We start from the raw sequence: 55,209 nt of genomic DNA, 5'->3' as shown, positions 1-55,209 counted from the left end.
GGCGGGTCCTTGGAGCGACACCGGGACATATCTCGCCTCGCACCATCTTTCCCAACCCCCCTCGGTCCCGGACTCGGCGGGGGTATTATTGATGACCAAAAGGCGCCGGTGCGACAAACTGTCAAGATGACGAGGAACATTCGGCAGCTCGCGGCATTTTCCAGGATCGAACAAACTGGAGGCTACGAGATGAAATACGTGTTGGCTGTTGCCGCTGTTGTCGCCCTTGCCACCCCCGCTTTCGCTGATGAAGTTGGTGTCCATGTCGGACCCGTGGGTGCCGGCGTAACCACTGGCGAATCCCACGTCGATCGGGACCGCGACCGCGACCGCACCACCGTGATCAAGGAGCGCGAGCCCGCCGATCGCACGACCGTCATCAAGAGGGAGCATAACGAACCGCGCGAAAAGACTATCATCAAAGAGCGCGATTGATTTGCAGGGCCCCCGCATCGGCGGGGGCCTTTTCCATTCTATTAGCAGCGATGCCGCTCCGTACCGACTTGAGCAACGGGTCGGGCTGACGCCTGCGGGCGGGGCGACCCGGATAGCGCGCACCCGCTGAAGGGATAAGGTCACCGCGCATCTTACGGACGAACATCTCAACGATGGCGACTGCGACGTCTATCTGTGCGGTCCGCCGCCGATGGTCGAGGCGGTGCGGAGCTTCTTCGCGGCGAAGGGCATGAACCCGTCGCACTTCTTCTATGAGAAGTTCTCAGCAACGGAAGCAGTGGCGGCATGATCTTCTCCAACCGATTTGCCGGTAAGACGCTGGTCGTAACCGGCGCCGCGCAAGGCATTGGCCGGGCCGTGGCGCTGCGGGCTGCGGCCGAGGGCGGCAACGTCCTGTTTGTCGATCGCGCGGACTTCGTAGATGACGTCGCGGCGGAGGCGGGCGCCCGCGGGCGTAGCTTCGTTTGCGATCTCGAAACGTACGATGGGGCGGCTAGCGCCATGGCTGAGGCGCTAGGCCGTTTCGGCGGCATCGATATCCTCATCAACAATGTCGGCGGCGCGATCCGGATGCGGCCATATAACCGGTTCGAGCCTCAGCAAATTGATACAGAGATCCGACGTTCGCTGATGCCGACGCTTTGGTGCTGCCACGCGGTTCTTCCTCACTTCTTCCTCAAGAGCGGTGGGGGCACCATCGTCAACATCTCATCGAACGCCACCCGAGGTATTCACCGAGTGCCATATTCAGCGGCGAAGGGCGGCATCAATGCCGCCACCCAGAGCCTGGCGATGGAGTACGCCTCTCAGTCTCTCTCGACAGGCTCGTGTAATTTCCCGACGCGCGTCTACGAGAACGCACCGGACCTTGTCGAGTGGCTCGCATCCGAGATGCTCGCTTATGATGTAAAACCGGAGATCGAAGCGTTCGACCTCTCGATGATCTTCCAAGCTGTTGCGATGCAGAAACAGAGCAAAATCAAGGGGCCATTGCACGTCCAATTCGTGATGGGCGTAAAGAACGCGATGCCTGTCGATCGGGAAACGTTTGAGTTTTACATAAAGACGCTGAAACGGCTCGCGCCTGACGCAACATGGACTGGCGCCGGTATCGGGAAGGACCAGATTACGGTCAACGCATGGTCACTCGAGCTAGGCGGCCATTGTAGAACCGGGCTTGAGGATAATGTCCGATTAGATCGAGGGCGGCTTGCGCCTTCGAACGCCGCGCTTGTCGAACGTGTTGTCGAGCTTTGCGACCGATATGGGCGACATCCGGCGACCGTGCGAGAGGCGCGCACGCTGTTGAAACTCACAGTATAAGCTCGTCCGGCCGACGCGAACAGCGGCGGCCGGCTTGCTTGCATCAATGGGCGTGCGTGCCTCAGGGGTGAACGCGGATGATTGTCTTCCCCTTGCGTCGCTCGGTTGGATTCAGGGCGTCGACGGCCTCGTCGAGGGTCGACACCTTGCCGATGTTCGTCCGCAGTCGTCCGTCGCGGAAGCGCTGGGCGATCTCACTCAGTTGGGCACGATCGAACTCGACGACGAAGTCGACCGCGCGGCCATCGGCGGGCCGTATCTCGGCCGGCCCGACGACGGAGACCAGCGTTCCTCCGGCTCGAACCAAACCTGCGGACCGTTTCCCGATGTCGCCGCCGATGCCATCGAACACCAGATCTATTCCGCCAACATCTTTCAGGGCGTCGTTGTCGAGGTCGACGAACTCCTTCGCGCCGAAGTCGAGGGCCGTCTGACGGTCGGCGGCGCGTCCGGTGCCGATGACGTAGCCACCGGCATCTCGTGCGAGTTGCGTCACCATCGAACCGACTGCGCCGGCTGCGCCATGCACCAGGACGCTCTGCCCCGCCTGAAGGCGGCCGTGCAGGAACAGTCCCTGCCATGCGGTGAGGCCCGAGATCGGCAGACTCGCGCCCAGTGTGAAGTCGACATCACCCGGGAGCGGCGCGAGGTCGCGCGCCTCCATGGCGACATACTCCGCCAAGGTCCCGTCGCGATACCAGTCGGTGAGGCCGAACACGCGCTGTCCCACTGACAGCCCCGTCGTGCCGTAGCCGAGAGCGGTGACCACTCCGGCCAGCTCGTGGCCGGGGATCGACGGTGTTCGATCACGGTCGAGGCGATCGGTCCAGGTTGAGGGCCACTCTAGCTCGGTCGGGACGAATCCCGACGCGTGAACTTGAACGATGACGTCGTTTATCGCCGGCTGCGGCTCGGGCCGCTTTACCAGCTTCAACCCGGCCGTTCCCGCGGTCTGATCCGTTACAACGATCGCCTTCATGTGAATATCTCCTCGGTCATCTGTCTCTCTGTCGGATTTTGCCGGGCGCGCGGAAGCTCCGGAGATCCACAAAATGCCAGGCAGTGCTTAAGTAGAACTTCCGATAGATCGGGAGCGCTTCAGTCACTGGTGCTAGCTAACAGATGCGTTGCGTATGACCGCACAACAGTACCAAGATTGATGATTCTAGCTGTACCACGACGTTGGCCGCCTTCCCGTGGAACTCAATCTTGCAAAAAAGGGGGCCATTGAACCTCCTCAGATTGTTCTACGCATGGTGAAATTTCATGATGCGTCGAGGATATCTCGATGGTTGCCGCCATGTTCGGCGCGCAATCCGCGCGCATGTTTCGGATCTGGTTGGCCATTCCACAGCCTGAGGCGGGAATGACCCGGCATTGGATTGAAGAAACCCTCCAATTAAGGATCCAAGGAGATCTTTGACGGTGCGAGTGGTCGCCACAGCCACGTCTCGCCGGCAACAAGGGATGATGTGCGAGCGGCGGAATAGGCAACGTGAATGCGCGCTTTTTGGAAAGCGTTATGGGCTTGCCGCTGTCGCCACTTGAACTTACGTTGTTTCAAACCTAGCGAGATGACCGCCCCCTTGACGGCCTTGCCGACCCGGCGATCAGCCAGCTGAAAGCCGGCTAGGTAGATCACACCGAGCGTGAATACAGATTTTGATTCCGCCATTCTGGAGTTCGCTCAAGGCAGACGTTGGTGTGGAACTCCTGGACTTAGCGCTCTAGGTGGGCTGCCCATTTGGAAACTAGCATTTGGAAAGGCGCCGCGTTGCCGGCCGCCAGCACCTAGTCTCAGGCCGCATCCAACGATCTCAGATCTCCCGCAAGTCCCGTTCTCGCCTAGGACGCCGCAACGAATTCGCAACGAATTGAGTGAAACGACCGTGAAAAGAACGCGACCAATGCGGTCCCCACATCAAGAAAGATCAATAACCTAGAAGATGCTCACTGCGTTCGGGACGCAGGGAACCGAATGTTGGAATAGGCGGTTGCGCTACAGCCTTTTAGATTCCGAGGTGCGCTGCACCGACCGCGGCGCCGAGCACCTAAGCTATCCGGCCTATGCGTGCATTCAGGCGCATATTCTGTCTTGATCCTCACCCAGATCGCCTCGCTTCATCCGTTGCCCGCCGGTTACACATCGGCTTGCGCAGCGTCCGAGCCAATCTCGCAAGGCGGCGTCCTTTGTAAGCATTTTACCGATAGCGGAGAACACAGCGGTGCTGATCGCTTGTTGCTGGCTGCGCAGGTGGTCCTCAAGCAGTTTGTGGCGGGTAACGTAGCCGGCATTCACGCCTGGGATTGAATGGTTCATCAGCAGCTTTGCGTCGAATTCCGAAACTCCAGCAGCTGTTGCAATGGTCCGGAATGTTTGACGAAGATCGTTACCCCACTTCGAAAGGGTATCGCGATCCTCTTTTGTTTCAGCAAGATGGCCTGACTCACTGTCGCCGGGAAAGATCCATTTCCGCTACTGCAACGGATACATCTGCCTACCGAAGCGTATTGCCCGAATGAGACACAGTATCATTTCTCGGGAGAGTGGGATGTCGAAAGCCCGCTTCCTGCCGCCCTTTGGCTTTTCGATAAACAGAGTTCGGCGGCGAAAGTCGACGTGACTCGGCTTTACCTGCTGTAATGCGGTAGTCCGAGATCCACAGAGCAGCGTGAGCAGATGAAATTCGCGGCGGACCGGATTTTCGAGGGCAGCCAACTCCAGGAACCATTCGGTCAAGTCGCTCGCGCCCATGCCGGTATCTCGGCGCTTCTCCTCATTCCAGTCGACGGCGTCTGCTGGGTTGTCGCGTGGCAGCAATCTGTTGGTCTTGCGAGCATGATTGTAGATTGCGCGCAGCGTTCGCAAGCAGCCATTTGCGATATAGGGACCGTTCTCTTTCGTAATGTCGTCGTGCTTCATGGCAACGCGAGCAGGATCCAACGCGAGTTCGCCTAGTGAAGTATCAAGCCATTCCGCAAAGAGGCGTTCTACGTGATCGCGATAACCGCTTATGGTCTTTTCACTGCGACCCTTTCGGATCAAGTGGGCTTCCCGATATCGCTGCCATGCTTGCCTAAGGGTGATTGTCGAAACCTCGATTTTCGCCTCGTTCCCAGCGTGGCCGGAGCCTGTGTCTCCATCTTGCTTCGCCGTCTTCGGATGCTGTCCTCTGCTGATCTGAGCCAGATATTCCTTCGCGATCGCGCGCGCTGCTCGGGTCGTCAACTCGCGCGTGTCGCCGATAGATACTCTGATCGAAGACGCCCGCTTTCCTCCCTGCCGGAGATCGCCTTGGACGGTGAAGGTTCTTTTCCTCTTCCCAACGACGACGAAGAATCCCTTCAATTCAGTGTCGCGGGCAAGATACCAGCCGTCCTTCGGGGTGGGTAACTGAGCGATGCTCTTATCGCTCAGGGGCATGCGAATGTCGTTCATTGGGGGAAGCCAGTCGACTAAAACGGTTTTGAAACGGTGTTGGCGAACCGGGGTGTTTGGAGGTGTGGGTTCGATGTACTGCGAAGCTATGCGACAAAGCCCTGTAAAACAAAGGACTTCTGAAGGTTCGTCGTAGCGTAGAGCAGATTTAGAAATCGCAGCGAAGCGCGGATTTTGAACTCTTAATCAGCGGGTCCCAGGTTCGAGCCCTGGTGCGCCCACCAAGCTTTCATAGCTTAGGTTCGCCCTCGTAACGGTCATTCCGACCAGCGGTCGTGTCTATTCCGGCAACGCCCGCGCGCGTTTGCTCCGCTTCCCAGTCCGATCTCAATTTGCGTGCGTCTGCGTTTCGCATGAGCCTGCCATTGTCGCGCCGACCGATTGCGGCCGGCGGCACCTCATTCCGCGATAGCTCCTGCATCATGCGTCGGAGCATGCCCGCTATTGCGGGGACTTTCGCAGACGTTCTGCTCGATCACTGTTCGGCGTCGGCGCAGCTTGAAGAAAGTTCGTCACGCCGGGCTCGTGGTCACCGCTCCGACGAAGCCGGCCGCGAGCGGGTGGAGCGATGTGTAAGGCGCTGGGCGAGGGGCAGGCGCGCGCCGAAGGACGGTTGACAGCGAGGCCCGCCCATCTTAATCAGCCAATCAACTAATTAATCATTTAATTAAGGCAGAAACCCTAGGGAAAGAATCCGCCTGATGCTGGCCGGCCAAAGATATCCGAAGCTGCTTGCCCCGTTCGGTGGCGGCTTCGCTCGGCTGGAACACCACGCGCTCACGGATTCCATGCAGACCGGCCTCGAACGGGCCGAGGCGGCCTTGTCTGGCAGGCGGCATTCCTTGCTGAGCCTGCGGCGGCACGGTGTCGGCACAATCGACGCGGGCGCCATTCCGCCGAATGACACCGGCGACCGCGCCAAACCGTCGATCCCGGAACAAGCTGACCAGCACCCCTGCGATCACCGACGCGGGCGTACCCCGATCCTTGCCGTCAAATCCTGCATGCGTGTCCGCTCGCGCGTGGGCCGCGCCACGTTGCGCGCCCGACGGCGACGTCGCGGATCGGCGCCTTCTGCTCGAATCAGCGTGGGCTTTGTTCACCCGTACGAAAATGAGGATTGAGGCGTAAACGATGGGACGTCGATCTGAAGTACTGATGGCGCAAGAGACGGCCGGCACGGACAATCGACGCGTGATACAGGTGGTATCGCGCGCATTCGACATCGTGCGTTGCTTCGAGGGTCGAAGCATGCGCCTCGGCAATCGCGAGATCGCCGATCGCTGCGGGCTTCCGCGATCGACGGTCTCTCGTCTCACATTGACCCTCACCCAGATCGGTCAATTGATCTATCTGCCGCACGAGCAGAAATATGCTCTGGCTCCCGACGCCAACACGGCCGGCGCCCCGTTGCTCGCGGAGGGTTGCGACAGGCCGGCCTGTGCCGAAGAGCGAGTACTCCCGGACGCGCAAGCATCGATGCCGCGGGGGACGAGCTCGCGCTTCGAGTACTTCGAAGACCAGCGCAACTCGGTTGCCGGGCCGCTTGCGGCGACGCCACCTTACCGCTGACGCTTCGGCCTGTTCCGAGGCGGAATGACCGGGACCATCGCCACGAGCCCACAGTCACGAAACATCTGAAACGAAGGGGAAACGCATGTCTGAAGCATATATCATCGACGCTGTTCGCACGCCGCGGGGCATCGGCAAGCCGGGCAAGGGTGCGCTGTCGCACCTGCACCCGCAGCAACTGGCAGCAACGGTGCTCGGCGCGCTCAAGCAGCGCAACAAGCTCGATACGTCGACCGTCGACGACATCATCTGGTCGACGTCGACCCAGGAAGGCAAGCAGGGCGGCGATCTCGGACGGATGTCGGCGCTCGCGGCCGGATACGACATCAACGCCAGCGGCACGACGCTGGATCGTTTCTGCGGCGGCGGCATCACGTCGGTGAACCTTGCGGCGGCGTCGGTGATGTCGGGAATGGAGGATTGCGTCATCGCCGGTGGCACCGAGATGATGAGCTATCAACAGACCCTCGCAGCCGAGCGCTCCAAGGCCGGACAGCCGGCGCGGATGATGGGTTCGGGCAATCCGGCGCTTGACGAAATTCACCCGCAGTCTCACCAGGGCGTGTGCGGCGACGCGATCGCCACGCGTGAGGGGATCAGCCGGGAGGCCTGCGATGCCCTTGCCCTGGTCAGCCAGCAGCGCGCCAAGCGGGCGATTGATGAAGGCCGCTTCGCCAAGTCGGTCATCCCCGTGCTCAACGACGACGGCAGCGTCGCCCTCAATCGCGAAGAATTCCCGCGCCCCGAGACCACTGCCGAAGGACTGGCATCGCTGAAGCCGAGCTTCGAGCAGCTTGCCGATTTCGATCTCGGCAACGGGGTGACATTCAAGAAGCAGATCCAGCGCCGCTATCCGGACCTCGACTGGAAGGGCGTGCATCATGCCGGCAACAGCTCCGGCGTGGTGGACGGCGCCGCCGCGGTGCTGATCACCTCGAAGGAATATGCCGAGAAGCACGGCCTCAAGCCGCGCGGCCGCATCGTGGCCTATGCCAACCAGGGAGACGACCCGACGCTGATGCTCAACGCGCCGGTTCCGGCGGCCAAGAAGGTTCTCGCCAAGGCCGGCCTGAGCAAGGACGACATCGACGTCTGGGAGATCAACGAGGCCTTCGCGGTCGTCGCCGAGAAATTCATCCGCGACCTCAAGCTGGATCGCGAGAAGGTCAACATCAACGGCGGCTCGATCGCGCTCGGCCACCCGATCGGCGCGACCGGATCGATCCTGATCTGTACGGCGCTCGACGAACTCGAGCGCAGCGGCGGACGTTACGGTCTCGTCACCATGTGTGCCGCCGGCGGCATGGCGCCGGCCATCATCATCGAACGCATCTGAGCTCGAAAGGAACCTGCAATGAAACTCGATTCATCGGTCGCCGCCGTCGTCACCGGCGGCGCTTCCGGCCTCGGCGCAGCTACCTCGCGGGCGCTCGCCGCGAAAGGCGTGAAAGTCGCGATCTTCGACTTCAACGAGGAGAAGGGTGAAGCCATCGCCAGGGAAATCGGCGGCGTGTTCTGCAAGGTCGATGTCACCTCCGACGGGCAGGTCGATGCGGGCTTCGCCAAGGCCCGCGCGGCGCACGGCCAGGAGCGCATCCTGGTGAACTGTGCAGGCACCGGCAACGCGGTGAAGACCGCCGGCCGGGACAAGAAGACCGGCGAACCTACTCACTTCCCGATCGACGCCTTCAACCGCATCATCCAGATCAACCTCGTCGGCACCTTCCGCTGCATCGCCAAGTCGGCGCAGGGCATGCTGTCGCTGACGCCGCTGGAGCACGGCGAGCGCGGCGCGGTCGTCAATACGGCGTCCGTCGCGGCCGAGGACGGCCAGATGGGGCAGGCCGCCTATTCGGCCTCGAAGGCCGGCGTCGTCGGCATGACCCTGCCGATCGCGCGCGACCTGATGGCCGAGGGCATCCGCGTCAACACCATCCTGCCGGGCATCTTCAACACGCCGCTGCTGCAGGGCGCTCCGGAGAACGTGAAGGCCGCGCTCAGCGCGTCGGTGCCGTTCCCGAAGCGTCTCGGCATGCCGGAGGAATATGCGCAGCTGGCGCTGACCATGATCACCAACGGCTACTTCAACGGTGAAGACGTTCGCCTCGATGGTGCCATCCGCATGGCCCCGCGCTAGGTGACTACAGGAGACGAAAGCGATGTCCGAAGAAACGCCGGTCCTCACTGAAGTCCGCGGACCGATACTGATCATCACCCTGAACCGGCCGGAAGCCAAGAACGCGGCCAATCTCGCCCTCTCCAAGGGCGTGGCTGCGGCGATCGACCGGCTCGACGCCGACGATGCCCTTGGCGTCGGCATCATCACCGGCGCCGGCGGCACGTTCTGCTCGGGCATGGACCTCAAGGGGTTCCTGAAGGGCGAGCGGCCGTCGATCCCCGGCCGTGGCTTTGCCGGCCTCACCGAGGCGCCGCCGAAGAAGCCGCTGATTGCGGCCGTCGACGGCTATGCGCTCGCCGGCGGGATGGAGATCGCGCTGTCGTGCGACATGATCGTCGCGAACGGCAACGCCAAGTTCGGGATCCCTGAGGTGAAGCGCGGGCTGGCCGCTGCGGCCGGCGGGCTGATCCGCATGCCGCGCCAGATGCCCATTCGCGTGGCGATGGAGTTCGCACTGACCGGCGAGTTCTTCGGCGCCGAGCGCGCCTACGAACTCGGCATCATCAACCGCGTGACCGATGGCCCCGCGCTCGACGCCGCGCTTGAGCTTGCGGCAGCGATCGGCGCCAACGGCCCGCTCGCGGTCAAGGCATCCAAGCAGGTGATCGTCGAATCCCGGCTCTGGCCGGAAGACCAGATGTGGAAGAGGCAACAGGAGATCGTCGGTCCTGTCTTCGTATCCGAGGATGCCCGCGAGGGCGCGGCGGCCTTTGCAGAAAAGCGCGCGCCGAACTGGAAGGGCAAGTAAGCCATCGACTGTTTCGGTAACGGAGCGCCGGTTTTGATTGAATCAGAACCGGCGCTCCGAATTTTTACGCCGGCCGGTGTCCACGTCGCTTCTTCACGCGAACCGGTGCCCACTTCGCTCGAAAACGCTCTATTGGGGGAATGATGCGCAGCTTTACCGAAGATCAGGTCATTTTCCGCGACTCCTACCGGAAGTTCCTCGCCGGCGAGATCGCGCCCCATATGGAGGAGTGGCGAGAGGCCGGCATCGTCGACCGCAACGCGTTCAAGAAGGCCGGCGACCTCGGCTTCCTGATGATCTGGCCTGAGGAAAAATACGGCGGCATGGGCGACGCTGACTTCCGCTATGAGCAGATCATCATCGAGGAGACCGCGCGCTCCGGCTGCAAGGGCTGGTACAACACGCTGCACAGCCGCCTGGTTGGCTCTTATTTCAAGCGCTTCGGCACCGAGGAGCAGCGTGATCGATTCCTGCCCAAATGCGTCAGCGGCGAGACGATCCTGGCGATCGCGATGACCGAGCCCGGCGCGGGCTCAGACCTCGCGGGCATGCGCACGATGGCGGAGGACAAGGGCGATCATTTTCTGCTCAACGGCTCGAAGACCTATATTTCCAACGGCATCAATTCCGACGTGGTGATCGTGGCCGCCAGGCTCGCCGGTGCCGAGAAGAAGCATGCCATGGTGCTGCTGATCGTCGAGCGCGGCATGGAAGGCTTCGAGCGCGGCCGCAATCTCAAGAAGATGGGCATGCCGGCGCAGGACACCGCCGAACTTTTCTTCCACAATGTGAAGGTGCCCAAGGCCAACGTGCTGGGAGAACCGGGCAGGGGCTTCTACTATCTCATGGAAGGCCTTGCGGAGGAGCGGCTAATCTCCGCGGTCGGATCGATCGCCAATGGCCGCAAGGCGTTCGACATCACGCGTGCCTACGTGATGGAACGCAAGCTGTTCGGAAGGCCTCTCGCCGAACAACAGAATACCCAGTTCCGCATGGCGGAGATGGATGCGGAAATCGATCTGGTGCAGGTCTATGTCGATCACTGCGTGGCCGAGCACAATGCCGGACGCCTGACCAGCAATATGGGCGCCAAGGCCAAGATGATGTCGTCGGAAGTCGAGTGGAAGATGCTCGACCTCGGCGTGCAGCTGCATGGCGGTGCAGGATACATGGATGAATATCCGATCAGCCGCATGTTCACCGACGCGCGCGTCAATCGGATCCTGGCGGGAAGCTCCGAAGTGATGCGGCTCATCATCGGCCGTGATGTCTTCTCGGAGCATTACAAGAGCATTCTGGATTAGCCGATCGCCGCCGCGATCAGCTATCTGCCTCGCTCCGCGTCAGCCGCGCGCCTGGCGCAGCGGCTCGCGCACGTGCTCCTTCGAGCGCAGCAGCGCATCGACGAAGATCGGCTCCCAGGAGCGGATGTGGCTGCGCAGCAGGGTCGGTAGCGCCTCGGTCTCGCCGGCGAGCGCGAGTTCGATCAGCCGGTAATGCTCGGGCACCGACGCCAGCTGCCGCTCGTGGCCCGCGCGGGAGCTGATGCCGTAGAGCCGCATCTTGTCGCGTAGGCCCATCACCATGTCGGTCAAGAGCTCGTTGCCGGCTGCTGCGATGAACTCACGATGATAGTTGCGGTCGGCTTCCAGATAGAGCTGGACGTCGTCGTTCTCGACGGCCCTGGCGATCTGGTCAGCCCAGCCGCGCACCGCCGGAAGATCCCGCGGGGGATTGGCGGCGACCAGCACGGCGGCGTGCAACTCCAGCACCTCGCGCATGTCGAACAGATTGCGCAGCTCGGTCAGCGTCGGCTCCACCACCTTGAAGCCGCGGTTGCGCATCGGCTCGACCAGGCCGCCGCGGCTGAGCTCGAGCAGCGCCTCGCGCACCGGCGTCGAGGAGACGCCGAGGCTCGCGGCGAGGCTAGGCACCGAATACATCGTGCCCGGGAGGCTCTGCCCTGAAATGATCTCGGCGCGCACCCGCTGCAGCACCTGTTCGCGCAAATTCTGGTCCATGGGTGGTCGTGGTCGCCTCTCGCTCCGAGCTCCGATTCGTCTCTGATTATTACTTAGCCTTGACGAGGGCGGTAGCGTATGACGTAAATGTGTAACGCGTTACTAAGATGCGTCACTAGGGGTGACTGATCGTGAGATGGCGGTGAAACAGCGTCTGCCCGGCTATTGCACGCTTTGCCGCTCGCGCTGCGGTGCCGTCACCGTGGTCGAGGACGGGCGTCTTGTCGGCGTAGAGGTATTAAATAACCACCCGACCGGCGGCGCGCTTTGCGCCAAGGGCCGGGCCGCCCCCGAAATCGTCGCCAGCCCGCGCCGCCTGACCGTGCCGCTGAAGCGGACCCGTCCGCGCGGTGCCGCCGATCCGGGCTGGGTCGAGGTGTCCTGGGACGAGGCGTTGACCGAGATCGCCGACCGGCTCGGCACGATCCGCGCCGAGAGCGGTGCCGAAGCCGTCGCATTCGGCGTCACCACGCCGAGCGGCACGCCGATGGTCGATAGCTTCGAGTGGGTCGAGCGCTTCATCCGCGGCTTCGGCAGCCCCAATTTGATCTATGCGGTCGAGATCTGCGGCTGGCACAAGGACTACGCGCATGCGTTGACCTTCGGCCGCGGCATCGGCTTTCCCGATTACGACAACGCCGATGCCATCATCTTGTGGGGCCACAATCCGGCCCGCACCTGGCTCGCCCAGGCGACGCGGATTGCGGACGCGCGGCGGCGCGGCGCCAAGGTCGTGGTGGTCGATCCGAAGCCGAACGGCTCGGGTCAGCAGGCCGATCTCTGGCTGCGCATCCGCCCGGGCGCCGACGGCGCGCTCGCGATGGGCGCGATCCGTCATCTCATCGCGAGCGGCAGCTTCGATGCTGAATTCGTCAACGCATGGACCAATGGATCGCTGCTGGTCGATCGCGCGACCGGCCGTTTCCTGCGCGCCGACGCGCTGTGGCCGGATGGCGCGGCGGACGCCTTCGTTCGTCTCGATGCGTCGGGCGCGCCGGTGCCCTGCGACACAAGCCACGCGCCGGAGAGCGGCGGCCGGCTGCGTGGCGCGCTATCGATCCGTGCGCGCGACGGCCGGATGATATCGGCGGCAACCGCGTTCGAATTGCTGGCCGAGCGCGTTGCGCCTTACACGCCGGCGCACGTGGCGGAATTGACCTGGCTACGTACCGAAGATGTCGACGCGTTCAACGCGTTGCTCGAGGGCCGGCCGCGGCTCGCCTATCACTCCTGGACCGGTGTCGGCCAGCACACCAACGCCACCGCGATCGAGCGCGCGATCGCAACGCTGTACGCGCTGACCGGCGCCTGCGATCGGCCCGGCGGCAATCGCTGGCCGGTACCGCCGCCGACCCGCGCCCTCAACGACTACAACATCCTGCCGCCGGAGCAGCAGGCCAAAGCGCTCGGCATTGGCGAACTGCCGCTCGGCCCGCCGGCGAAGGGCTGGATCACGGCGCGCGACTTCAGCCGGGCTGTGCTCGACGGCGAGCCTTACCGGGTGCGCGCGCTGGTCGCGTTCGGCACCAACTTCGTGGTCTCGCAGGGCCATTCCGAGCGCAACCGTGCGGCGCTGAATGCGCTGGAATTCCAGGTTCATATCGACATGTTCATGAACCCGACCGCGGAGAGCGCCGATTTCGTGCTGCCGGCTAGCACGCCGTGGGAACGCGACGCGCTCAAGATCGGGTTCGAGATCACGCAGGAAGCTGTCGAGACCGTGCAGTTTCGCCCGCGCATGGTCGAACCGGTGGGCGCGGTGAAGGCCGATTACGAGATCGCCGCGGCGCTCGCGCTGAAGCTCGGCATGGGCGAACTGTTCTTCGGTGGCGACATCAAGGCCGGCTGGAATTATCAGCTGGCGCCGCTCGGCGTCGGCGTCGATGAGCTGCGCGCGCATCCTGAGGGACGCCGCTTCCCGCAAACCTTCCGCAATGAAAAATACGCCGTCGCGCGCGACGACGGAACGGTGGCGGGATTTGCGACGCCGACGCGACGCGTCGAGATCTATTCGGAGCTGATGCTGGGGCACGGGTACGATCCCTTGCCCGATCATGTCGAGCCGGTCGGCAGCCCGCTCACCAGTGCCGCGGATGAGCGCTTTCCGCTGGTGCTCTCTACCGCCAAGAGCGGCTGGTTCGTCCACTCCTCCTATCGGCATGTGGCCTCGCTGCGGCGAAAGTCACCGGATCCGGCCGTCGAGATCAGCCCGCAACTCGCCGAGCGGCGCGGGCTGCTGGAAGGCGACTGGGCCGTGGTGGAGACCCAGGGCGGTGCCGTACGCCTGAAGGTGCGTCTCAATGCGGCGCTCGACGATCGCGTCGTCGTCGCCGAATTCGGCTGGTGGGAGGATTGTCCGCCGCTCGGCCGCGATCGCTCCACGACGGCAGGTATCCGCACGCGCAATATCAACGCAGTGCTGCACGACGATGCGCGCGATCCCGTCAGCGGTTCCGTGCCGCTGCGCGCGATCGTCTGCGACATCAGGCGCGACGCCGATGCAAGCCGTGGCGTCTGGAGCGGCCGGCGGCGCTTCGTGGTTGGCGAGCGCCGGGCCGAGGCCGACAACGTGGTCGCGCTCAGCCTGCGGCCGCTTGACGGTGGTCCGCTGCCCGACTTCCTGCCGGGCCAGCACGTGATGATTTCGCTGCCTGGCGCAGCGGAGGCGCGGGCCTATTCGCTGACCGGATCGCGCGAACTGTCGCAAGCGTTGTCAATTGCGGTGAAGGGGCGCTTCTTCGACGAAGCACGGCGCGGCGATGCGCCGTTCTTCATGCCGGATCGTCTGCACAGTCTCGCGGTCGGAGATGAGGTTCTGCTGGAGCCGCCGGGCGGCATCTTCACGCCGCCATTGAAGGGGCCGCGGCCGCTGATCTTCCTCGCCGCCGGCATCGGCATCACGCCATTCGTCAGCCATCTCGAGACGCTGCAACACATTGCGCCGGATGATCGTGTCGGCGAGATCCTGCTGCTGCACGGCTGCCGCAGCAGCCGTGAGCATCCGTTCGCGCAGCGGCTCACGGAGCTGGAAGCCTGTACACCAGGGCTGAAGCGCCGGACGTTCTATTCGGCACCGCTCGCGCAGGACCCGGTCGGTTCGCATTCGCAGCGCAAGGGACGGCTTGATCTCGAACAGGTCAAGCGGCTGTCGACGCGTCGGCCGCTGGTCTACATCTGCGGCTCGCCGGATTTCGTCGCGGCGCAGATCGCGGCTGTGACGGCGTTCGGTATCCCGCGCTTCGACATCTTCGCCGAAAGCTTCGTGTCGCCGCCCGCGGTGCCAGGCAATCTTGCGCCGCGCACCGTCCGGCTGGCCAGCAGCAAGCAGAGCTTTTCCTGGGCACCGGAGCAAGGGACGCTGCTCGACGCTGCCAGTGCGGCGGGCGTCGCGTTGCCGAGTGGCTGTCGCGTCGGGCAATGCGAAAGCTGTGCGGTCGAGGTCGTCGATGGCGAGTTCACCCATCTCGGGCCTGTCGATGCAAGCGAGGGACAATGCCTTGCCTGCCAGGCGGTCCCTCTGACCGACCTCACGCTCGCGGTTTGATGATCAAATCACACTGAAGGCTGTCACCGCATCACCGGTAGGGGGACGAGATTAATGACCAATGCAACGCATGACCAAACCGTGAGCCTGCGAAAACCTGTCGCTGATAACATCATCGCGCGATTTTCGCAGGCCCTGGTGGCGTTCGCGGAGCGCTGGTTTCCGGATGCCTATGTCTTCGTCCTGATCGCGGTGATTGCGGTTGCCGTCGGTGCGATCCTGCATGGCGGCTCGCCGCTAGCGGTCAGTCGCGCGTTCGGCGACGGGTTCTGGAATTTGATTCCCTTCACGATGCAGATGGCGCTGGTCGCGATCGGCGGCTATGTCGTGGCGATGTCGCCGCCGGTGGCGGCCGTGCTTGCGCGGCTGGCGAGCGTGCCGAAGACCGGGCGCGGCGCGGTGGTCTTTGTCGGCGTGCTCAGCATCTTTCTCTCGCTGCTGAACTGGGGTCTCAGCCTGATCTTTTCCGGCTTGCTGGTGCGGGAGATCGCTCGGCGCACCGACATCCGGCTCGACTATCGGGCGGCCGGCGCGGCCGGCTATCTCGGGCTCGGCTGTGGCTTCACCCTCGGCATCACCTCGTCGGCTGCGCAGCTCCAGGCCAATGCCGGCAGCATTCCGGCGTCGCTTCTGCCGATCACCGGGGTGATCGGTTTCTCGGAAACCATTTTGACCTGGCAGAACATGGTCACCGTCGTGATGGTGACCGTCGTCTCGGCCACGATCTGCTATTTCACGACGCCGGCGCCCGAGCAGGCGAAGACGGCGGAAGACCTCGGCGTTGCGCTCGGCGATGACCGGATCGAGGCCAGGAAGCCGGCCCGTCCGGGCGACTGGCTCGAGTTCAGTCCGCTGCTAACAATCCTGATCGCGCTGCTTGCCGCCGGCTGGCTATGGCAGACGTTTCAGTCCGGCAATCCGCTGATCACGCTGTCGGGGCTCAACACCTACAATTTCGTTTTCCTCATTCTCGGCATCGTGCTGCACTGGCGCCCGCGCAGCCTGATCGAATCCTTCTCCAAGGCAATGCCGAGCGTCTCCGGCGTGCTGCTGCAGTTTCCGTTCTATGCCGGAATCGCGCAGATCCTGACCAAGGTGCCGAACAGCAGCGGCACCACGCTGTCGGACACGATCGCGCACTGGTTCGTCGGCGCCTCCAGCAATTCCACCGTGTTCTCGTTCCTGGTCGGAATCTATTCGGCGCTGCTCGGCTTCTTCGTGCCGTCGGCGGGCGGAAAGTGGATCATCGAGGCGCCCTATATCATGAAGGCGGCCAACGATATCGGCGCGCATCTCGGCTGGACGGTGATGGTCTACAACATCGCCGAGACCCTGCCGAACTTCATCAATCCGTTCTGGATGCTGCCGCTGCTCGGCATTCTCGGCCTGAAGTCGAAGGATCTGATCGGCTACACCTCGGTGCAGTTCTTCATCCATTTCCCGATCGTGATGCTGCTGGCGGCAATCCTGATGGCGACCTTCAGCTATCACCCGCCGATCCTGCCTTGAGGAATCACGGCCGGGCACCATAGCGCTCGGCGCCCGGCCGTCGCTCCGCCACTTCGGCGGTCCGCAACCGTCATCACCAAATCTGTGCTGTTTTTCTGCCCGTCGCGAATGGATGCATCGCGCCGGGCGGTCAACTTTGGACAGCCATTTCATTGACCGCCGCGCGCTTCGGCTGGATATTGATGCGCGCTATCCCGCGTTGTTCAAGGCCACCGCAATGAGACATGATGACCGCAGCCTGATGTGCGACATGCGAAGCCGCATGCAGCATCGCTGCGTCTCGGCGGCGACCGGCGTCTGTTGTTGATCGCTTCGACAAACCCAAAGCCAGCGACAATCAGACAGGAGCGCCGCCATTCGGCGATCGAGCACGCATGTCCCAAACCCAAAAATCCCAGGCCCAAAAGTCCCAGGCCTATGTCATCGAAGTATCGGATCGCACCGCGGGTATCGTTGTCGGCGACAAAAGCGGTTTCTGCTTCTTCTCCTCGGATCGCGCCTTTGACGGCCTCGATGGCGGCTATTTCGGCTCCGCGCGGGCCGCGGAGCGCGCGGTGAGGGCGCCGTTGCAGCAGCGACGTCAGGCCCGCAGCCGGCCGTCATCGAGCTCAGGCAATATCTGAAAGGCAACCTTTGAAAGGACGGTCATGAAGACCAGACGTAGCATCCTTGCAGTCGCGTTGGTGTTGTCAGCATTTGCGGCCGTGCCGGCGCGGGCCGACGACAAGCCGGCGGAGATACGCATCGGCACGCAGAAGGGCGGCTTGTTTCCCGCCGTCCGCCAGCGGCATACGGTCGAGGACGCGTTCAAGCCGCTCGGCATTGAGGTCAAGTGGATCGACTTCCAGTTCGGGCCGCCGCTGCTCGAGGCGATCAATGTCGGCAGTGTCGATTTCGGCTTTGTCGGCGATACGCCGCCGATCTTCGCGCAGGCTGGCGCAGCCAACATCCGATACGTCGCGGCGGTGACCTCGGACGGCAACAATCAGGCGATCATTGTGCCGGCGGGCTCTCCCGTCAAAACGCTGGCCGACCTCAAGGGCAAGCGCGTTGCGTTCGGCAAGGGGTCGAGCGCGCATAACCTGCTGGTCGCGGCGCTCGAGAAAGCGGGCCTCAGCTGGAACGAGATCACGCCGACGCCGCTTGCGCCCGCGGACGCGACCGTCGCCTTCTCCAGAGGCATCGTCGACGCGTGGTCGATCTGGGATCCGTATCTGGCATTGGCGGAGATCAAGGACAAGGTGCGCGTCATCGCCTTCGATAAGGACGTGCACAAGCCGAACGCATTCTACATCGCGGGATCGGACTTTGTTGCGAAATATCCGTCCGTCGTTGCGAAGCTCAACTCGCTCTTCGCGGCCGAAGGAAAATGGGCGACTGACCACCGCGAGGAGGTGGCCCGCGCGCAAGCCGAGGCGACCGGCGTCGACATCGAGGCTATCAGGCGCTTCGTTGCGCGCTCGAACTACCAGGTGGTGCCGGTCGATGCCGAGATCGTCCGGAGCCAGCAGGCGATTGCCGATCGGTTCAAAGGGATCGGGCTCATTCCAAAATCGATCAACGTATCGGATATCGTCTGGAAGTGGATACCCGGCTCGTGAACGAGTGCGCTCGGAGATCACGCTCATATATCGAGCCAAAGCGCGATGACGATTCAACCTCATGTCAGCGCGCGTTGGCCAGATGCGTGTCGTCGAACATCAGTGACATCTGACACACATCGTCTCGTGACCTGTCTCACACTTCGCTAGACGTCGGAGGCGGCGTGAGCAGGAGACTTCGTTCATCGTCAAACTTCACCAGCATTTGATGGCGAAGCGATCAGCCACGAACGGTCGTGCGCGTCGCCGGAACTGAGCGACTGGTCGCGATCGCGTTGCCAGCAAGCGCATGCGATCGTTCGGCTATCGATCCATTCTGAAATTCAAACCGTCGAACAATCGGACTCGAACGATCGATCTGCGGTCGCGCGGGGCCGTAAGGTCAGCGTCAGCTTCGACAACTAGCCTTCTGCGCGGCGCGCGTAATTTCATGCGGCACGCGTTGCCATTCTCGCCCACGCATTTTTCCGTGGTGAAAAAGTATCACATCCAGAAATACGAGCCTGTCCGTCCGCGCGTAAATGAAAGGACGAAGAGATGCCAGTTTTTTATGGCGATAGCACCAATCAAGATATTGAACCTGCCTCGGGCTACGACACATTGTTCGGCGGTCAGGGTAACGACGAGCTTTCGTCGAGCGTTGTGGGCTTCGACGTCATCTATGGCGGCCAGGGCAGCGACTATCTCTGGTATGAATGGAGCAGCACTGCCTGGGGCGACATCTACGGCGGAACCGGCAACGACTGGATCCAGGGCGGAAACTCCACGACCAACATTCAGCACGAGTTTGGCGGCACCGGAAATGCCATCATCGAAGATGACGGCACCAGTACAACCCAAAGGCACATGTTGTTCGGCGGCTCCGGGACGGACGGTCTCTACGGCGCGTTCGGCAACGACACGTTCTTCGGCGGTTCCGGCAATGACAACGGAGCCAGCATTACGGTTGCGGTAGCTTCCGGTTTCTCTCACACCGCCAATTCAGGCCTGTATGGCGGCGACGGCAACGACGTGTTCTACGCCAGTACGGGCAACGATCTGATCGAAGCCGGCAACGGGACCGACCTGTTCTATGGCGACTCCACGATGTATGGCGGCAATGGCAACGATATCTATGTCGGCGGCGAGGGAGAGAGCCTTGAGATTGGCCATGGCACCGCGACGTCGCTGGACTACTTCTACCTTTCCAGCGGCGAGGGCTCGGAAGCGTTCGGCGGCACCGCGGGCGAAGACGTCTTCATCGCCGGTCCGAACGGATCGGTCATGATCGGCGAGGGCGCCAACGACGTCATGTACGGTGCTGCCGGCGGCAACAACTACTTCTATGGCGGCACCGGCAACGGCGAGTTCTTCGGTGGCAGCGGAGTCGACGACATGATCGGCGGCTCCGGCAACGACTATTTCGATGGCGGCACCGGCGTGAACTATTACTTCGGAGGCGATGGCGGCGCACCGGGTAGCGGCATCGGCACTGATACCTTCAACGTCAGCCTTGGCGGCATCGACGTCGTGCAGGACTGGACGGAAGGCAAGGACACCGTACAACTCAACGGCTCCGGGTTCCAATCCTTCTCCGATGTCCTGTCGCACTCCTACCAGAACGGCGCATACTTTGTGGTTCAGGTCGATCCTGACACTGCAGTGTGGCTGAACGGTGCGACGGCTGCTTCCGTCAGCGCAAGTGACTTCAAGATCGTGAGCTGAAGTCTCCCGGCAGAGGGCGGCTGCGTTGCCACCCTCTGCCGTTGTTTGGCGGCAGAGCGAGGTTACTGCAACGAGAGCAAGGCCCGGTTGGGCTCGGTGTTCAGGAGGCGGCGGCGAGCGGTGGCGAGACCACCTGCGGCGCCTCGGACGTCTGCGTGGCCGTCGTCGCCAGCTGGAAGCGGATGCCGTGCAGGGAAACGGCCAGCGGGATGCCGCGAAAATCGTCGTGGAAGGCGCGGATCCGACGCGCCAGCTCGCCGGCGCTGATGCCGGCGGGGAGTTCGCACATCTCCCGGTACATCCGCCGGGTGCTCTTGATGCCGCACCAGGCGATGTCCAATTCCTTCAGCGGCGAGGGATCGCAGGCGAGGTCGCGCGACATCCGCCAGAACAGATGGGCAAGCCGCACATAGGCAATCTGCTCGAGCCCGCGCACGCTGATCTTGTCGGGAATGATGAAGGACTCGACGCCGACGATCGGCCCGGCATCGACGCGCGCAGCCATCACATGGGCCGTCGCGCCGAAGGTGCGGGCTCCGTCATAGAGCGCGAAATGCGCCGGCGCCCAGCCCGGATATTGCGGCGGGCCGGGGTGGAAATTGTAGGCGCCATGACCGAGCGCGGCCAATGTGCTTTCAGGCACGATGACGCTGGTGGTGAACGCTAATAGCCGGGCTTCGCGCAGGACCTCCGGCTCGATCGCCGCGAGGTCGTCGGCCGCCACCACGCAGCGGAACGACAGCGCGGGATTGTGCGCCTTCAACAGTTCGGTGAGCGCGAATTGCTGGCTGGCGACGCCGGTGAGAAGGATGATGGTCTTCATGGTGCGGGTGTCCTTCCCCTGTTCAGCCCTTCAGCCGATATCAGCCGCGTTGACCGGCCATGACGACGACACTGCCGGCATCGCGGGATTGACCCACGGTGCGGAACAGATCGGCGGGCAGCGTCTGCCACGGCGCAATCTCGATGATCCGGTTGTTCGCGCTTTTCGCGGCCGACTTCGCCGCGCGGATATCGTCCTGCCAGGGACAGAGCGCGAGCTCGAGCCGGCCGAACCCGCCACAGTCGGCGACGAACGCGCCGGTCACCGCCTCGATGCTGGCGGCCATCTCGCGCGCGTCGCTGGTCGCGATATCGCGCATGATCACGGTGATCGCGGCATTCGAAACTGCCTGCGAGTTGATTACGATCATCGCGTCGCGGCCGCCGCTGCGGCAGGCGCGCCGCGCGGGGCGCATTGCGACGCCGAATTCGACGTCGGGTCCAAGATCGCTGTTATCGGTCGGCAGATTGTGAACGACGGTGGTGTGGCGGGGCGTGCCGACGTCCTCAGCGGGCGCATGGTACGAGCGCGGCAGCCAGGCGGTGTCGAGCGCCATCTGCGACGACGTCAGGCTCCAGGCCTGATCGAGCAGATAGCCCTCCCAGACCGCGGGATAGGCGGTCGCGATGTGATGCCAGTTGCGCAGCAGCGCTTCGGCGGCAGGCGACCGGCCAAGATAGAGGGTGCGCGCCGACATCTCCCACCGGTTCCACTTGTGGAGGGCGACGTCGCAATCGAGATATGACGGCAGCAGCGGCGGCTCGCTGAGCGTTGCATCGGCTTCGACGAAGAGCAGCGGCTCGCGATGCTCCTCCCACATCCGCAGCATGAAGGCTGATTTCTCAGATGCGAGCATCTGCTCGCCGTCCGCGGTGTCGATCGGTACGATGTCGCAGGCGATCTGAAATTCGGCGAGCTTCTGCCGGAGCGTGCCGGCATGATCGTCCCCGAGGGCGCGAGGATAGCAGGAGACCACGCGCAGCGATGCGTCGGATCGGGAGCCCTCCTCGGGCGCGATCGGGCGCCAATTGAGGCCGCCCCACCACATCTCGTGCGGACGGTCGGAGCTCGGCCCGATCGTACCGAAGTCGGTGAGCTTGGATTTGAGGAAGTCGAATGCCGGATTCTCGCCGAAGGGGATAACGACCGCACAGTCGGCGCGAAGCGACCGGTAAAGCATCTCGGCGGCCGGGCCGCTCGGCGGCTCAACGAGGATGACGACGCCGTGATCCCGCGCCGGAACTGAACCGGGCTGATGGACGGCTGCGCGTCCGAGCCGCGCGGACAGCCATGAGACCGCCGGCGCTGCGCCGCGTTGATCCGGATGCCGTTTGCCGACAGCAATTGGTCGAAATTCGTGTGCAAGCCGTCCGCTTGCGCCGTGTCAGCCGATGTCATGCCCGCGCTACCCCTCGTTAACCTTCTACGAGCGGGGCGGTCAGATCAGGCGGACAAATCACTTGCCGTTGGTTGCCGGCGTGCGATTGGCGCTGCGCCAGGTCAGCGTGGCCGAGGGGGCCTCGTTGCCGTCGCGGTCCCCGAGCGCAAGGATGCGGTCATGGTCGAGTGCGGTCAGCGCGACCGTGTAGATCGCAACATCGTCTTCGAAGCCGTCGACCGGGATCAGCAGCATGCCGTCGTCACCGGCGGCACGGAAGTGACGGCCGCTCCTCTCGATGCCGGCATCGGTGAGCCGTCCCTCGGCGATCGTCTTCATTTTCGAATTGTCCGCGGCCTTTGCGGCGCTCTCGCCGTACTGCACCGTGATGCCGTGGAGCATCCCGTTGCTGGTGAGCTTTGCCAGCGGCAGCGCGATGGTCGCGACCGCCATGCGGCGCGACAGCGGAATCCGCAGGCGAAGGTCGCCGAGCCCGGTGTGATAGACGTTGATGGCCTCAAGCGACGCCTGGCCGTCGTGGCGGAACAGGCCGACCTGCAGCGTCCCGCATTGAGCTTCGCCGAACACGTTCGCGGACAGGCGGTTGGCGCCGAACAGCGTGTAGAGATAGGCATGCGCCGGTGACAGGGCGGCAAAACTGCCGGCCAGCCACATCGGAGGTGCCGGGGCGGTGCAGGCGGACACGAGCCCGCGGGCGACGATGCAGTCGTTGACGAAGCTGGCGTCGAGCAGGGGCGCCAGCGCCTGGGTGCCGAGATTGACGTCATGTTTGATGCCGCCGAGCAGCACGAGCTCGTCGTCGTCTGGCAGCAGCAGCAGGCGTCCAAGCACAGCGGCGGCCCAGCGTGCCGCAACAGTGGGGTCCGCGTAAGGCTGCAGCGCGTAGCGCGGTGCCAGCTCGTGGGCGCGCGCGGCATAGGCCAGCACCCCCGACTGCACTTCGGTTGCGAGCGCCAGCTGCGCGGCTGGGCGCTGATCATCCTCGCGCAACACCTCGCCGCCACGATAGTCGCGCGCCGATCCTTCCGCAGAACAGCATAGCTGCTCCAACAGCGCGACGTTGCGGATCAGCATGCGTTTTACGTGCGGCGTGACGACCCGATCGGAAATCAGCCCCTCTGCGGTGTCGTCATCGGCGATGTCGTCGAAGGCATCGTCAAGCGTCAGCAGATAGGCGCCGTGCAGGCGGGTGCGAATGCCCTCGCGATCGAAGATCCGGCGCAGCGACTTCTGCACGCTAGCGGAATAGCCGAGATCGACGAGGATCAGGTCGGTGCAGTCGTCAAAATCCCGGATATGCGCGCGCAGATAGGCGAGCAGCCGTGCGCGGACCCCGGCAGCGATGTCGGTGATCTCGCGCGGATCCATCAGATCGGGCAGGGCGTCGGCGAGTTCGCGGCCGCTCGCGATGCCGTCAGGATATTGCGCGAAGAAACTCATCACCGCGGGCGGCTGCACCTTGACGATATCGACGAAGGTCGCCGCATCGATCTTGACGACCCGGCTCAAGAGTTCACAGAGCGGTTCGAGTGTATCGGCGGATCCGACCAGACTGACGCGGCGATTGATCTCGACATAGGCGCCGCTCTCGCCATGGTCTGCTTGCCAGACACGATGCGGCAGCAGGCCGTCGCGGCCGAGAAATCCGATCGCAACCCGCGCGCCCTCGCGGGCGAGCGCGGAGCGTCGCGCTTCGATGAAAGCGTCGAACGCCGCCATCACCGGGCCGAGCACGGTGACGCCGAGATGGAAGGCGGGAGAATGCTCCGCGCTCTGTGCCGTCACCGCGCGCCGCAGCGTGCGGGAGCCGCAATCGAGCCGCGACGGCTGATCGGGACACAGCAATTCGTAGATCGACGTCTCGCGCTGAAACTTGGAGGACAATGCCGCGCTGGCCTGCGGATAGTAGCGCGGGCGGATGCCATGACGGCGGGCGCCCTTGATATCGGCGATGTGGTTGTCGCCGATATGGAACGAGCTTGCCGCATCGATGCCTTGCTCGGCGAGATAGGCCTCGAACAGCGCCTCGCTCTTGCCAGAGCCGTGATCGCAGGATGCGTAGAGGAATCCCAGGTCAGGCCGGGGCTGCAGCTGCGCAACAGCCGCGCGAGCTGGTCGGTGCTCCAGTAGGTGTCGGAAATGAAGCCAGTGCGAAAACCGCCGCGCTTCATGTCCAGATATTTCTCGAGCATTTCTGGATTGGCGCGACACAGCTCGAGCTCGACCTCGAACTCGATTCGCGCGAGATCGCGCAACGCATCGCGGCTCAAGCCGAACAGCCTGAACGGAAAGTACTTATAGATGTCGGCGATGTGCACTTCAGTAGCCGCTGCGCTCCAGCGCAACCTTGCGCGCGCGCGCTTCGGCCTGGATTCGATGCTGAACGAAACTGACGGACATATTTGGAAATTTTTCAGCAATGCGCGAAAGCTGAAAAACCCTTTCAAATACGCCATCTGGCGTCGTGCACGCACGCAACAGAAATGTATCGAAAACATCGAATGAACATGCAGAAACATTCTGCGCTCGACGCGTCGCGTCGACCGTCATGATCGTCATGCGCAATATTCCCACCAGTCCTCATGCGTTGAACGCGTGCGTGAGACAAATCAGGCGCGCTGATCCAAAAAAGTTGATGTGCGATTCAAAAACGCGCGCTTCGCGACTGACAGATTCAAAAAATCCGATAACGTCGAAAAGGTGATTCGGAAAAAATTGCCTAGTCGCAATCGTCGAATGCAAGATGGCGACCAACGGCGATGGATCACTCGCATGCTCCGCGCATGCATGTGTTCGCGTGGCGTTAGTTGGTGTGACAACAGCGTTTTCCGGCGCGACGATCTCTTCCCGCGGGCATGCAAGGCGATGCTGAACGACTGCTCCAGATCCCGTCGAACTTTTCCTTGCGCGCTGACGCAGCGGCAGCTTTTGCCGGGCAGTCGGCAAAAACATCCAGCTAAGCATTTGAAAAATAACAAAAAATCTTCGCCTGGTTTGCCCAGCCCCTCCGTTCAACGCTCAGAAGCCGCATGGGATGTGTGCCAGCGGCGCTGGTTGGAGAGCGGGGCATGAGTTACGCGCTTGATATGACGGCAGCGGCCGAGATCGAGGCTACAACAGCCGCGGTCGCGCCAGTCGAGACGGCTGCGCCCTGGAGCGACGTTCCCACGGTCGCCGATGCAGGCCCGCTCGACACCGTCGAGATCCAGGACGAGGACAAGGAGCTGCTCGACCGCCTCGCCGCCGGCGACGAGGCGGCGTTTCGTGCTCTGGTCGAACGCCATGTCGATCGTGCCTACGCGATCGCGCTGCGCATCGTCGGCAACGCCGCCGACGCCGAAGACGTGGTGCAGGACACGATGCTGAAAGTGTGGACGCATCGCGGCCGCTGGCAGCACGGCCGCGCCAAGTTCTCGACCTGGCTGTATCGCGTCGTCAGCAACCGCTGCATCGATCTGCGCCGCAAGCCGCGCACCGAGAATGTCGACGTCGTGCCCGAAGTCGCCGATACCCAGCTCGATGCCTCGACCGTCATCGAGCGCAACGAAATCGGCAATCTTCTGGAGGTGGCGATGCAGCGGCTGCCCGAGCAGCAGCGCGTTGCGGTGATCCTCTCCTATCATGAGAGCATGAGTAACGGCGAGATCGCCGAGGTCATGGATACGACCGTGGCCGCGGTGGAGTCGCTGTTGAAGCGCGGGCGGCAACAGCTGCGCGAAATGCTGAAGCGGCACGAACGTGACCTGCGCGGCGCGTTTACCGACTGCTAACCATAAATTCCGGCTTCTGAAGTTTTTGCGCCTGACCACCGGCGGCCGACCCGTTTGATCGGGCGGACGGGGGCTGGATCCGCGTCACCTCTCTTTTTCACGATGCGGCATGCCATGCCCCATCAGCACAGGAGCTACTCATGCCGGCAATTTCCACCAACACCGCCGCCAACTCCGCGGTCCGCTACCTCAACATCAACTCGCAGCAGGAAACCAGCGCGCTGTCGAAGCTGTCGAGCGGCTCGCGTATCACCTCGGCCTCCGACGACGCGGCCGGTCTCGCGATCTCGACCCGCATCTCCTCCGACATCACGACGCTGCAGCAGGCCGCCACCAACGCGGCGCAGGCGACCTCGATCCTGCAGACCGCCGACGGCGGCGCCTCCAACATTTCGGACATCCTGGCCCGCATGAAGTCGCTGGCCTCCGAGTCCGCCTCCGGCACCGTGGCCGACTCCAGCCGCGCCTACATCAACTCGGAATTCACGCAGCTCAAGGGCGAAATCGACTCCATCGCCTCCGGCACCCGCTACAGCAGCCAGAGCTTGCTCGATGGTTCGAGCGTGTTCTCCTCGGGCGTCTCGGTGCTGGTCGGTTCGACCTCGGCCGACACCATCACGATCACGCTGACCAGCCTGACGGCGTCCTCGCTCGGCGTCACCTCGCTCGACGTCTCCAGCCTGTCGAGCGCGACCAGCGCGATGTCGGCCCTCGACAGCGCGATCGACACCGTGTCGTCCGCCCGCGCCGAGATCGGTGCCCAGGAGTCGCGCTTCAACTTCAGCGCCGACTCGATCTCGACCCAGACCCAGAACCTGCAGTCCGCCAATTCGGCGATCAAGGACGTCGATATCGCCTCCGAGCAGGCGACGCTGTCCTCGGCCGAAGTGAAGACCCAGGCCGCGGTTTCGGCGGAAACGGCGGCGAACCAGATGCCGCAGTACCTGCTCAAGCTGCTTGGCTAATTCGAAGGACAGATCGGGCCGGCATGATGCCGGCCCGATTTCCATTGCGGCGGAAGTGTCGACATGACGGTTAGCAGCGCCACCTCGAGTACATCAGGCACGACGTCGTCGAGTTCTGCCAGCTCTGCCAGCACGGTGACCACGACCGGCACGACCAATTCGACCAGCATCGACTGGGACGCCCTGATCGAAGCCGAGGTCGACGCCAAGCTCGCGGCGGCAACCTCGATCACCACGACGATCACCGCGAACCAGGCCAAGGTCACGGCCTACCAGTCGCTGCAGACCGAGCTGTCGACTTTGGCAACCGGGTTGTCGTCGCTCAGCTCGTCGATCATCAATTCGATCGCCACCAACGCTTTTGCCACGCGCTCGGCGACGATTTCGTCCACCGGCGACGTCAGTGCCTCCTCGGCGCTCAACATGAGCGTGAACAGCGGCTCGGCGACCGGCGATCACACGCTCCAGATCACCCAGCTCGCGACCGCACAGAAGGTGATCGGCTCCTCGCAGTCGAGCTCGTCGACGGCGCTGGGCCTCGCCGGCACGTTTTCGCTGGGGCTCGCGGGCGGCAGCGGCACCGCGATCTCGATCACGAGCGGCATGACGATGCAGGATGTCGTCGACACCATCAACGCCCAGACCTCGAGCACCAATGTCCAGGCCTCCATCGTCCAGGTGTCGAGCGGGTCCTATGAGATGGTGCTGACCGGGACCGAGGACGCCGCCGACATCACCTATTCCTCGACCTCCGGCGACGACATCCTGAACAAGCTCGGCGTCACCGACACGTCGGGTGCCTTCACCGACGTGCTGCAGAAGTCGCAGTCCGCGGAATTCACCCTCGACGGCATCGCGCTCACCCGCAACACCAACGACATTTCCGACGTTCTCTCGGGCGTCACCTTCGATCTGCTGCAGCCGACGCCGAGCGGCACCAGCCTGAACATCAGCATCCAGACCGACACCAGCCAGATCACCTCCGCGCTGCAGACTTTCGTCACCAACTACAACGCATTCCGCGACCAGGTGATCGCGCAGTCCGCGCAGAATTCCGACGGTACGGCCTCATCGAGCGCCGTGCTGTTCGGCGATAGCACGATGCGCGATATCATGACCGAGCTGCAGCAGGTGCTCAGTGGCTCCGTGGGCGGCATGACGATGGCCGACCTCGGCCTGTCCTTCAACGAGAACAACGAGCTGCAGCTCGATACCGGTACGCTGTCGACCGTGCTGACGCAAAATCTCGCCGGCGTCACCCAACTGCTGTCGGCGCAGACGACCACCTCGTCCAGCCAGCTCAACGTCGTCAACACCGGCACATCGCCGCAATCGTTCACGCTCGACGTGACGGTGGATTCGACCGGCACGCTGAGCGGCGCTTCGGTCGGCGGCGACAGTTCCGGCTTTTCGGTGGTCGGCAACACCCTCATCGGCAATTCGGGCACGATCTACGCCGGCATGGCATTCACCTACACCGGATCGACCTCGCAATCGATCACCGTGACGTCGACGTCCGGCCTTGCATCGCAGCTCTATCAGCTCGCGCATACCAGCTCCGGGACCAGCGGTCAGTTGCAGACCATGATCACCAATTTGCAGTCGCGCGATACCGATCTGCAGTCCCAGGTCAGCGACATCCAGAGCAATGCCGCGACGTTCAAGGCGCAGCTGCAGGTCCAATACGCCAATTATCAGGCTGCCATCGAAAGCGCGAACAACACGCTGGGCTACCTTAAAGCACTCCTGGATTCAGCATCGAGTAACTGATGACACAGAACGCTACCGCCTACCTTGCCAACAATGCCTACCGATCCGCCGCAGTGGCGGTGCCGCCGCTGAAGGCGGTGGTGATGCTGTGCGACGGCGCGATCACGCTGTTGCAGAAGGCGCTGGACGCGCACGAGGCGAAGCGCTTCGAGGAAGGCCACACCTATCTGACGCGGGCGACCGCGATCCTGCGCGGACTGAGCCACAATCTCGACTTCACCCGTGGCGGCGCGATGGCCGATCGGCTCTACCGCACCTACAACGCCCTGATCATGGCGTGCCTGCGTTCCTATGGCCGGCCGCAGGCCAGGGAGAATTTCCGGCGCATCATCGCCAGCCTGACGGAACTCCGCGACGCCTGGAAGTACGTCGAGGCCACCGCCGGCAAGGCCGCCAAGGCCAAAACGCTCGAATCAGCCGCCGGCCGCTAGGCGCGGCTGAGGCACGAATCGCCCGGCGAGACCGCTTCGCCGGTGGTGCAGGACGCCCCGCGGAAGGCGTCCTGGTGGGGAAAATAGCCGCCTGACGGACACCATGCTGGACGTGACGCACCGGCGGCGGAAATTGATTTCCGCCGTCCCGCGAATGCTTTATGACAGCCTTGGCGACGAGGCTGGATCTGCGCGCGCGATGGACGTTGCGATATTCGAAGACCTGATCGACCGGCTGGGGGAGGATCTGTCCCGCTGGCCCGACGATCAACGTCTTGCCGCCGTCCAACTCCTCGCATCCTCGGCCGAGGCGCGGACGCTCTATCAAGAGGCGAGCGCGGTGCGCCGGGCGCTTACGGCGCCGCCGGTTCGCGCGCCCAAGGGGCTTGTCGATCGCATCGTGACCGCCGCGGCGAAACTGCCCCAAGAGACGGCACAAGAGACGGCCTCGGAGCCGGCCGCGCCGGCGGAACAGCCGAACGATGCGCAAGCTCCGGATGATACCGCACAGCAGGGCAAGGTGTTGCCCGCGCTGTTGCTGGCCCTCTGCCTGTTGCCAGCATTGGCGCCGCCGGCATTGATGCTCGGCGAGCCGGATTTGCCGATCAGCCTCTCGCTCTAGGCTCTCCACATTCCTTTTGCGCCCGCGGCCCGGTGTCCGCGGCAGGTCGCCTGCGCCCGCTCGGCGCGCCGTGAGCCCGCAGCCGACGCGGCAAATTCTGCCGATTAATCAAGTGATTCCGCGCGAATGAATCCGCGCCTGAAATCGGCGCGTCGTCCGTTTTATCTGCGAACGACTTCACGATCCAAATGTTCCAACGCGTTCCGCCGCCTTAGCCCGCGGCGAAGAGAGCCTTGTCATGACCGTCTCCTCGGCAACCTCTGCTGCAGCCTCCGCCGCCTCGAGTTCGTCGAGTTCATCGTCGAGCGCATCGATGGGGATGAGCTCGACCGATTTTCTCAATTTGCTCGTCAGCGAACTGCAGAACCAGGATCCGCTGAACGCCACCAGCACGACCGACTTCATCAACCAGCTCACTTCCTACGCCAACTTCACCGAGCAGCAGTCGACCAACGCCAGCATGACGTCGCTGGCGAGTTCGTTCTCGAGTCTCGTGACGTTGAACTCGGTCAACTATATCGGCCACACCGTCGAGGCGAAGACGAGCACGGCCGAACTGACCAATGGCTCGGCGACCTTCGGCTACTCGCTCACCTCGGCCGCTTCCAACGTCGCGATCACGATCCAGGATTCCTCGGGCAACACGGTCTGGAGCGGCAAGGGGACCGGAAACGCCGGTTCAAACAGCTTCACCTGGAATGGTCAGACCACGAGCGGCACCCAGCTCAGCGATGGCGGCCAGTACACGATCCAGGTGACCGCGACCGACGCCGCCGGAAACTCGCTGCTCAGCTACACCACGATGACGGGAACGGTGACCGGGATCGATGCCTCCGGCTCGACGCCCTCGTTGCTTGTGAATGGCGTCCCCGTCAGCGCCGCCAACATCATCGGCGTCACGTCCTGATTGCTTCCGGAGTATTATCATGAGTCTCACTGGTGCACTTTCCTCGGCGATCTCGGCGCTCAATGCGCAGAGCCAGTCGCTGGCAATGATTTCCGACAACATCTCCAACGCCGATACCACGGGTTACAAGACCACCTCGGCGATGTTCGAAGATCTGGTGACGGCGTCGAACAGCGCCACCTCATATACGTCCGGCGGCGTCACGGTGTCCGGCCGTGCCAACATCACCCAGCAGGGATTGCTGGCCGCGACCACCAACGCCACCGACGTTGCGATCCAGGGCAGCGGCTTCTTCGTCACCACCAACGCGACGTCGGGCGGCACCACCTCCTATACGCGCAACGGTGCGTTCACCACCGACAACGCCGGCTATCTCGTCAACAACGGCAATTACCTCGAGGGTTGGCGCACCGACGCTGACGGCAACATCGTTGGCAACGCCTCGGCCGCGAGCCTCGGGCCGATCAACACCCAGGTGGCATCGACCAGCGGCAGTGCCACCACCAAGACCACAGTCGCGGCGAATCTGCCGGCCGATGCCGCCGTCAACGCGACCTTCAACAGCTCGATAACGGTCTACGATTCGCTCGGCACGGCGAGCACGATCCAGATCGATTGGAAAAAGACCGCCGACAATACCTGGCAGGCGAGCTTCGAGCAGCCGAAGCTTGCGTCGGACTCCAGTACGGCCAGTGCGAACGCGATCACCGACACGGTGGATATTACCTTCAACAGCGATGGCTCGCTTGCCTCGACGGTGCCGAGCCCGCCAACAATCTCGGTGACCGGCTGGAAAGATGGTGCGGCCGACAGTTCCGGCACCAGCGCCATCACGCTCAATCTCGGTACGGTCGGCAAGACCGACGGTCTCACGCAATATTCGTCGGGCGAAACCACGCCAGCGGTCGATCTCACGAGCATCACGTCGGACGGCCTGCCCTACGGCAAGCTGAGCAGCATCTCGATCGGAAAGGGCGGCGTGGTCGACGCGACCTATTCCAATGGGCAGACGATCGCGATCTACAAGATTGCGGTCGCGACCTTCAGCGATCCCAACGGATTGAGCGCGGCCAGCGACGGCATGTACTCCGCGACGGCGGCCTCCGGCAACGCCACGCTGCAGACTTCGGGGAGCAACGGTGCCGGAACGATCTACGGCAGCGAGCTGGAATCCAGCACCACCGACACCAGCGGCCAGTTCTCCAACATGATCTCGGCGCAGCAGGCCTATTCCGCGGCCTCGCAGGTGATCACCACCGTCGACAAGATGTTCGATACGCTGATCTCGGCGGTGTCGCGATGATGACCGCAAAGAATGACCGCCTGCTGGTCCGGCTTCGGCGGCTGAAGGCGAGGGCCGCTTCAGCTCAGCCGAATGACCGGGCGCAGCTCACTGCGCTGCTCGACGATGTGGAGACATTGCGCGGCGAGCTGATGCGCGAATGCGCGCGGCTCGACCAGGAACTCAACCGGGCCACGGTCCGGGTAACGGCGATCACCGCGTATGGGCGCAGCGCACAATCGGTCCGCGCCCTGCGTCGCGGACACTAGCTTGAACGGGAGCGATGACATGACACCGGAACGCAACATCAAGATCAATCCCGCGGGCAATGACGAGCGCGCGAGGTCGTTGATCGCGCTGATCGACAATCTGATCGCGATCGTCAACGAGGAGAACGTCGAGCTCGCCAAGGGCCTGCCGGCCTCGCGGCTGAAGCAGGTCGACGAGAAGAACCGGCTTGCCACCCTGTTCGAGCAGTGCGTGGCAGAGGCCGTTGGCAAGACCGCAAACCTCAACGTCCAGGATCGGGTGCTGCGCGAGCAGCTGATGGACCGGATCCTGAAGCTCCGCGGGGCGATGGACGAGAACGTGATGCGGTTGCGTGCGGCGATCGATGCCAGCAATCGCCGGATCGAGGCGATCATGCAGGCGATCCGCGAGCAGATCGCCAACGTATCGCCCTACGGGGCCGGCGGCCGTCGCGTCACGCCCGCGATGTCCTATGGCACAAACGTGCGGGCCTGATCTGGTCCGCGCCGGAGGGAGTTAGCCGTGTCGTCGCTCGATATTGCACGAAGCATTGCATTCAGCGGGCTGTCGGCCACGCAGGTGCAGATCAGCGTGACCTCGGCAAATATTTCGAATGCCGATACCAAGGGCTATACCGAGAAGACCGCCAACCAGAGCGCCAGCGTCACCGGCGGCGTCGGTACCGGCGTCACGATCACGGGGATCACCAGCGCCGTCGACAAGCTGCTCCTGAAGTCGCTGGTCGGGGCCGATTCCGATCTCGGCGCCGCCGACACCACCAACAGCTTTCTGACCGAGCTCCAGCAGCTCTATGGCAGCACCTCGAGCGGGGACAGCTCCACCACGGGCACCTCGCTTGCCAACACGCTCGCGGCCTTCGAATCGGCATTGTCGTCGCTGGCGAGCACGCCGAGCAGTGCGTCGCTGCAGTCGAACGCGGTCAGCGCGCTTGCCGCGGTCACGACGCAACTTCAACAGACGTCGAGCGGCATCCAGACGCTGCGCTCCAATGCCGACCAGGACATCGCGTCGTCGGTCACCGACATCAATTCCGATCTGCAGCAGATCTCCGACCTCAACAAGCAGATCAAGCAGCAGGCCGCAACCGGGCAGTCGACCGCCGATCTGGAGGACCAGCGCAACAGCGCGCTGCAGGACCTCGCGTCGATGATGAATGTGAGCTATTTCACCACGTCGACCGGCGATCTGCAGGTCTATACCGGATCGGGGCAGGCGCTGGTCGACAGCACGGCGCATCCGCTGAGCTATACGGCGTTGCCCAGCGTCACGGCTTCAACGACCTACAGCGCAGGATCGTCGAGCGGCTTCAGCGGCATCATCGTCAACGGGGTCGACATCACCTCGCAGATCTCCTCCGGCAAGGTCAGCGCGCTGATCACCCTGCGCGACCAGACGTTGCCGGCCGCACAATCGCAGCTCGATCAACTCGCCCAGCAGCTTGCCACGAGCGTCAATGCCGTGTCGAACCAGGGCACGTCGGTGCCGCCGCCGTCCAGCCTGACCGGGACCGCCACCGTGAGCAGCGCGACGCCGTTGTCGGCAACCGGCACGGTGCGCATCGCGGTTGCGGACAAGAGCGGCAATCTCGCGTCCTACAAGGATCTTGATCTGTCGTCCTACGCGACGGTCGGTGATCTCGTTACCGCGATCAACGGCATCTCGGGCCTGTCAGCGTCGGTCGATGCCAACGGACATTTGTCAATTTCGGCGACCGGGTCCGGCAACGGCGTCGCCATCAACGAGATGACGAGCTCGGTCGGCAGTTCCGGTGATGGGTTTTCGGATTATTTCGGGCTCAACGACCTGATCACGGGGACTGGCGCGTCGGATATCGCGGTCCGCAGCGACATCCTTAACGGCACGGCGGCGCTGCCGACGGCAACGCTCGATGCGTCATCCACGCTGACGGTCGGAAATTCGGTGCTGTCGCCGGGCTCCGCGACGGTGGTGAACGCGCTCTCGAGCACGCTGACGGGGTCGACCAATTTCGCCATGGCGGGCGGGCTCGGCGCCACCACCGGCTCGTTCACCGATTATGCCGCCGCGATCGTCGCCAACGTCGCAAGCAAGGCGACCCAGGCGTCGGCGACCTACACCGCCAAGCAGACCGCGCAATCGACCTATGCGAGCTCGCTGTCGTCGCAGTCCGGCGTCAACCTCGACCAGGAAAGCGCGAATCTGAGCTCGTTGCAGAACAAATACGCTGCCGCGTCCCAGATCATTACGACCATCAACGCCATGTTCTCGGCGCTGATGACCGCGATGAGCGCAAGCTGAGTGAGGCCGCTGTCATGATGATGCGTGTTGCCACCTTTGCACAATCGGAACAGATGATCACCAGTGCGCTGCGGGTGCAGGCGGTGATGGCCAACGAGCAGGTGCAGGAGTCCTCCGGGCTGCAATCCGAGGATTTCGGCGGTTACGGCTCCGGCGCCGGTCGGGTCATCAATCTGCAGGTCTCGGTGACGCGCGCCCAGTCCTATATCGATGCCAGTAATCTCGCCGACAACAAGGTGCAGGCGATGTATTCGGCGGTCGGCTCGGTGACGGATATCATCACGCAGCTTCGGACCCAGCTCAGTGCCGCGACCACCGGCAGCAGCACGGCGACGGCGTCGGTGATCAACTATGCCCAGCAGGCGATATCGCAGATGCAGGGACTGCTGAACACGCAATATGACGGCGAATATGTCTTCAGCGGCGCCCGCACCGACACTGCCCCTGCGGATCTGTCGACCTTCGACACCGGCACCGGCTCGCTGACGACATCAGACACCAGCTACTACAAGGGCGACAGCGAGATCGCGTCGGTGCGCGTCTCCGACAGCCAGTCGATTTCCTACGGCGTCACAGCTGACAACCCGGCCTTTGAGCAGGTGATGCGGCTCTTGAAGTACGTCGGCAACAGCACGACACTGTCGTCGAGCGATATTTCGCAAGCGCTCGACCTTGCCAGCAATGCGCTGGATGCGACGTCAACGGTGCAGGCGAAGCTTTCGACAGCGGCTTCGCAGATCGAGACCGCCAGCACCAACCAGAGCGACTACCAGAATTTCGCAAAGACCCTGTCGACCAACCTCACCAGCGTCGACGTCGCTGCAGTGACGGCGCAGCTTTCGACCTATCAGGCGCAGCTGACCGCATCCTATTCGGCGATCGCCAAGATCCAGGGCCTGAACCTGGCGAGCTATCTGCGATAGCAGGCCACAGGTCGCATCAGCGGTTCAAGATCTTCAGCCAGACATCGCCGAGGATGATCGGTTCGCGCGGGGCGAGCCAGGTGAGGCCGGCGGCCTTGCCAAGCTCGGCGATGCTGCCCTTGCTTTGCATATCCTCAAGCGCCTTGTTGACGGCCTCCAGCAGCGCCTTGTCGGTTTCGAGCGCAACGTAGCCGCGGTTGGCGCCGATCGGATAATAGTAGCCCGAGGCCGTGATCCTGGTGTCGGGATGCTCGGCGCGGTAGGCGTCGAACCGGCGCAGGTCGAGCAACGTGGCGTCGAATTCGCCGCGCTCGAGCTCGCCCAGCAGGTCGCTGCGCCCCGGAACGAGGTGGGTGATGTCGTCGATCAGCTTGCCCTTGTCGAAGGTCATCAGGATGGCATCGCCGAGCGTGCCGCTTTCGATCGTGAGGCGAAGCCCGGCAACATCGCCGATATCGGTGATCTTGCGGTCCTTGAGCTTGTCCTTGGCCTTGGGACCGAGCACGACGGTCATCGGCGAGTAGATATAGGGCCGGCTCGGCACCAGCACGCCGATCGGGATCCGCCGGCGCCGATCCTCGCGGGTGGCGCCGTCGAAGTCCGGCAGCTTGGCCGTCGTGACGCCGGGCACCCTCAGCGAGTCCGTGGTGAGGGCGTAGCCGCCGACCAGCGCGCAGCGTCCGTCCGACAGCAGCGCGTTGGCTTCGAGCGCGGGACTCGAATCCTCGTCGAGCTTGCTCTCGAACCACTGGATCTTGAGCGGCCGCCCCAGACGCTCGGCAATGGCCTGCGCGAGCGCCACGTCGAAACCGGCATCCGGCTTGCCGCGATGATGCGCCGACAGCGGCGGCAGATCCTCGTCGAGACATACCTTGAGCGGGTCGCCGGCGGCATACGCGACCGGCATCGCGGTGAGCAGCAGAGCCGTCGCTGCGCCCGCAAGCAGAGCCCTCATGGCGTCCTCCGGCTCGACACGAAGGCCCAGACGTCGGCGATCTCCTGTTCGTTCAGGATGTCGACCCAGGGCGGCATCTTGCCGTTCTTGCCTTGCTTGACGGTCGTCACGAAGCGCGTCTTGTCGTCGGGGAAGGCGCGCAAGTCCGGCGTGATGGTGCCGGAGTTGACCATGTTGGGCCCATGGCAATGCGAGCAGTTCTTCGCGTAGGTGACCTTGCCCTCGTCGGCCTGACCGGAAAGATCGATTGCACTGGTTTGCTGTGCGGCAGCCGGGATCAGCATGATCAAGGCCGCCGCGACGGCGGCGAAGATCGCCGCCGTCAACAGGGTTACTCTTTCAGTCACGTGCGCTCCGCGCTCAGTTCTTGACCGCGAAGACCCACAGCGACCCGCCGGGCGGCACTTTCGCCAGCCGCTCGTCGCCGGAGAACAGTGCGTAGACGCCGCCATAGCCCGAGGTCACCGCGACATACTGCACGCCGTCCTGCTGCCAGGTGACGGGCTGCCCTTCGATGCCGGAGCCGGTCTGGAACTGCCAGAGCTTCTTGCCGGTGTCGGCGTCGAACGCCTCGAACTCGCCGGTCAGCTGACCGGAGAACACCACACCGCCGGCGGTGGAGAGCACGCCGGAGAAACGCGGAATGTCGCTCGGCGCTTCCCACTTGGCCTTGCCGGTCATCGGGTCGATCGCCTTGAGATGGCCGCGCGGTCCGGTGCCCCATTCCCAGGGATCGGTGAGGTCCATGCCGAGGTACCACTCGCCCTGCTTGAACGTCACCGGCTCGGCCTTGTACTTGCCGCCGAACGCCAGCGTGTTGGCGTAGGCGAGGCCGGTCTGCGGATTGTACGACATCGGCTCCCAGTTCTTGCCGCCGAGGATCGACGGATAGACGGTGACCTTCTTGCCGTCACGCGCATCCTTGCTGACGTCGGTCTCGATCGGGCGCCCGGTCTTCATGTCGATGCCGGTGGCCCAATTGACCTTCACATAGGGATTGGCCGCGAGCAGCTTGCCGTTGGTGCGATCGAGCACGTAGAAGAAGCCGTTGCGGTTGGCATCCATCAGCACCTTGGTCGGCTTGCCCTCGACATTCATGTCGGCGAGCACCATTTCGGCCACCGAGTCATAGTCGAACGGATTGTTCGGCGAGAACTGGTAGTGCCACTTGATCTTGCCGGTCTTCGGGTCGAGCGCGAGCACCGAGCAGGTGTAGAGGTTGTCGCCCGGGCGCACCGCCGAATTGAACGGGCCGGGATTGCCGATGCCCCAATACACCGTGTTCAATTCGGCATCATAGGAGCCGGTGATCCAGGTCGATCCGCCGCCGAGCTTCCAGGTATCGCCCTTCCAGGTGTCGCCGCCGGGCTCGTCCGGCGTCGGGATCGAGTGGGTACGCCAGAGGCGCTTGCCGGTCGCGGGATCCCAGCCGTCGATGAAGCCGCGGGTGCCGAATTCGGCGCCCGAGATGCCGGTGATGACAACGCCGTCGGCGACCAGCGGCGCCACCGTCATCGAGTAGCCTTCCTTGATGTCGGCGGCCTTCTCGCGCCACAGCTCCTTGCCGGTCTTGGCATCGAGCGCGATCACGTTGGCGTCGAGGGTGGTGCGGAACACCTTGCCGTCATAGAGCGCCGCGCCGCGATTGATGATGCCGCAGCAGACGATACGCGGCGTCTCGGCGGGATACTCGACCTTGGTCTTCCAGATCTGCTTGCCCGTCTTGGCGTCGATCGCGATCGTGGCGCTGTGGGTGGTGACGTAAAGGACGCCCTGGTAGACGAGCGGCTGCGATTCCTCGCTGCGGTCGTCGTTCAAGCTGTAATTCCAGACCGGCACCAGATTCTTGACGGTGTCCTTGTTGATCTGGTTCAGCGGCGAGAAGCGCTGAAGATTGTAGCCCATTCCATAATTGAGAACGTTCGATGTATCAGTCGCCCCCTTGACCAACTGTTCGTTGGTCTGCGCGCTTGCACCATACGATGCAAGAATCACGAGGCTTGCGGCCAGCGCAATGCGTCTCATCATATCTCCTCCCAATGAACCTTTTTGCTGCACGCCTATTCCCTGACGTTGCGGATGCAACCATCGGCCTGAAAGCAAAACGGGTCAATACGAAAACGTGAACGAACCCCAGCGAACGCCCCAGGGCGGCCGAAGCGTCAGGTTTTTCGCAGATGCGTCCGTAGCTTACCGCGGCGTGGAATACACAACACCACGCGTGGCCCGCGGTTATGTCGCAGCGCGCACGGTTCGATCAGCTTGACGGCGAATGAGGACAGGCACTCGGGCGCGGCTTCATGCCCCGCTTGTCCGGCGGCACATTGCAATTGTCGATGCGCTGCTCGTCGGTCCATTTGCGGCCGAGCCGCTCCTTGCCGGTGAGCGTGCGTTGCTGGACCGCCTCCGCGGATCGGGCAGGGGCTCTGGTCTGTGCCGACATCGGCGCGATCAGGCCGAGCACGACAAGGAAGCCCAACGCATTCCTGCAAATGCCGCTCATGGATGACCTCGTTCATTCGGGTGCGATGCGTCAGGACTCCAGAGATGACCCGGTGGGGAGGTCTCGTTCCACCCGAAACCCGACGAGCGCTTACCGGCTGTGCAAACTGTACGACGCGTCTCCAAAGCTGTTATGCTTTGTCTCGATTTGCAGCGCGCGCGCTTCGTCACGTCGCCGGAGCGGCACGCAAGGGAGACGAATGATGATTTCGCGCCGATCGCTTGCTTTGACTTTGGCCATGGCCGCCCTCGCGGGCCCCGCTTTGGCGGCATCCGGCCGCGGCAGCGTGCTCAAGATGCTCGATCCCGACAATGACGGGACGGTCGACCTTGCCGAAGCCAAGAAGGCGGCCGCCGTCCTGTTCGCGAAGCTGGATCCTGACCATGACGGCACGCTCGACGTGCGCGAATTGCGCGGACGGCTGACCGCAAAAGAGCTGGCGATGGCGGATCCGGATCACGACGGCACCCTGACGCTCGACGAATATCTCGCGGTCGTCGAGCAGCGCTTCAAGGCCGCCGATCCCGACAATGACGGAACGCTGGATGCGAAAGAGCTGAAGTCGCGCGCCGGGCGGGCACTGCTGCGCCTGCTCAAATAAGCTTCCGGCAGCACCCTCCACGGGGCCGATTCCGGTCATTGACGCCGGAATCCGGCGCATAACAAAAAAAGTTGCGATTTCGCTCTTGGGCAAGACTCGGCCGCCGTGTTCGGGTCTCCTTATCCGTGCGTCGCTGCCCGGCAGCCGGAATATGCCTGACAGAACAGTGTCGGAATTTCCCAACCGTTCCAAAGCCGGGCAGGCGTCAGCGAGCCGTCGTCCGTTCCGGCATGTCCAGCAGCGAAGTCGGGTCCCGACCACCCCAGCTTGCGCCCTGGAAAACCCAGCCCTAGCTTGCCGCGCGGCGCGAAGCTTGCGTCAACTTATACTTGGGAGAAGGAAATGGCCTGGAAAACACCGAAGATCGTCGAAGTGCCGGTGGGCATGGAAATCAACATGTACGCCTGCGCAGCGCGCAAGTAACGCAATAATGTGAGACAGCCTGCCCGGCTGGTGCAGCTTGCTGCATCGGGCCGTGGCAGGCGTCTTTCGCGCAAAGTACCTTCGCGGCTCTGACACAGTCGCTCGAACAGCGTCCCTCACATCCTTCCCACAGGACCTTGAGACCGACATCGCCCGCGCGATTGGCGGGCCACACTGCTTTGTCCTACAGTGCGGTTCAAGGTGGTGCTACGGGACGATGAATCTCGCAATCAAGATCGGGCGTTGGGTAGGCGTGGTGTGCGCGGTGGTTGCCGGCGTCGCCGCGGCGTTGCCGCTCGGCGCCTATGCCGAGGGTTTTGATACCGAGCACATCTTCGGCTTCATGATCGGCTCTGATGTGGGCGAGGTCGGCGAGCGCGAGTTTCAGACTCAGACCACCGGGCGCTTCGCCAAGGACGGCGGACGGTATCGCACGCTCAATCAGGAATTGGAGCTCGAACTCGTTCCGGCGCCGAATTTTCGCGTCGAGCTCGGAACGTCGTTCTCGGCCTACGACATCAATCGCGTCCCGGGCTTTGACGATCGCCGCCAATTGTCGTGGCAGGGCGTCTCGGCCGATTTCCGCTATCGCTTTCTCGATCGCGAGGCGGCGCCATTCGGCATGACCGTCGCGTTGGAGACGCGTGCCGACCGCATCGACGAAGTGACGGCCGCGGCCGTCCGCAGCTACGGCACCGAGCTCACGCTGGCGTTCGACCGCGAAGTGATCCCGAACTTTGTGGTGGCGGCTTTGAACGTCAGCTATGAGCCGGAATGGACGCGGATACCGCGCACCGGTACAGCAGAGCAGGACGCCACGGTCGGCGTTGCGCTCGCGCTGATGGCCAAGGTGAAGCCGGATATCCTGATCGGCGGCGAAGCGCGCTATTTCCGGAAGTATGAGGGGATCGGCCTCGATGAACTGTCCGGGCAGGCGCTGTTCATCGGACCTACCGCTTATTTCCAGCTCTCCGAGCGCTCACGCCTGACCGCGACCTGGAGCGTCCAGGCCTGGGGGCAGCACGCCGGGAGCAGCGGCGCCCTCGATCTGGTCAATTTCGAGCGCCATCAGGCGCGGCTGGTGTACGGTCTCAACTTCTAGGTTCCCACGTCCTCTCACGGGGCTGTGAAACTCTGTCTTGGCTGAATACGTATTCCGTCGTGTTATCTATTTCATGAGCACGCTTAGGGATCGCGCATGAACCCGATTGATCTGATCGTCACTGTATGTGCCGTGCTGTCGCCCGCCACCTGCGAGGAGCAGCATCTGGTGTTCAACTGGAGCGGCTCGCTGCAGCAATGCGCCATGGCCGCGCCGCCTTACATCGCGCAATGGGTCGGCGAGCATCCGAAATGGACCGCGGTACGATGGCGCTGTGAGTATCCGCACAGCAATGATCGCGCTGACACGGGCGGCGAGCCGCCGGCCGGCTAGAGTGCGATTGGTCCGGGTTCAATCGTCGTCGCGCTCCAGCTTCTCGTTTTGAGCATGATCTCCGCGCAAACGCGTTCCGCGTTTGTCGCGAGGGAAAACCGCTTCACACTTTTCCGGATCATGCTCTATTTGTTGCAATCCTTCAGGTCCTTGTCGGAAATCGAAAACACGGCGTCGGCCTTGATCTCGATGTCGCGGACAAAGCATTGCTTGGCACCGCTGTAGCCGACCTTGGCGTCGTAGCGGCCGGGCTCGACGCCGGTGATGCGCAGGCGCTCATCGTGGTCGACTTCCTTGTCCTTGTCGTTGAGCGTCTGGTTGGGACCCCACTCGCTCTTGCCCGCCGGCGACAGCTCGAAGCTCGAAATCGTGGCGCTGGTCAGATTCCACAGCCGGATTCCCTTGCCCTTGCTTTGGGCCAGCACCGCGCCCGGCAGCACAAGCAACGCAACTCCAGCAGCAATCAACGCACGCGACATCCAACGTCTCCCTTACGCCTTTGTCCAAGGATGACGACGTCTCACATATTTGCAAGGTCCAACTGTGAGAGCTGCCGCTTGATTTCGTCGATCTGGGCTTCATCGCGCGACGCGCGCGGCGCGGCGATGGTCTCGACGTGAAGGATCCGCGCCGGCCGCGGCGACAGGAAGAACAGGCGGTCGCCGAGGCGGACCGCGTCGTCGAGGTCGTGAGTGACCAGGAGCGTCATCATCTTCCGGCTTGCCACCAGGATCGCGACCTGGTCGCGCAGCCGACCCGCCAGTGCATTGTCGAGCGAGGCCAGCGGCTCGTCGAGGATCAGGAAATCCGGCTCGATGGCGAAGGCGCGGGCGAGCGCGACGCGGCGGGCGAGGCCGAGCGACAGCTCGCCGGGGAAATGGTTGCGGTGCACGGTCAGTTCGAGCACCTCGAACAGCGCCGAGAGCGTGCTGTCGTCGACATGAGGTGCGGCCAGCCGCACATTCTCCTCGACGGTGCGCCAGGGCAGCAGCCGTGGCTCCTGGAACACCATGCCGAGGCGCATGCCGGGTGAGCGCGCGACGTGGCCCTGGTAGTTGCCGTCGAGCCCGGCGAGGATCCTGAGCAGGGTGCTTTTGCCGCAGCCCGACGGGCCGAACAGCACGCCAACCTCGCCGGCATTCAATGTGAAGGTGACGTTGTCGAGCACGTCGTGCCGCTTCCCGGCCGCGCTCGCAAAACTCTTGCCGGTGATATTGACCTCAAGCTGCACGGAGCCGCCACCGCGTTAGCCTGGTTTCAAACGGCTGCACCAGCAGGGTCTCGATGACGAGCACGACACCAGCAAAGCTTAGCGAGTAGGCGAGCAGCAAGGGGATATCGAACAGCTGGAAGGCGACGCCGATCTCAAAGCCGACGCCGTTCGGCCGGCCCAGATATTCAGCAACCAGAACGATCTTCCACACCAGCGAGAGCCCGGAGCGCGCCGCGGCCGCGATGTAGGGCGCAAGCTGCGGCAGGATCACATGCCGGAAGGCGCGGCCGCGCGGTAGGGCAAACGCCGCTGCCATCTCGTCGAGCGCGGGATCGAGCGCGCGGGCGCCCTCACGTAGCGTGACGACGGCGGTCGGCAGTTTGTTGATGGCGATGGCCGCGATCGCGGCGACCTCGGTCAGTCCGGCCCAGATATAGGCCAGCACGATGACGACGAGTGCCGGCAAATTGAGCAGCAGGATCAGCCAGGGGTCGCCAAGGCGGTTGGCCAGCGAGACGCGGCCCATCAGGTAACCGATCGCCGAGCCGAGCGCCATGGCGAGCGTGAAGGCCAGCGCGACGCGCGCCAGCGTTGCACCGAGATTGAGGAACAGCGCCCCCGATCGGGCTTCGGCGACGAGCACAGACAGCACCGCCGGCGGTGCCGGCAACTTCGCATCGCCGATCAGCAGCGAGGCGATCCACCAGGTCGCGATGAACAGCGCGAAGGACAGGAGGCGCAGCACCTTTAGTCTCCTGGGATCGCTTGATAGAACGTGCCCGGATCGAGCTCGGTTGCCGTGCCGACCAGCTCGCGGCCGCCGAGCTGCGCCAGCACCCGGTAGAGTACGCGCGCATCCGCTTCTTCGTCCGCGATCGACCGGCGCGGGATACCTTCGCGGTAGCGGTCGCGATAGGCATGCACGGTTGCGGCATCCTGCGCACCGGTGAGCGGCGCGATCGCATCCCATTCGGCGTCCGAGGTCGCCAGGATCTGCTTTGCGGCGCGCGTCACGGCGATGAAACGAGCCACCAGATCCCTGTTGGCGTTGGCCCAGGCTTCGTCGAACACGTAACCGATCATTGCGATGCGGCCCTTGCTGCCGAGCTTTTGCAGGATCTCCTCCATGCCGGCGAGACGGCGGAAGCCCTTGGCTTCAAGCGCGGCGCAGAAATTCCAGTAGTTGAGCGTCGCGTCCATCTCGCCGTCGAGCGTCTTGGCCGTAAGCAGTGGCGGCGCGCCATAGACGATGGTCGACTGCGACTTCAGGTCGACGCCGTCCTGCTTCATCGCGGCCTGCAGCAGCAGCCAGTTCTTGTCGATCGCGCCGCCGGCAATTGCGAGCTTGCGTCCCTTGAGGTCCGCGAGCGTCTTGAGCGGCGAGGCGGCGGGGACCATCACAGCCCCCAGCGCGCTCGAATAGGGATAGAACTGCAGCTTGGCGCCGAGCGAACGCTCCCGCGACACCCAGGGCCAGTCGGACACCATGACGTCGGCCGAGCCGGCGCGCAACGCGATCTTGCCGGCCTCGGGGCTGGCGAGCTCGGTGACGTCGATCGTCAGATTGGCCTTCTTGTCGAGGCCATGGGAGCGAATGACGGCCAGTTCCCAGGCCAGCGTTCCGGTCTTCTGCGCTGCAATGCGGATGGTCTCCGCGTTGCACGAGGTGCCGAACTGCATGACCGCCAGGACTGCCGCAGCCAACACCGTGCGAACAGAGATGATCATCGTTTCTTGTGCCACTTCCCCGAATGTTTTCTTTTCTGATCAACATCCATAGCATAGCTTGCGCGAAGAGAAGAGGAAGCAGGACCATGGCAGGAGCTGGCATGCTACGACCGATTGTCGCCGTCTGGGTGCTCGCCGGGACGGCCATCAGCGTGCGGGCCCAGGAGATCAACGACTATCCGACCTCCGCACGGGCCGAATATGTGTTCGGCTGCATGAAGGCCAATGGCGAAGGCCGGCAGTCGATCGAGCAATGTTCCTGCTCGATCGACGTCGTCGCATCGATCATCCCTTATGATCGCTACGTCACCGCCGAGACGGTGCTGAGTATGTCGCAGGTGCGCGGCAATCTGGGCGGCCAGTTCCGCTCGTCCGAGCAGGCCGCGAACGCGCTCAATGACCTCAGGCGCGCCCAGGCCGAGGCCGAGGTCAGGTGCTTCTAGTGTCTGTCGTGGACGGATGGCGCGTCAGGTCCCGGGATTCTCGACCTTCCACTCGTGCTCGAAGACGTGCCCGTCGGTGTCCTTGGCTTCGGCACGGAAGAGCTTTGCGCCATTCGAGACGTAGGTGAAGCGGATATTGGGATCCTCGGAAATCGAGATTCCTCCCTCCATCGCCAGCACCGGACTGTCGTCCTGCCAGATGTGCAGCTCGTTGACGAAGAAGGCCGGGATATAGAGCTGCGTGACCTGGTCCATCTGCAGGCCTGAATTGTTCGGATGCCCGATCATGATCTGGGCTTCCCGCGTGCTGGTCGCCGGACCCTGTTCGGACTTCGTAAACTGGCGGTAGCGCATCTGGCCGAGGCGGTTTTTCGCCTCCTCGACGTTCTTGCCGGCCGGCGCCGAACAGCCGCCGGATGCCTTGACATAGACCTTGCTGACATAGAGCTTGCCGTCGCTGAGTTCCGCGACGGCGTGCACATTGGTGTAGTTGTTGACGCGGACGCGGGTCGAGATCTCGCTGACGTTGGCGCTCGGCCCCAGCGTGAATTTCGCGGCCATGGGCGCCGGGTTCTCGTCGATGACAAGCGTGATCGCGACGACGCGGCGGCTGTCGCTGGGCGGCAGCTTGGTACGCAGCGTCACCGGGACGATCGCGGCGTCTTCCGCGCGCGCCGGCATCTCGATGCCGATGACGTCGCCGCCGTCGTTCATCGGGCGGTTGCTGAAGATGTCCTGGACGAGGCCCGGCCAGGGATCATAGGCCTCGGCGGCGGGCGCAGCCGATATGCCCAGCGTCATCGTGAGCAGGCTGGCGATGCAAAGCAGGCGGGCGCGATGTCGAGGCATGTTCGCGAAATCCTATGCGAGTTGCGTCATTATAGGACCAACAGCTACTCCCATTCAATTTCCGAGAATGCTGCAGTTGCGTTGCGGGCATTGTAATCGTCGAACAATTGCCAGCGCGGCCGCTCGGCTTCCCCGGCATGCTCGGCGGCTACCGTGATCGGCTTGCCGCTCGCGAGAAGCGCACGCACGTCTGTGGCCAGCGTCCCAAGATAACGCCGCTGGTCGGCAAGCGCTGCAGGCCATGCGCTCACGGGGCCGTGACCGGGAACCACGCGCTCAGCGGCAATCGCCGCGAGGTCGTCAAGTGCACGCAACCAGCCCTTGAGGCTGCCATCAACCACGGGAATATGGATGAGAAACACCATATCGCCGGCGAACAGGGTCTGGGTTTGTTCGTCGAGCACGGTGAGGTCGTTGTCGCTGTGCGCCGGCGGCCACGCCTTCAGCGTCAGGCTGCGTCCACCGAGGTCGAGCTTCAGCGTGTCCTCGACCAGCACGGTCGGGGGAATGATCCTGACTTCGTCGATCAGCGCGTCGCCCATCGTGCGCCGAAAGCCGTCGAGATAGAATTGCCCTCGCGTCGCTAGTGCGCGGGGCAGGGTCTTGTGGCCGACGAAGCTGGTCCCGTCATCCACGAAGGCCGCGTTGCCGAAGCTGTGATCGGGATGCGCATGGGTGTTGATCACGTAGCGGATCGGCTTGTCGGTGTGGCTGCGGACCGCTGCAAGCAATTGCCGCCCTTCGCGGACACTGCCGCCGGTGTCGATGACGGCGACGGCGCTGTCGCCGACCACGAACCCCACATTGGCGATGGCGCCTTCGTTCTCGCGCGTCATCAACGCAATGACCCCGGTGTGAACGAATATTCCGGGGGCGACTTCGCTCACAGGCAATTCCGCCTCTTGCGCCCACGCTATGGTCGGCGCCCAAAACATCAGGAGCAGCGCAAGCACCGAACCGCCATGAGCCATGTTTCAGCCTCAGTTTCTCCGGGACGCGCGATCAATGTCGTTGCGCGCCAGTTTGCGCTGCAACAAGCAACGCGGCGCTGTCGCGATCATTATCCCTGTTGCACGTCATGGTACGCCCTGCAATTGCTGGATGACGGCGAAGCGTCCGTTCGAGAGGAGACCGCGTGATGAGAATTGCCGGATACCGTCCTGTTCTGCTCGCGCTTGCAGGCTTCATCGCCTGTCTCGCCGGGCGCGAGATCGCGCACGCGCAGGTCAATGATCAGGGCGAACTCTCCATCGAACTGATCGATGCCAAAGTGCTGCGCATCTGCGCCGATCCGCGCAACCTGCCGTTCTCGAACGAAAAGGGCGAGGGCTTTGAGAACAAGCTCGGCGAGCTGTTTGCCGAAAAACTGCAGAAGAAGCTCGACTACATGTACTTTCCGCAGGCGACCGGCTTCGTGCGGATGACGCTGGCGGCGCATCGCTGCGACGTGATCATGGGATTTCCACAAGGCGATGACCTCGCGCAAGGCACCAATCCCTACTATCGCACGGCCTATGCGATCGTCGCCAAGCCTGGCAGCGGGCTCGACGAGGTCACGACGCTCGGGGACGCGCGGCTGAAGGGCAAGCATATCGGTATCGTTGCGGGAACGCCGCCCGCCACCAACATGGCCATCAACGGTCTGATGAGCAACGCCAAGCCCTATCCGCTGATGATCGACACGCGCTACGATTCGTCGGCCGAGGCCATGATGAACGATCTCGCCAAGGGTGAGATCGACGCCGGCATCCTGTGGGGACCGATGGCGGGCTATTACGCCAAGAAGGCGAACCCGCCGATGCATATCACGCCGCTGGTCAAGGAGACCACTGGACCGAAGCTCGTCTATCGCATCGGCATGGGCGTGCGTGGGTCCGATCAGAACTGGAAGCGGCAGCTCAATCGCCTGATCCAGGAGAACCAGCCGGCGATCAACAAGATCCTGCTCGATTACGGCGTTCCGCTGCTCGACGAGAACGACCGTCCGATCGGGCCGGAGACCGCAACCAAGTCGCCGTGATCCGGCTTGCGGCCATGCTGGCGGTGATGTTGGTCGCCGCTTCGCCTGTCCGCGCGCAGGACCATCCCGCAGAACCCGAGGGCTATCGCACCGAGGACTATCGCGCGCCGGTGCCGACAACGCTTGCCGGCGCACAGGTGCTCACGACCGCGGAAGCGGAAGCGATCTGGCGCGAGAAATCCGGCGCCTTCGTCGACGTGCTGCCGCGCGCGCCGAAACCAAATCTGCCTGCCGGCACGGTGTGGCGCGAGCGGCCGCATCAGAATATCCCCGGCAGCATCTGGCTGCCCGACACCGGCTACGGCAGGCTCGCCGCGCCTACGGAGGCGTATCTGCGACGCGGACTGGCCCGTGCCTCCGGCGACGACAAGGCGAGACTGCTGGTGATCTATTGCCAGGAGAATTGCTGGATGTCGTGGAACGCCGCCAGGCGCGTGCTGTCCTACGGCTACCGCAACGTGGCGTGGTATCCGGATGGAACCGACGGGTGGGGGCGCGCCAAACTGCCGCTGGCGGATGCGCAGCCCGAGCCGCGCGACGGCGAGCAATGAGCCCGCCCTCACGCGCGGTTTGCGAGCTACTTCTGCTTGTCGAGCTTGCTGATCGTCTTGCCGCCGTCGCCGTCCGCTGTGGTGAACGTCACCTTGTCGCCGGCGTGAAGGTCCTCCAGCGACTGTCCTTTGGGTACCTTGTATTCCTGGATCGCTCCGCCAGCCGCGCCAACGGTTCCGCTCTGTGTCTGCTGGATCGAGATGGTTCCGCTCAATCGGTCAATCTTGGTGACCATTCCCGACATGGGTTGCTGGGCCAAAGCCGCTGACGTGACCAGACTCGCGGCCGCAAGGCCGGTCATGACGATCTTGGCTGCTCTCATCGAGGCCTCCCAACTTCAGATATAGTTGGAGACAACGAGCGGAGCGCGCAGTTTGTTCCGGATCGGCGCCGCCCGAGTGAACACATTGGGAGGCATGTTCATGACCGCCGGGGCGATCGGTCGCAGCCTCAATCCAGCTCCTGCTGGATGGTGCGGGCCAGCGCGAACAGGCGCTGGTCGATGGTGGTCGGCACCTCGCAGACGAATCGCACCACGCGTCCGCGGTCCTCGAAAATCCGCGTCTCCCAGACCAGCTGATTGCCGAGCTCATCGACCTTGGCCTGATCCGGCGGTGTGGCGTCCTGCAGTGCCTGCAGCGCAAGCGTATCGGCGCGAATCTTTTCCGCGGCCTCCCGCTGCTTGCGCATCACGCGTTCGAGCCCGTTCATCACCGAGGCCCGCTGCCCGTTGAGCGTGTTGAACAGGCCCGCGAACAGCAGCTTTCCCGCATTGGCCTTGTCGGCCGCGGCGGCCGACAGGAACTCGGTGATCTCTTTCTGCGCGTCCTCCAGCGGAATGCGGCGTGCCGCGAGCTTGGCCGCGAGTGCGCTGATCTTCGGATCGTCCTTCCATTTGGTCTCGGCATCGCCCAGCGGCGGCCCGGCCCAGACGGCGGCGAGCGAGATCTCGGGCACCTTGGCCTGTGCGCAAGGCCAGTCCGGATAGCGCGGGTCCGCGGCGGATGCGACCTGGTTCGACAGAACCATCGCGCACAGCGCACCCAGTCCGATTCGTAGACCTCTCATGCCTCGCCTCCGCCGGGTCCGCGGCGCACCAGGCCGCGCGAGGGATCGTAAGCCACGATCGCGCCGATCATGAACACCACCGTGCAGCCGCCGACCACCGCGAGCGAAACCCAGTTCATCTTGCCATACAGCGCGAACCGGATCAGCTCCACCGCATGGGTGAACGGATTGCACTGGCAGACATAATACAGCATCGGGCTGCCTTCCTGCACGCGCCAGAGCGGATAGAGCGCCGACGATGCAAAGAACATCGGGAAGATCACAAAGTTCATCACGCCGGCGAAATTCTCCAGCTGCTTGATGCTGGCCGAGATCAGCATGCCCAATGCGCCGAGCATCAGGCCCGACAGCACCAGCGCCGGAAGCACGGTGAGATAGCCGATCGTTGGCGGCGCGATGTCCCAGAACCACGCGATGACGAGGAAAGCGTAGACCTGCAGCAGCGAGACCGCGGTGCCGGCGAGCAGCTTGCAGAACAGGAGATAGCCGCGCGGCAGCGGGCTGACCAGCAGCGTGCGCATGTTGCCCATCTCGCGGTCATAGACCATCGACAGCGAGGATTGCATGCCGTTGAAGAGCTGGATCATCGCCATCAGGCCGGGCGCGATATAGACCTCGTACAGGATATAGGTCTCGTAGGGCGGGATGATCGAGATGCCGAGCACCTGACGGAAGCCGGCGGCGAAGATGAACAGCCAGACCAGCGGCCTGACCAGGGCCGAGACGAAGCGCTCGCGCTGATGCAGGAAGCGCAGCGCCTCGCGCCACACGATGCCGTTCAGGCAGACGATGTATTCCGACAGCGAGAAGCCGCTTCGCTCGGGCGTGACCGTCGTGCTGGTCATGACGGCGGTCTCCCCGAAAGTGTGGCCGTTCCGGTCAGGCGCATGAAGGCGGTGTTGACGTCCTGGGCACCGGCCTCCGCGATCACGCGCGACACCGGACCGTGCGCCAGCATCCTGCCCTGATGCAGCACGACGAGGTCGTCGTTCGGCATGATCTCGTCGAACAGATGGGTTGCCCAGAGCACGCCGATGCCCTGTTCGGTGACGAGCTGCCGGACATGATCGAGAATGTCGGCGCGCGCCTTGACGTCGAGCCCGACGGTGGCCTCATCCAGCAGCAACAGCCTGGGACGGTGCAGCAGCGCGCGGGCGATCTCGAGCCGCCGCATCTGGCCGCCCGAGAGGTCGCGCACCTTGCTGCCGGCACGGTCGGCAAGGCCGATGCGGCCGAGCACCGCGGCGCTGCGCAGCCACGCCTCGCGCCGCGAGATGCCGTGCAGCGCGGCGTGATAGAGCAGGTTCTGCGTCAGCGAGAGATCGAGATCGAGCGTGCGCGGCTGGAACACGACGCCCATCAGCCGCAGCGCTTCACCGGGCGTCCGGCTGATGTCGTGGCCGAAGATCTTGATCTGGCCGTGCTGGATGCCGAACAGCCGCGTCACCAGCGAGAACAGCGTGCTCTTGCCGGCGCCATTGAGGCCCAGCAGCGCGGTGAAGCTCGCCGGCGCGACCGTGAAACTGACATCGATCAGGGCGCGCCGCGGCCCGTAGCTGTGGCTGACATTGCCGATCGACAGTGCCGGCTGCACCGCGGCTGCGGCTCCTGGAGCTGCGTCAGGCGAGGGCTGGCTCGCGATATGGGCGTCGGTTGCGGTCATGGCTGCGCGATCGTGATCCCCCAGGGCAGTTCGCCGACCTGAATGGTCTTGATCACCTTCTGGGCCGCAACGTCGATCACCGAGACGTCGTTCGAGACGCCGTTGGTGACCAGCAGATATTTTTCGTCCGGGGTGAAGTCCATGTGCCAGACCCGTTGGCCGACCAGGAGATATTTGATCACCTTGTGGCTGGTGGCGTCGACCACCGCGACGCGGTTGGCAGGGCCAAGTGCGATGAACGCCGTCTTGTCATCCTTGGTCATGCCGATGCCGACGGGCTGGATCGCCTCGTTCCGCAGGCCCGGAATCTCGAAGGTGATCTTGCCCGTCACCTCGTGCTTGACGGGATCGATGATCGACACCGTCCCGCCGATCTCGGACGATACCCACAATTCAGAGCTGTTGTGCTTGAACTGGGCAAAGCGCGGCCGCGAATCGACCAGCACATTGGCGACGATCTGGCGCGTCGCGGTGTCGATGAAATGCGCCATGTTGGTGGTTTCGGAGGTGTTGATCAGGATCTTGCCGTCCGGGCTGATCGTCATGCCCTCGGGCTCGACGCCGACCTGGATATCGCCGATCCGGGCGCGCTTTTCGAGGTCGATCACGGTGACCGTGTTGTCGTTCTCGTTGGCGACATACATGGTCTTGCCGGCGGCATCCTGGGCGAACAGTTCAGGGTCGGGGCCGGAGGGCAGGGTGTCGACGATCTCCTGGGTCTTGGTGTCGATCACCTGGATCGTGTCGTCATCGCCGACCGCGACCATCACGAATTTGCCGTCGCGTGAGAACTCGATGCCGCGTGGCCGCTGGCCGACCTTGATGGTTTTTGTCACCGTCCAGCTAGTGGTGTCGATCACCGTAACCGTGTTGCCCTTTTCGTTGGAGACATAGGCAACAAAAGCGGATGCCGGCGCCGCGGCAAGCCAAACAAGCATCCCGGTCAACAGACAGCGGCGCCACATGCGTTCATTCTCCCTCATTGCAGCTTGCACTTCGTTTCAGGCCGGTCAACACCGAGCGTGTCGAGTTCGGAGACCTGGTGCAGGAAACCTTCCTGCGGTGAGACCGAGACCACCATACGACCATCGGCCAGCAGGATCGGCTGGCGCAGCTGCAGATTCCAGTTTCGCAGGGTCAATCGCGTGCCCTTGAAGGCGGCGATCGAGAAGTCGGGGCCCTTGAGGAAGGCGATGACCTTCCTGGGATCCCCCGAATTGGTGCGCGACGTGGCCTCCCCGATCATGCGCGCGGCGATCCAGGCCTGCATGTCGATCGCCGTCATGCGGCGCATGTTGAGCTTGATGAAGCGGTTCTGAATCTGGACGGCGCCCCATTGATCATGCGCCGCGTCCCAGCTCGTCGGCACCAGGCCGGCCGAGCCCGCCACCGGCCGCGGGTCCCAGGTCCGGTAAGGCAAATAGTTCGCGAACACCTCGCTCTCGTCGGCCGCGACCAGCACGTCGTAAGCCGGCGCCTGCTGCGTGAACACCGGCATCTGGCGCTGGATCAAGGTCACGCCAGAGTCGGTGCGGCGTGCCCCGCCGGTATCCTCGAATGTCCGCTCCTGGACGATCTTGGCGCCGAAACGGGTGGCGGCGCGGCGCAGCGCGTCGGCATAGAGCTTGTCCTGATCGTGCGAGCCGACCACCAGGAACCAGCGCTTCCACTGCTTCCACACCAGGTACTGGCCAAGCGCGTCGGCCAGCATCGAGCGGGTCGGTGCGACATGGATGACGTTGCCGCGGCAGTCCTGCTCGCGCAGCCGGTCGTCGATCGCGCCGGTATTCAGCAGCACGGTGCCGCGGTCGCGCAGCGCATCGGCGACCTTGAGCAGGGCATCGGCGGGCAGGTCGGTGATGATGTAGTCGTTGCGGCCGGCGAGATCGGTCGCGACCTTGGCGACGTCGTCGCTGTCCTTGACCTTGACCTCGTCGAGCACGAAGCGCTGGTTGAGGAATTTTCCGGTCGTATTGTTGTCCTCGATCGCAAGCCGTGCGCCGGCGATGCCGTCATTATCGGCCGGCTGGTCGAGCAGCGAGAGCGTCGATTTGACGCCAGCGTGGCCGAGATAGCCGATATGGACCTCGACGGGATCAGCCGCCAGCGCTCCGGTCGTCATCATGCTGAGCGCGATCGTGCCGATCAGCCATCGGAACATAACTCCTCCCGCAGTCTTTCTTCACCGGGCATGGCGTTGTCGGACCATGCGTTGACGTGCAAGATGACCGAATTGGCCTAGCTTGCAACCCCGCTTTTTGTCGTTGCGAGGTTACAAATTCGATTGGTTCACAATCATGAGATCAACGTTCGCCTTCGTCGTCTCATTGCTGGTGATGTCTGCGGCGGCCGCGCGCGCCGAGCCGCCCAGGCTCGCGGTGTTCGACCTCGAGATGATCGACACCAGCCTGCAAGGCGAGGTCAACGGGCCGCGGACTGACGAGCAGGCGCGGCTGCTCCGGACCGGCGATCAGGTGCGCAAGGAGCTCGCAGAATCAGGCAGGTTCCGCGTGCTCGACATCGCGCCTGTCAATGCTGCGGCACACGGCAGCAATCTTCAGGCCTGCGGCGGGTGCGATGTGAAGCTGGCCGGCGAGCTGGGCGCCGATCTCGTGATGACAGGCGTGGTGCAGAAGGTCTCCAACCTGATCCTCAACATCAATCTCTATCTGCGCGACGTGCACAGCGGGCAATTGCTGGCCGCGGCGAGCGCCGACATGCGCGGCAATACCGACGAATCCTGGTCGCGCGCCACCAATTACCTCGTGCGCAACCGCCTGCTCGCGCCGAATTACGGCGCGCCGCAGGCACGGTAGCTCGCGCGCACGGATTTTTCCCCGTCATCCTGAGGAGCGCGTAGCGCGTCTCGAAGGATGACGGCCCACCTACAGCCGCGCGGAGAAAGTCGGGGCCGTCGACCCTTCGAGACGCCGCTACGCGGCTCCTCCAGCGACAACGGCAAAGCCGTTGCGCGGGGGTGACGGAGATGGACCGGCGTCGTCCTAAGTGATGCTTAGGCCTTCAGCCGCGCGGCGTGCCAGCGCAGATGATCGGCCATGAAGGTCGAGATGAAGTAGTAGCTGTGGTCGTAGCCCGGCTGACGCCGCAGAGTGAGGGGAATGTTGGCCTTCGCGCAGGCGGCTTTCAGCAGCTCCGGCCGCAGCTGCTCGGTGAGAAACCCGTCGGCATCGCCGTAATCGACCAGCAGATCGGAGAAGCGGGCGCCGTCCTCGATCAGCGCCACCGCATCGTGCTTTCGCCACGCCTGCTTGTTGCTGCCGAGATAGCCGCCGAGCGCCTTGTTGCCCCATGGCACCTGCGACGGCGCCACGATCGGCGCAAACGCGCTCGCCGCGCGATAGCGATCCGGATGGCGCAGCGCCACCGTCAGCGCGCCATGGCCGCCCATCGAGTGACCGAGGATCGATTGCCGCGCCGTGTCGACCGGGAATTGCTCGGCGATCAGCTTTGGCAATTCCTCGGTGACGTAGCTCCACATCCGGTAATTGGTGGCGAACGGCTGCTCCGTCGCATCGACATAGAAGCCCGCGCCGAGGCCAAAATCATAGGAGTTGGCGGGATCACCGGGGACGCCTTCGCCGCGTGGGCTGGTGTCGGGCGCAACGAAGATCAGGCCGAGTTCGGCGCATGCCTGGCGGAATTCACCCTTCTCGGTGACGTTGGCGTGCGTGCAGGTCAGGCCCGACAGGTAGGTGACCACAGGCAGTTTGGCGCCGGCCGCATGCTCCGGGACAAACACCGAGAAGGTCATGTCGGTCCTGGTCTCGCGGCTTGGATGCCGGTACACGCCCTGTGTGCCGCCATGCGACTTGTTCTGGGAAACCGTCTGCATTGTCGTATTCCTCTGGGTTGGAGTGCTGCGTCAGCCGACGCCGCTCTCGATCGCGAGGCGCACGAGCTCGGCCGAGGTGCGCACGCCAAGCTTCTGACGCATGATCGATGACGTGTTCGCGACCGTCTTGTATGACGAATGCACCAGCCAGGCGATCTCCGACAGGCTCTTGCCGGAACTGAGCAGGCGCAGGATCTCCATCTCGCGCGAGGTCAGCTTGGAGAGCGGATTCTGCGCAAAGCCCGGCCGCGCAAAGGCGACATTGCGTGCGATCGCGGGCGGCAAATAGACGCCGCCATTGCCGACTTCGCGCACTGCCTCCACCAGATCGTTGGGGTCGCCGGTCTTCGAAACATAGCCCTTGGCGC

Annotated in this window: 57 protein-coding genes and 3 pseudogenes (1 of these 60 only partly in view); 34 read left to right on the top strand and 26 right to left on the bottom strand. The window is 63.6% G+C overall.

Going from position 1 to position 55,209, the window contains the following annotated elements; genetic code table 11:
- The first annotated feature begins 189 nt into the window (after positions 1-189).
- The 3 genes and pseudogenes from K359_RS0115095 (at position 190) to K359_RS58815 (ending at position 1,779) form a co-directional block, all read left to right on the top strand.
- Positions 190-435, top strand: coding sequence for a hypothetical protein (locus tag K359_RS0115095; protein WP_035976620.1), 246 nt, complete (start codon positions 190-192; stop codon positions 433-435).
- A gap of 178 nt (positions 436-613) precedes the next feature.
- Positions 614-745 (top strand): annotated as a pseudogene (locus tag K359_RS58820) (NADH oxidase); the annotation flags it as partial.
- On the top strand, positions 742-1,779 hold the full coding sequence (locus K359_RS58815; RefSeq protein ID WP_084518395.1) for an SDR family NAD(P)-dependent oxidoreductase: 1,038 nt from the start codon (positions 742-744) through the stop codon (positions 1,777-1,779). The pseudogene K359_RS58820 and the gene K359_RS58815, both read left to right, overlap by 4 nt.
- A gap of 61 nt (positions 1,780-1,840) precedes the next feature.
- On the opposite strand, the gene K359_RS0115075 is transcribed toward K359_RS58815, so the two are convergent.
- The 3 genes and pseudogenes from K359_RS0115075 to K359_RS52000 all read right to left on the bottom strand — a co-directional run bounded on the left by K359_RS0115075 (position 1,841) and on the right by K359_RS52000 (position 5,218).
- The gene (locus K359_RS0115075; protein WP_029080099.1) at positions 1,841-2,758 is read right to left on the bottom strand and encodes an NADP-dependent oxidoreductase; all 918 of its coding nucleotides are present in this window, start codon (positions 2,756-2,758) and stop codon (positions 1,841-1,843) included.
- A gap of 420 nt (positions 2,759-3,178) precedes the next feature.
- Complete coding sequence (locus K359_RS61245) at positions 3,179-3,454, bottom strand: hypothetical protein (protein WP_156928497.1); 276 nt, start codon at positions 3,452-3,454, stop codon at positions 3,179-3,181.
- A gap of 402 nt (positions 3,455-3,856) precedes the next feature.
- Positions 3,857-5,218, bottom strand: a pseudogene (locus tag K359_RS52000) (tyrosine-type recombinase/integrase).
- Between the two features lie 701 nt (positions 5,219-5,919).
- Between K359_RS52000 and K359_RS0115060 the strand changes: the two are divergent.
- The 6 genes and pseudogenes from K359_RS0115060 to K359_RS0115035 all read left to right on the top strand — a co-directional run bounded on the left by K359_RS0115060 (position 5,920) and on the right by K359_RS0115035 (position 11,021).
- Complete coding sequence (locus K359_RS0115060) at positions 5,920-6,342, top strand: hypothetical protein (RefSeq protein WP_029080098.1); 423 nt, start codon at positions 5,920-5,922, stop codon at positions 6,340-6,342.
- 10 nt (positions 6,343-6,352) lie between these two features.
- A pseudogene (locus K359_RS64380) lies at positions 6,353-6,610 on the top strand (helix-turn-helix domain-containing protein); the annotation flags it as partial.
- 265 nt (positions 6,611-6,875) lie between these two features.
- Entirely contained in the window at positions 6,876-8,126 is a 1,251-nt protein-coding gene (locus K359_RS0115050; RefSeq protein WP_029080096.1) for an acetyl-CoA C-acetyltransferase, read from the top strand.
- Between the two features lie 18 nt (positions 8,127-8,144).
- A complete protein-coding gene (locus K359_RS0115045) occupies positions 8,145-8,927 on the top strand; it encodes an SDR family NAD(P)-dependent oxidoreductase (RefSeq protein WP_029080095.1) in 783 nt (260 codons plus the stop codon).
- A gap of 22 nt (positions 8,928-8,949) precedes the next feature.
- On the top strand, positions 8,950-9,717 hold the full coding sequence (locus K359_RS0115040) for a crotonase/enoyl-CoA hydratase family protein (protein WP_029080094.1): 768 nt from the start codon (positions 8,950-8,952) through the stop codon (positions 9,715-9,717).
- 143 nt (positions 9,718-9,860) lie between these two features.
- Entirely contained in the window at positions 9,861-11,021 is a 1,161-nt protein-coding gene (locus K359_RS0115035) for an acyl-CoA dehydrogenase family protein (protein ID WP_029080093.1), read from the top strand.
- 39 nt (positions 11,022-11,060) lie between these two features.
- On the opposite strand, the gene K359_RS51995 is transcribed toward K359_RS0115035, so the two are convergent.
- On the bottom strand, positions 11,061-11,738 hold the full coding sequence (locus K359_RS51995) for a GntR family transcriptional regulator (protein ID WP_035976586.1): 678 nt from the start codon (positions 11,736-11,738) through the stop codon (positions 11,061-11,063).
- 142 nt (positions 11,739-11,880) lie between these two features.
- Here K359_RS51995 and K359_RS0115025 point away from each other — a divergent pair, with 142 nt between their 5' ends.
- The 6 genes from K359_RS0115025 to K359_RS0115000 all read left to right on the top strand — a co-directional run bounded on the left by K359_RS0115025 (position 11,881) and on the right by K359_RS0115000 (position 20,096).
- On the top strand, positions 11,881-15,282 hold the full coding sequence (locus K359_RS0115025) for a molybdopterin-dependent oxidoreductase (RefSeq protein WP_029080092.1): 3,402 nt from the start codon (positions 11,881-11,883) through the stop codon (positions 15,280-15,282).
- Positions 15,283-15,336: 54 nt separating this feature from the next.
- Positions 15,337-16,791, top strand: coding sequence for a short-chain fatty acid transporter (locus K359_RS0115020; RefSeq protein WP_051346136.1), 1,455 nt, complete (start codon positions 15,337-15,339; stop codon positions 16,789-16,791).
- 136 nt (positions 16,792-16,927) lie between these two features.
- Positions 16,928-17,098, top strand: a complete 171-nt coding sequence (locus K359_RS61240) for a hypothetical protein (RefSeq protein ID WP_156928496.1) — start codon at positions 16,928-16,930, stop codon at positions 17,096-17,098.
- 67 nt (positions 17,099-17,165) lie between these two features.
- Positions 17,166-17,414: a hypothetical protein gene (locus tag K359_RS0115010; RefSeq protein ID WP_029080090.1), complete on the top strand. Its 249-nt coding sequence runs from the start codon at positions 17,166-17,168 to the stop codon at positions 17,412-17,414.
- Positions 17,415-17,438: 24 nt separating this feature from the next.
- Positions 17,439-18,392, top strand: a complete 954-nt coding sequence (locus tag K359_RS0115005; protein ID WP_029080089.1) for an aliphatic sulfonate ABC transporter substrate-binding protein — start codon at positions 17,439-17,441, stop codon at positions 18,390-18,392.
- Positions 18,393-18,929: 537 nt separating this feature from the next.
- Positions 18,930-20,096 carry a calcium-binding protein gene (locus K359_RS0115000; protein ID WP_035976582.1) on the top strand — a complete coding sequence of 389 codons (1,167 nt, stop codon included), beginning with the start codon at positions 18,930-18,932 and terminating at the stop codon, positions 20,094-20,096.
- 100 nt (positions 20,097-20,196) lie between these two features.
- On the opposite strand, the gene K359_RS0114995 is transcribed toward K359_RS0115000, so the two are convergent.
- From K359_RS0114995 to K359_RS64375, 4 genes are all read right to left on the bottom strand, one after another.
- Positions 20,197-20,919, bottom strand: coding sequence for a formyltransferase family protein (locus K359_RS0114995; RefSeq protein WP_029080087.1), 723 nt, complete (start codon positions 20,917-20,919; stop codon positions 20,197-20,199).
- Positions 20,920-20,959: 40 nt separating this feature from the next.
- Positions 20,960-22,099 carry a hypothetical protein gene (locus tag K359_RS51990; RefSeq protein WP_245284609.1) on the bottom strand — a complete coding sequence of 380 codons (1,140 nt, stop codon included), beginning with the start codon at positions 22,097-22,099 and terminating at the stop codon, positions 20,960-20,962.
- A 276-nt stretch (positions 22,100-22,375) separates the two neighbouring features.
- Positions 22,376-24,529, bottom strand: a complete 2,154-nt coding sequence (locus tag K359_RS51985; RefSeq protein ID WP_063618929.1) for a hypothetical protein — start codon at positions 24,527-24,529, stop codon at positions 22,376-22,378.
- Positions 24,530-24,637: 108 nt separating this feature from the next.
- On the bottom strand, positions 24,638-24,877 hold the full coding sequence (locus tag K359_RS64375) for a hypothetical protein (RefSeq protein WP_245284608.1): 240 nt from the start codon (positions 24,875-24,877) through the stop codon (positions 24,638-24,640).
- Between the two features lie 509 nt (positions 24,878-25,386).
- Here K359_RS64375 and K359_RS0114980 point away from each other — a divergent pair.
- The 11 genes from K359_RS0114980 (at position 25,387) to K359_RS0114915 (ending at position 35,535) form a co-directional block, all read left to right on the top strand.
- Positions 25,387-26,088, top strand: a complete 702-nt coding sequence (locus tag K359_RS0114980; RefSeq protein ID WP_029080086.1) for an RNA polymerase sigma factor — start codon at positions 25,387-25,389, stop codon at positions 26,086-26,088.
- Between the two features lie 140 nt (positions 26,089-26,228).
- The gene (locus K359_RS0114975; RefSeq protein WP_029080085.1) at positions 26,229-27,053 is read left to right on the top strand and encodes a flagellin; all 825 of its coding nucleotides are present in this window, start codon (positions 26,229-26,231) and stop codon (positions 27,051-27,053) included.
- Between the two features lie 63 nt (positions 27,054-27,116).
- Positions 27,117-28,823: a flagellar filament capping protein FliD gene (gene fliD, locus K359_RS0114970; protein WP_029080084.1), complete on the top strand. Its 1,707-nt coding sequence runs from the start codon at positions 27,117-27,119 to the stop codon at positions 28,821-28,823.
- Complete coding sequence (gene fliS / locus K359_RS0114965; protein ID WP_029080083.1) at positions 28,823-29,254, top strand: flagellar export chaperone FliS; 432 nt, start codon at positions 28,823-28,825, stop codon at positions 29,252-29,254. The genes fliD and fliS overlap by 1 nt, the downstream gene beginning before the upstream one ends.
- Positions 29,255-29,357: 103 nt before the next feature.
- Positions 29,358-29,876 (top strand): hypothetical protein, encoded by a 519-nt coding sequence (locus K359_RS66180; RefSeq protein ID WP_334261766.1) that lies wholly within the window; start codon positions 29,358-29,360, stop codon positions 29,874-29,876.
- Positions 29,877-30,114: 238 nt separating this feature from the next.
- Positions 30,115-30,783, top strand: a complete 669-nt coding sequence (locus tag K359_RS51975) for a flagellar hook assembly protein FlgD (RefSeq protein WP_035976580.1) — start codon at positions 30,115-30,117, stop codon at positions 30,781-30,783.
- 19 nt (positions 30,784-30,802) lie between these two features.
- Positions 30,803-32,086 (top strand): flagellar hook protein FlgE, encoded by a 1,284-nt coding sequence (gene flgE / locus K359_RS0114935; protein ID WP_029080081.1) that lies wholly within the window; start codon positions 30,803-30,805, stop codon positions 32,084-32,086.
- On the top strand, positions 32,083-32,334 hold the full coding sequence (locus K359_RS0114930; RefSeq protein WP_029080080.1) for a hypothetical protein: 252 nt from the start codon (positions 32,083-32,085) through the stop codon (positions 32,332-32,334). The genes flgE and K359_RS0114930 overlap by 4 nt, the downstream gene beginning before the upstream one ends.
- A 19-nt stretch (positions 32,335-32,353) precedes the next feature.
- Complete coding sequence (locus K359_RS0114925) at positions 32,354-32,809, top strand: hypothetical protein (protein WP_029080079.1); 456 nt, start codon at positions 32,354-32,356, stop codon at positions 32,807-32,809.
- Between the two features lie 27 nt (positions 32,810-32,836).
- A complete protein-coding gene (gene flgK / locus K359_RS0114920; RefSeq protein ID WP_029080078.1) occupies positions 32,837-34,612 on the top strand; it encodes a flagellar hook-associated protein FlgK in 1,776 nt (591 codons plus the stop codon).
- Between the two features lie 14 nt (positions 34,613-34,626).
- Entirely contained in the window at positions 34,627-35,535 is a 909-nt protein-coding gene (locus K359_RS0114915; protein ID WP_029080077.1) for a flagellin, read from the top strand.
- 16 nt (positions 35,536-35,551) lie between these two features.
- On the opposite strand, the gene K359_RS0114910 is transcribed toward K359_RS0114915, so the two are convergent.
- From K359_RS0114910 to K359_RS0114895, 4 genes are all read right to left on the bottom strand, one after another.
- Positions 35,552-36,490 (bottom strand): ABC transporter substrate-binding protein, encoded by a 939-nt coding sequence (locus K359_RS0114910; RefSeq protein ID WP_029080076.1) that lies wholly within the window; start codon positions 36,488-36,490, stop codon positions 35,552-35,554.
- On the bottom strand, positions 36,487-36,774 hold the full coding sequence (locus K359_RS0114905) for a cytochrome c (protein ID WP_051346139.1): 288 nt from the start codon (positions 36,772-36,774) through the stop codon (positions 36,487-36,489). The genes K359_RS0114910 and K359_RS0114905 overlap by 4 nt, the downstream gene beginning before the upstream one ends.
- Before the next feature lie 76 nt (positions 36,775-36,850).
- On the bottom strand, positions 36,851-38,515 hold the full coding sequence (locus tag K359_RS0114900) for a methanol/ethanol family PQQ-dependent dehydrogenase (RefSeq protein ID WP_029080074.1): 1,665 nt from the start codon (positions 38,513-38,515) through the stop codon (positions 36,851-36,853).
- 232 nt (positions 38,516-38,747) lie between these two features.
- Positions 38,748-38,993: a hypothetical protein gene (locus K359_RS0114895; protein ID WP_245284607.1), complete on the bottom strand. Its 246-nt coding sequence runs from the start codon at positions 38,991-38,993 to the stop codon at positions 38,748-38,750.
- Positions 38,994-39,195: 202 nt separating this feature from the next.
- Between K359_RS0114895 and K359_RS0114890 the strand changes: the two genes are divergently transcribed.
- The 4 genes from K359_RS0114890 (at position 39,196) to K359_RS0114875 (ending at position 41,452) form a co-directional block, all read left to right on the top strand.
- A complete protein-coding gene (locus K359_RS0114890) occupies positions 39,196-39,594 on the top strand; it encodes an EF-hand domain-containing protein (RefSeq protein ID WP_029080072.1) in 399 nt (132 codons plus the stop codon).
- 342 nt (positions 39,595-39,936) lie between these two features.
- A complete protein-coding gene (gene pqqA / locus K359_RS51970) occupies positions 39,937-40,017 on the top strand; it encodes a pyrroloquinoline quinone precursor peptide PqqA (protein ID WP_009031067.1) in 81 nt (26 codons plus the stop codon).
- Positions 40,018-40,234: 217 nt separating this feature from the next.
- Positions 40,235-41,119 carry a hypothetical protein gene (locus K359_RS0114880; RefSeq protein WP_051346135.1) on the top strand — a complete coding sequence of 295 codons (885 nt, stop codon included), beginning with the start codon at positions 40,235-40,237 and terminating at the stop codon, positions 41,117-41,119.
- A 96-nt stretch (positions 41,120-41,215) separates the two neighbouring features.
- Complete coding sequence (locus K359_RS0114875) at positions 41,216-41,452, top strand: hypothetical protein (protein ID WP_029080070.1); 237 nt, start codon at positions 41,216-41,218, stop codon at positions 41,450-41,452.
- A 125-nt stretch (positions 41,453-41,577) separates the two neighbouring features.
- On the opposite strand, the gene K359_RS0114865 is transcribed toward K359_RS0114875, so the two are convergent.
- From K359_RS0114865 to K359_RS0114850, 4 genes are read right to left on the bottom strand one after another with little or no spacing between them, the layout of a single operon-like run.
- Positions 41,578-41,931: a hypothetical protein gene (locus K359_RS0114865; protein WP_029080069.1), complete on the bottom strand. Its 354-nt coding sequence runs from the start codon at positions 41,929-41,931 to the stop codon at positions 41,578-41,580.
- A 41-nt stretch (positions 41,932-41,972) separates the two neighbouring features.
- On the bottom strand, positions 41,973-42,683 hold the full coding sequence (locus K359_RS0114860; RefSeq protein WP_029080068.1) for an ABC transporter ATP-binding protein: 711 nt from the start codon (positions 42,681-42,683) through the stop codon (positions 41,973-41,975).
- Complete coding sequence (locus K359_RS0114855) at positions 42,673-43,410, bottom strand: ABC transporter permease (protein ID WP_029080067.1); 738 nt, start codon at positions 43,408-43,410, stop codon at positions 42,673-42,675. The genes K359_RS0114860 and K359_RS0114855 overlap by 11 nt, the downstream gene beginning before the upstream one ends.
- Positions 43,411-43,412: 2 nt before the next feature.
- Positions 43,413-44,345: an ABC transporter substrate-binding protein gene (locus tag K359_RS0114850; protein ID WP_245284613.1), complete on the bottom strand. Its 933-nt coding sequence runs from the start codon at positions 44,343-44,345 to the stop codon at positions 43,413-43,415.
- Positions 44,346-44,494: 149 nt separating this feature from the next.
- Here K359_RS0114850 and K359_RS0114845 point away from each other — a divergent pair, with 149 nt between their 5' ends.
- Positions 44,495-44,836, top strand: coding sequence for a hypothetical protein (locus tag K359_RS0114845; protein WP_371261155.1), 342 nt, complete (start codon positions 44,495-44,497; stop codon positions 44,834-44,836).
- A gap of 24 nt (positions 44,837-44,860) precedes the next feature.
- Here the strand turns inward: K359_RS0114845 and K359_RS0114840 are convergent, their stop codons facing one another.
- Positions 44,861-45,685 carry a quinoprotein dehydrogenase-associated SoxYZ-like carrier gene (locus K359_RS0114840; RefSeq protein ID WP_029080064.1) on the bottom strand — a complete coding sequence of 275 codons (825 nt, stop codon included), beginning with the start codon at positions 45,683-45,685 and terminating at the stop codon, positions 44,861-44,863.
- A gap of 44 nt (positions 45,686-45,729) precedes the next feature.
- Positions 45,730-46,620 carry a quinoprotein relay system zinc metallohydrolase 2 gene (locus K359_RS0114835; RefSeq protein WP_245284611.1) on the bottom strand — a complete coding sequence of 297 codons (891 nt, stop codon included), beginning with the start codon at positions 46,618-46,620 and terminating at the stop codon, positions 45,730-45,732.
- 203 nt (positions 46,621-46,823) lie between these two features.
- Here K359_RS0114835 and K359_RS0114830 point away from each other — a divergent pair, with 203 nt between their 5' ends.
- Together K359_RS0114830 and K359_RS0114825 are read left to right on the top strand one after the other, a co-directional pair.
- Positions 46,824-47,705 (top strand): substrate-binding domain-containing protein, encoded by an 882-nt coding sequence (locus tag K359_RS0114830; protein ID WP_029080062.1) that lies wholly within the window; start codon positions 46,824-46,826, stop codon positions 47,703-47,705.
- A gap of 14 nt (positions 47,706-47,719) precedes the next feature.
- Positions 47,720-48,256: a PQQ-dependent catabolism-associated CXXCW motif protein gene (locus K359_RS0114825; RefSeq protein WP_035976615.1), complete on the top strand. Its 537-nt coding sequence runs from the start codon at positions 47,720-47,722 to the stop codon at positions 48,254-48,256.
- 26 nt (positions 48,257-48,282) lie between these two features.
- Here K359_RS0114825 and K359_RS0114820 read toward each other — a convergent pair whose 3' ends face one another.
- The 6 genes from K359_RS0114820 to K359_RS0114790 form a co-directional block, all read right to left on the bottom strand.
- The gene (locus tag K359_RS0114820; protein WP_029080060.1) at positions 48,283-48,579 is read right to left on the bottom strand and encodes a copper-binding protein; all 297 of its coding nucleotides are present in this window, start codon (positions 48,577-48,579) and stop codon (positions 48,283-48,285) included.
- 128 nt (positions 48,580-48,707) lie between these two features.
- Positions 48,708-49,325 carry a hypothetical protein gene (locus K359_RS0114810; RefSeq protein ID WP_035976578.1) on the bottom strand — a complete coding sequence of 206 codons (618 nt, stop codon included), beginning with the start codon at positions 49,323-49,325 and terminating at the stop codon, positions 48,708-48,710.
- Positions 49,322-50,170, bottom strand: a complete 849-nt coding sequence (locus tag K359_RS0114805; protein ID WP_029080058.1) for an ABC transporter permease — start codon at positions 50,168-50,170, stop codon at positions 49,322-49,324. The genes K359_RS0114810 and K359_RS0114805 overlap by 4 nt, the downstream gene beginning before the upstream one ends.
- Positions 50,167-50,988 (bottom strand): ABC transporter ATP-binding protein, encoded by an 822-nt coding sequence (locus tag K359_RS0114800; RefSeq protein WP_029080057.1) that lies wholly within the window; start codon positions 50,986-50,988, stop codon positions 50,167-50,169. The genes K359_RS0114805 and K359_RS0114800 overlap by 4 nt, the downstream gene beginning before the upstream one ends.
- Positions 50,985-51,953 carry a YVTN family beta-propeller repeat protein gene (locus K359_RS0114795; RefSeq protein WP_245284606.1) on the bottom strand — a complete coding sequence of 323 codons (969 nt, stop codon included), beginning with the start codon at positions 51,951-51,953 and terminating at the stop codon, positions 50,985-50,987. The genes K359_RS0114800 and K359_RS0114795 overlap by 4 nt, the downstream gene beginning before the upstream one ends.
- 14 nt (positions 51,954-51,967) lie before the next feature.
- The gene (locus K359_RS0114790; RefSeq protein WP_029080055.1) at positions 51,968-53,149 is read right to left on the bottom strand and encodes an ABC transporter substrate-binding protein; all 1,182 of its coding nucleotides are present in this window, start codon (positions 53,147-53,149) and stop codon (positions 51,968-51,970) included.
- A gap of 175 nt (positions 53,150-53,324) precedes the next feature.
- Between K359_RS0114790 and K359_RS0114785 the strand changes: the two genes are divergently transcribed.
- A complete protein-coding gene (locus tag K359_RS0114785; protein WP_029080054.1) occupies positions 53,325-53,804 on the top strand; it encodes a DUF3280 domain-containing protein in 480 nt (159 codons plus the stop codon).
- Positions 53,805-54,001: 197 nt separating this feature from the next.
- Here the strand turns inward: K359_RS0114785 and fghA are convergent, their stop codons facing one another.
- A complete protein-coding gene (gene fghA, locus K359_RS0114780) occupies positions 54,002-54,841 on the bottom strand; it encodes an S-formylglutathione hydrolase (protein ID WP_029080053.1) in 840 nt (279 codons plus the stop codon).
- Between the two features lie 30 nt (positions 54,842-54,871).
- A protein-coding gene (locus K359_RS0114775) for a response regulator transcription factor (protein ID WP_029080052.1) crosses the window boundary here: on the bottom strand, positions 54,872-55,209 show its 3' portion. 283 nt of this gene lie beyond the right edge of the window; only the last 338 of its 621 coding nucleotides appear in the window; its start codon lies off the right edge, out of view — the gene reads right to left on this strand; it ends in the stop codon at positions 54,872-54,874.

The sequence above is a fragment of the Bradyrhizobium sp. th-b2 genome, assembly GCF_000426785.1.
GTDB classification, from domain to species: Bacteria; Pseudomonadota; Alphaproteobacteria; order Rhizobiales; family Xanthobacteraceae; genus Bradyrhizobium; species Bradyrhizobium septentrionale.
This window is presented reverse-complemented; position numbering and strand designations above follow the sequence as displayed.

What these genes read in the sequence shown, in the direction of transcription:
- fliS (WP_029080083.1), top strand. Translation starts at nt 28,823, where the DNA reads ATGACACAGAACGCTACCGCCTACCTTGCCAACAATGCCTACCGATCC.
- K359_RS0114805 (WP_029080058.1), bottom strand. Translation starts at nt 50,170, where the DNA reads ATGACCAGCACGACGGTCACGCCCGAGCGAAGCGGCTTCTCGCTGTCG.
- K359_RS0115045 (WP_029080095.1), top strand. Translation starts at nt 8,145, where the DNA reads ATGAAACTCGATTCATCGGTCGCCGCCGTCGTCACCGGCGGCGCTTCC.
- K359_RS0114825 (WP_035976615.1), top strand. Translation starts at nt 47,720, where the DNA reads ATGCTGGCGGTGATGTTGGTCGCCGCTTCGCCTGTCCGCGCGCAGGAC.
- K359_RS61245 (WP_156928497.1), bottom strand. Translation starts at nt 3,454, where the DNA reads ATGGCGGAATCAAAATCTGTATTCACGCTCGGTGTGATCTACCTAGCC.
- K359_RS0115020 (WP_051346136.1), top strand. Translation starts at nt 15,337, where the DNA reads ATGACCAATGCAACGCATGACCAAACCGTGAGCCTGCGAAAACCTGTC.
- K359_RS0114915 (WP_029080077.1), top strand. Translation starts at nt 34,627, where the DNA reads ATGATGATGCGTGTTGCCACCTTTGCACAATCGGAACAGATGATCACC.
- K359_RS58815 (WP_084518395.1), top strand. Translation starts at nt 742, where the DNA reads ATGATCTTCTCCAACCGATTTGCCGGTAAGACGCTGGTCGTAACCGGC.
- K359_RS0115040 (WP_029080094.1), top strand. Translation starts at nt 8,950, where the DNA reads ATGTCCGAAGAAACGCCGGTCCTCACTGAAGTCCGCGGACCGATACTG.
- K359_RS0114910 (WP_029080076.1), bottom strand. Translation starts at nt 36,490, where the DNA reads ATGAGGGCTCTGCTTGCGGGCGCAGCGACGGCTCTGCTGCTCACCGCG.
- fghA (WP_029080053.1), bottom strand. Translation starts at nt 54,841, where the DNA reads ATGCAGACGGTTTCCCAGAACAAGTCGCATGGCGGCACACAGGGCGTG.
- pqqA (WP_009031067.1), top strand. Translation starts at nt 39,937, where the DNA reads ATGGCCTGGAAAACACCGAAGATCGTCGAAGTGCCGGTGGGCATGGAA.
- K359_RS0114880 (WP_051346135.1), top strand. Translation starts at nt 40,235, where the DNA reads ATGAATCTCGCAATCAAGATCGGGCGTTGGGTAGGCGTGGTGTGCGCG.
- K359_RS0114875 (WP_029080070.1), top strand. Translation starts at nt 41,216, where the DNA reads ATGAACCCGATTGATCTGATCGTCACTGTATGTGCCGTGCTGTCGCCC.
- K359_RS0115005 (WP_029080089.1), top strand. Translation starts at nt 17,439, where the DNA reads ATGAAGACCAGACGTAGCATCCTTGCAGTCGCGTTGGTGTTGTCAGCA.
- K359_RS0115075 (WP_029080099.1), bottom strand. Translation starts at nt 2,758, where the DNA reads ATGAAGGCGATCGTTGTAACGGATCAGACCGCGGGAACGGCCGGGTTG.
- K359_RS0114900 (WP_029080074.1), bottom strand. Translation starts at nt 38,515, where the DNA reads ATGAGACGCATTGCGCTGGCCGCAAGCCTCGTGATTCTTGCATCGTAT.
- K359_RS0114895 (WP_245284607.1), bottom strand. Translation starts at nt 38,993, where the DNA reads ATGAGCGGCATTTGCAGGAATGCGTTGGGCTTCCTTGTCGTGCTCGGC.
- K359_RS0114865 (WP_029080069.1), bottom strand. Translation starts at nt 41,931, where the DNA reads ATGTCGCGTGCGTTGATTGCTGCTGGAGTTGCGTTGCTTGTGCTGCCG.
- K359_RS0114795 (WP_245284606.1), bottom strand. Translation starts at nt 51,953, where the DNA reads ATGTGGCGCCGCTGTCTGTTGACCGGGATGCTTGTTTGGCTTGCCGCG.
- K359_RS0114830 (WP_029080062.1), top strand. Translation starts at nt 46,824, where the DNA reads ATGAGAATTGCCGGATACCGTCCTGTTCTGCTCGCGCTTGCAGGCTTC.
- K359_RS51975 (WP_035976580.1), top strand. Translation starts at nt 30,115, where the DNA reads ATGACCGTCTCCTCGGCAACCTCTGCTGCAGCCTCCGCCGCCTCGAGT.
- K359_RS0114930 (WP_029080080.1), top strand. Translation starts at nt 32,083, where the DNA reads ATGATGACCGCAAAGAATGACCGCCTGCTGGTCCGGCTTCGGCGGCTG.
- K359_RS0114850 (WP_245284613.1), bottom strand. Translation starts at nt 44,345, where the DNA reads ATGCAGTTCGGCACCTCGTGCAACGCGGAGACCATCCGCATTGCAGCG.
- K359_RS0115000 (WP_035976582.1), top strand. Translation starts at nt 18,930, where the DNA reads ATGCCAGTTTTTTATGGCGATAGCACCAATCAAGATATTGAACCTGCC.
- K359_RS0114785 (WP_029080054.1), top strand. Translation starts at nt 53,325, where the DNA reads ATGTCTGCGGCGGCCGCGCGCGCCGAGCCGCCCAGGCTCGCGGTGTTC.
- K359_RS0114925 (WP_029080079.1), top strand. Translation starts at nt 32,354, where the DNA reads ATGACACCGGAACGCAACATCAAGATCAATCCCGCGGGCAATGACGAG.
- K359_RS0114845 (WP_371261155.1), top strand. Translation starts at nt 44,495, where the DNA reads ATGCTACGACCGATTGTCGCCGTCTGGGTGCTCGCCGGGACGGCCATC.
- K359_RS0114975 (WP_029080085.1), top strand. Translation starts at nt 26,229, where the DNA reads ATGCCGGCAATTTCCACCAACACCGCCGCCAACTCCGCGGTCCGCTAC.
- K359_RS0114840 (WP_029080064.1), bottom strand. Translation starts at nt 45,685, where the DNA reads ATGCCTCGACATCGCGCCCGCCTGCTTTGCATCGCCAGCCTGCTCACG.
- K359_RS0115050 (WP_029080096.1), top strand. Translation starts at nt 6,876, where the DNA reads ATGTCTGAAGCATATATCATCGACGCTGTTCGCACGCCGCGGGGCATC.
- K359_RS0115095 (WP_035976620.1), top strand. Translation starts at nt 190, where the DNA reads ATGAAATACGTGTTGGCTGTTGCCGCTGTTGTCGCCCTTGCCACCCCC.
- K359_RS51995 (WP_035976586.1), bottom strand. Translation starts at nt 11,738, where the DNA reads ATGGACCAGAATTTGCGCGAACAGGTGCTGCAGCGGGTGCGCGCCGAG.
- K359_RS0114810 (WP_035976578.1), bottom strand. Translation starts at nt 49,325, where the DNA reads ATGAGAGGTCTACGAATCGGACTGGGTGCGCTGTGCGCGATGGTTCTG.
- K359_RS0114905 (WP_051346139.1), bottom strand. Translation starts at nt 36,774, where the DNA reads ATGCTGATCCCGGCTGCCGCACAGCAAACCAGTGCAATCGATCTTTCC.
- K359_RS0115010 (WP_029080090.1), top strand. Translation starts at nt 17,166, where the DNA reads ATGTCCCAAACCCAAAAATCCCAGGCCCAAAAGTCCCAGGCCTATGTC.
- K359_RS0114820 (WP_029080060.1), bottom strand. Translation starts at nt 48,579, where the DNA reads ATGAGAGCAGCCAAGATCGTCATGACCGGCCTTGCGGCCGCGAGTCTG.
- K359_RS0114790 (WP_029080055.1), bottom strand. Translation starts at nt 53,149, where the DNA reads ATGTTCCGATGGCTGATCGGCACGATCGCGCTCAGCATGATGACGACC.
- K359_RS0114800 (WP_029080057.1), bottom strand. Translation starts at nt 50,988, where the DNA reads ATGACCGCAACCGACGCCCATATCGCGAGCCAGCCCTCGCCTGACGCA.
- flgE (WP_029080081.1), top strand. Translation starts at nt 30,803, where the DNA reads ATGAGTCTCACTGGTGCACTTTCCTCGGCGATCTCGGCGCTCAATGCG.
- K359_RS0114890 (WP_029080072.1), top strand. Translation starts at nt 39,196, where the DNA reads ATGATTTCGCGCCGATCGCTTGCTTTGACTTTGGCCATGGCCGCCCTC.
- K359_RS0114835 (WP_245284611.1), bottom strand. Translation starts at nt 46,620, where the DNA reads ATGTTTTGGGCGCCGACCATAGCGTGGGCGCAAGAGGCGGAATTGCCT.
- K359_RS0115060 (WP_029080098.1), top strand. Translation starts at nt 5,920, where the DNA reads ATGCTGGCCGGCCAAAGATATCCGAAGCTGCTTGCCCCGTTCGGTGGC.
- K359_RS51990 (WP_245284609.1), bottom strand. Translation starts at nt 22,099, where the DNA reads ATGCTTTACCGGTCGCTTCGCGCCGACTGTGCGGTCGTTATCCCCTTC.
- K359_RS0114995 (WP_029080087.1), bottom strand. Translation starts at nt 20,919, where the DNA reads ATGAAGACCATCATCCTTCTCACCGGCGTCGCCAGCCAGCAATTCGCG.
- K359_RS0115035 (WP_029080093.1), top strand. Translation starts at nt 9,861, where the DNA reads ATGCGCAGCTTTACCGAAGATCAGGTCATTTTCCGCGACTCCTACCGG.
- K359_RS0114980 (WP_029080086.1), top strand. Translation starts at nt 25,387, where the DNA reads ATGAGTTACGCGCTTGATATGACGGCAGCGGCCGAGATCGAGGCTACA.
- K359_RS64375 (WP_245284608.1), bottom strand. Translation starts at nt 24,877, where the DNA reads ATGACGATCATGACGGTCGACGCGACGCGTCGAGCGCAGAATGTTTCT.
- K359_RS66180 (WP_334261766.1), top strand. Translation starts at nt 29,358, where the DNA reads ATGCTGGACGTGACGCACCGGCGGCGGAAATTGATTTCCGCCGTCCCG.
- fliD (WP_029080084.1), top strand. Translation starts at nt 27,117, where the DNA reads ATGACGGTTAGCAGCGCCACCTCGAGTACATCAGGCACGACGTCGTCG.